Origin of the sequence: Streptomyces sp. NPDC002701 (assembly GCF_042889045.1) — a bacterium.
GTDB lineage: Bacteria > Actinomycetota > Actinomycetes > Streptomycetales > Streptomycetaceae > Streptomyces.
This window is the reverse complement of record NZ_JBIAQL010000004.1, coordinates 697368-752930: the sequence shown is the minus strand read 5'-3', so window position 1 is coordinate 752930 and position 55563 is coordinate 697368. Positions and strand designations below refer to the sequence as shown.

Sequence of the window (55563 nt, the reverse complement as noted above, 5' to 3'; positions counted from 1 at the left end):
GCACCATGCCCAACCCGACCGAGGCGTACGTCGCGGCGCGACCGGCTTGTGCGCCCGCCACGGGCGGCGACGGAGGCCGCGCGCGGTCTTCGTCGGGCCTCTGTTGGCCTCTGTCGGCCTCCGTCGGCTGTCGTGCGGGTCGTCGTCCGGTGCCCGGCGCGGTGTGCCGCCCGGGCGGCCGTGGGCGCCGAGCTGCTGCTCGCGATCCCCGGTGGCGGTCGGGCGAAGGCGTGCCCGGCCCGTCGCGGGTGGGCCGGGCCGGACACCGGCCGCCGACGGACGGTGACCGGAGAGCCGGACGTCGGGGCCACGACGACCGTCGTCAAGACGACCGCCGTCAGACGACCGCGGCGATCTCGGTCTGCAGGTCCGTCGCCTTGCGCAGGAGGCCGCGCATGATGACGGTGAGCATCGCGAACGCCACCCCGACACCGACGGTCGCCATCGCGGCACCGAAGGCGCCGATCAGTTCCATGCCGTCGTCCGGGGACGGGATGTCGGCCACGGCGAGATGTCCGGCGACCCCGGCCGCCAGCAGTGTCGCCACGAGCGAGGACCCGATGACGACGTCGACCCACCGGAAGGCCCGGGACGTGAAGATCGCGTCCCGTTCGACCATGGTGAGCAGCATCCACACCGCACCGAGAGCGACCTGGACACAGGCGACGCCGACGATGGCCACCGCCACATAGGGCGCGGCGAAGGGGGCGTAGGGCGGGAAGCGGTCGACCTCGTCGGCCGCCGCCGTCGGTATGACGATGACCTGGCCGAAGAGGCCGGCCGCGACCGCTACGACGATGCCGGCGCGGAGCACGGCGGTGAACAGACGATGCATGCATCGATTGTCGATGGGTATCGATCGAGATTCAATCGGTTCCGCCAAGTCGGCCGACGAACTCGTGGGCCCCTTGTGGTCGGCGGGACAAACGATCACGATGCAGGGGTGGCCGGCCCGCCGGGCAGGGCCGGGCGCACGGCGCAGCCGCGGACGCCCCGGCATGGCACGCAGTGGCACTCACAGGAGCTCTCGTGACGTACGACATCGGCGCCCTCCGCGCCCAGTTCCCGGCGCTGGGCGCCGGGACCGCCCACTTCGACGGCCCCGGCGGCACGCAGACGCCGCGGCCCGTCATCGAGGCGATCAGCGGCGCGCTGGCGCGGCCGCTGTCCATCCGGGGCCGGACGACCGCCGGAGAGCGCAACGCCGAGGCCATCGTCACCAGGACCCGCCAGGCGCTGGCCGACCTCCTGGGAGCGGACCAGGCGGGGATCGTCTTCGGCCGCAGTGCCACCCAGCTCACCTACGACTTCTCCCGCACCCTCGCCAGGACCTGGGCGCCCGGTGACGAGGTGGTCGTCACCCGCCTCGACCACGACGCCAACATCCGCCCCTGGGTCCAGGCCGCCGCCCAGGCCGGTGCCACCGTGCGGTGGGCCGACTTCGACCCCGCCACCGGGGAGCTGACCGCCGACGACATCCGCGCGGTGCTGTCCCCGCGCACCCGGCTGGTGGCCGTCACCGCCGCCTCCAACCTCATCGGGACCATTCCCCCGGTCGCCGCGATCGCCGACGCGGCGCACGAGGCCGGAGCGCTCACCTACGTCGACGGCGTGCACCGCACCGCCCACGCGCCGGTCGACGTGGAGCGGCTCGGCGCCGACTTCTTCGTCTGCTCCCCGTACAAGTTCTTCGGCCCGCACCACGGAGTCCTCGCCGCCCGGCCGGAACTGCTGGAGACCCTGCGGCCGGACAAGCTCCTCCCGTCCACCGACGCGGTCCCGGAACGCTTCGAACTGGGCACCCTGCCCTACGAGTTCCTCGCGGGTACGCAAGCCGCGGTCGACTTCCTCGCCGGTCTCGACCCGGCCTCCGCGGGGACACGGCGACAGCGCCTCGCCGCGGCGTTCACGGCGCTCCAGGAGCATGAACGGACCCTGCGCGCACAGCTCGACAAGGGCCTGTCCGCGCTCCCGGACATCCGGGTCCACTCCAGGGCGGCCGACCGCACTCCCACCTCGCTGCTCACCTTCCGGGACCGCTCGGCGGCGGAGGCGTACGGCTTCCTCGCGGAGCGCGGCGTGCACGCGCCCGCGGGGTCCTTCTACGCGATCGAGGCATCCCGCCGCATGGGCCTCGGGGACACCGGCGGCCTCCGGATCGGCCTGGCCCCCTACAACGACGCGGAGGACGTCGAACGACTGCTGACCGGCCTGGCCGAGTTCCTGACGTCCGGCTGATGTCCGCCCGGCGTCCGCCCGGCGCGTCTTCGGCGTCCCCCACGCAGCCGTCCCGGCCTGCCTTCTTTCGTTGTGTTCGAATCTCGTGGACCGGTGGACGTGTTCCCGCGCAGGCTTGACTCCGCACGGCACCCACACCCATCCGGGGAGGCATCTTGCGTACCCGCCGTCCGGCCCTCCTGGGCAGCACCGTGGTCCTCGCCGTCGCGGGTGCGCTCGTGGCCGCGCCCTCGGCGAACGCGGTGGCCGCCGAGCCCCTCTGCGACCACATCCCCGACTCGGCGACGCCCACGGTCCGCCCCGACGACCAGGGCGACGCGGTCCGCCAGGTGCAGTGCCTCGTCAACAACTACAGCGCGTACGCCGACTGGGTCGAGGTGGACGGCGACTACGGACCGGCCACCGCGCGGGGCGTGCACTGGGTGCAGACGTGCAACGGCACCACGGGCGGTGCCGACGGCATCGTGGGACCGAGCACCTGGTCCCGCCTCTACACCCCCAAGCCCGCCTGCGCCCTGTGACAGGAGGAGACACGCGATGACGGACCAGGACCCCGGCTCCGCGGACCCCCGCGGCCGAGCGGGCCGAGCGGACCGAGCGCGCCGAGCAGGCCGGGCCGGTCGAGCCGACCGGGCCCGCCGCGTCCGCCCGGTCGTCCCGGTGTCGCGGCGCGTGTTCCTGGGCGCCCTCGGGGTCGCCGGCACCTGGAGCGTCGTACCCCGCACGCCCCCGGCGGCCGCCGCGGCGCCGGCCGCCCCCGCCGCGTACACCCTGCGGTCGCGCGGGGACTGGGGCGCGGACGAGTCCCTGCGGTACGCCGCCGACGGTACGGAGGTCTGGCCGCCCGAGTACCACCCCGTCCAGACCCTCACCGTGCACCACACCGACGACAGGAGCACCGATCCGGACCCGGCCGCGGTGGTGCGCGCGATCTACCGCAACGACGCGGTGGGCAAGGGCTACGGCGACATCGGCTACCACTTCCTGATCGACCGCGACGGCCGGGTGTACGAGGGCCGTTGGTCAGGGACGGACGGTACGCCCGCCCATGACGCGGCGGGACGGCTCGTCACCGGCGCACATGTCCTCGGGTACAACACGGGGAACATCGGCATCGCCCTGCTGGGAACGCTGACCACCACGCCCGCGTCGGCCGCCGCACGCACCGCGCTCCTCCAGCTCCTGGCCGAGCTGGCCGGGCGCCACACGCTCGCTCCGCTGGGAAAGGTGCTGTACCGCAACCCGGTCAGCGGTGTCGGCCGTGCCGCGCCCGTCATCGGCGGACACCGCCACTGGGCGGCCACCGACTGCCCCGGCACCCTCTTCGCCGACATGCCCGCGATACGCGCCGAGACGGCCGCCCTGATCGGGGGATGACGTGTGCGCACGGTGCGGACCGCGCCGTGCGTGACGGAGGTTGACCCGTTCCGGTCCTTGTCGTGACGGGGGCGGCGCGGCATCCTCTGCCGCATCGGGCAGGTCGGGAATGACGCATGGGGGGACCGTGCTGCGTATCCATTTCACCTCGGAGGACCTGTCACGAACGCGGCTCGCGTCCCGCCCCGACCCGTTGTGGGAGATCACCGCCAGCCTGCACCGCCTGCAGTCCCGGCTCGGGCGCTGGGCCCACGCGGCCTGGTACCGGGAGGCCCGCACCGCCATAGCCGCCCAGCACCTGGGCGTCACCGTACGCACCCTGCTGTGCCCGCTGTTCCCGCGCGCGACGTACTTTCCCGACTTCCTCACCCCGGCAGAGGCGGCCGACGGACTGCGGAGCGGACTCGACGCCGTCCTCGACACCCCGCCCGCCCGGATCCGGCACGAGATCGGCCTGCTCGCCAAGGTGCGGAAGGTGCCGCCGGACATGTACCGCGTGGCGGACGACGACGTCCGCGCACACCTGGTCGGGGCGCTGCGCAGGTACCACGACGCCGTCATCGCCCCCTACGGCGACCGGATGCAGGCCCGCGTCGACGCCGAGTGCGCCCGCCGGGGACGCGACCTGCTGCACGGCGGCGCCGACGGGCTGCTCCGGGGACTGGGACCCGCCATGCGCTGGAGACCCCCCGTCCTGGAGGTCGAGTACGTCGGCGGCGTCGACCGTGACCTGCTCCTGGGCGGGCGCGGCCTGCTCCTCATCCCCTCGTACTTCTGCTGGCAGAAGCCGACCTCGTTCGCCGACCCCGACCTGCCGCCCGTCCTGCTCTACCCCCTGGCACCGGCCGGACCCACGAGCCGGCCCCGCCCGGCCGAGATCCCGCTGGCGGCACTGCTGGGACGTACCCGCGCCGCGGTCCTGCGCGCGTCGACGTACGGCGCCACCAACTCCGAGATAGCGCGCGCCGTCTCGGTGTCCGCGGCGAACGCCAGCCACCACACCACGGTGCTCCGCGACTCGGGGCTCATCGCCAGCCACCGCCACGCGAACACCGTCCTGCACACCCTCACCCCGCTCGGCGCGGCACTCCTGCGTCTTCCCGACCGGGCCGGCCGGACCGCCGGGGCCGTCGACGCGGGCCCGGGCTGATCCAGGAGAACGCGGCCACCGGATCGGCGAAGAACACCCCCCGAAGCGGCCGACGGCCCCGCCGCTGTCAGGCGGACGCGGTCGGCTGCAGCTGTTCGCGGTACGTCCGGGCCGCGGTCATCAGCCCGTCGAGGGCGTCGCGGGTCCGGACGAGCTCGGCGATGTGCGTGGTGAGGCGGTCGCGTTCCTGGCTCATACGGTCCAGGGCGGCGTCGGAGTTCTCCTCGCTGGGCGAGTCGACGCAGGGGAGCAGCTCGGCGATGGTCCGGCTGGACAGGCCGGCCGCGTAGAGGCGCTGGATGAACCAGACACGCTCGATCTCCTCGTCCGTGTAGTGCCGCTGCCCACTGGGGCTTCGGGTGCTGTGGAGCAGCCCCTGTTCCTCGTAGTACCGCAGCGACCGGACGCTGACACCGGCCCGCTCGGCCAGCTCGCCGATACGCATGGTCGTTCTCCCCGCCGTCCTCTGTGACTGTCCCTGTGGCTGTTACCTGCGCCACAGTCCTTGCCTCTCACATCAATGTCAGGTTTTAGCGTAGCGGCTGTACCCGGAGGCCGGGTCACGGATCGCCAAGGAGTCCTGAAGTGTCTGACGTGACAAGTCTGTTCCAGTCCCACCAGCTCGGTGCCCTGACGCTGCCCAACCGAGTGGTGATGGCTCCCATGACCCGCGTCAGGGCCGCCCCCGGCGGCCTGGCGACGCCGTCGATGGCGACCTACTACGCCCAGCGCGCCACCGCCGGACTGATCGTGTCGGAGGGTGTCCAGCCGAGCCTGATCGGACAGTCCAACCCGGGCACGCCCGGGCTGCACACCGAGGAGCAGCAGGCTTCGTGGCGGCCGGTGACGGAGGCCGTGCACGCCAACGGCGGGCGGATCTTCGCCCAGCTCATGCACGGCGGACGCGTCTCGCACCCCGACACCACGGGCTTCCAGCCGGTCGGTCCGTCGGCCGTCCCCGCCGTGGGCGAGGTGTTCACGCCGACCGGGCCCCAGCCCACGCCGGTGCCCCGCGCACTGGAGACCGCGGAGGTGCCTGAGCACGCCCGCTCGTACGCGGAGGCGGCCCGCCGGGCCGTCGACGCGGGCTTCGACGGAGTCGAACTGCACGGTGCCAACGGCTACTTGATCTCGCAGTTCCTCTCGACGAACGCCAATCTGCGCACCGACCGGTACGGCGGCTCCGTGGCGCATCGCATCCGGTTCGCCGTCGAGGCGGTGTCCGCGACCGTCGAGGCCGTGGGCGCGGCGCGCACGGGCATCCGGCTCTCCCCGGGCGGGACCTTCTGGGGCGTGCGGGAGACGGACGTCACCGAGCTCTACACCGCCCTGCTGGGCGAGTTGGCGCGACTGGAGGTGGCGTACGTGCATCTGGAGGCGACCGCGGACGAAGAGGTGCTGGTGGCGCTGCGCCGGGCCTGGCCGGGCACCCTCGTCATGAACCCGGTCCTGCCCATGGGCCCCAAGCAGACCGGCCGCTCCGAGGCCGACCACTGGCTCGGCCTCGGCGCGGACCTCATCAGCTTCGGGCGCGCCTTCATCGCCAACCCCGACCTGGTGGAACGCCTGCGCACGGGGGTCCCGCTCGCACCCGTCGACGAGGCGACCTACTACCAGGGCGGCGACGCCGGCTACCTGACCTACCCGGCCCACCAGTACAGCGCCTGACACGGCGCCCGGCCCACCGGCGGGCGGAGCCGGCCCGTCCCGCGTCAGGCCGCGGCGGCGGTCTCGGCGAGCTTCTGGAACTCGCCGAGGTCGTAGTTGGCGAGTGCCGAGTCGAGGTTGGTCAGGGCGCCGACGTGCTCGATGAAGCCCTTCGGGTCGTACTCGATCTGCAGGGTGACACGGCTCGCGGTGTCACCGAGCCGGTGGAACGTCACAACTCCCGCGTGGTGCACGCCCTGTGTGGTGTGCCAGGCGATCCGCTCCTCGGGGACGACCTCGGCCAGTTCGGCGACGAAGTTCTTGTCCGCGCCGGGGACGGAGAGCTGCCAGGCGAAGCGGCGTTCGTCCAGCGGCTCGACGAGACGTACGTGGCTGAGGAAGGACGGCCACCTCGTCACATCGCTCCACAGGGCCCAGGTGACGGAAACGGGGGCCTGGATGTCGACGGTCTCCACCAGCGATGCGGACACGGGATCACCTTTCGTGGTCGGCTGGGCGCCGGTCCTGACGGATCGGCAGAACCCGCCTACCCGCGTATCCCGTCCGCACGCGGTGGCGGCCGGACCGCCGGTCCGCCTCGCGGCCGCCCAGGCTTGTCCCAGGCCATACGGGGTAACTGGGTTCTTCCGACGTAGTGCTGAGCGCACATCACCCTGGAGGACAGCATGGCCGTGACGGACCCGTCCGCACCCGCGGTGCCCGCCGAGAGCGGGACGGCCGCGACCGAAGGTCCCGCACGGCCCAACCCCTCGCAAGCCGCCCACCACCACCCGCACCGGGTCGCCCAGGGGGAATCGGCCCAGGAGGAGTCGGAGGGGCCGGGGGAGCGGCTGAACCGCCGCTGGAACGAACTCCTCCAGGAGACCCGGGTCGCGCAGACCGGCGTGCAGATCCTCTTCGGCTTCCTGCTCAGCGTCGCCTTCACCGCCGGCTTCCGGGACCTCGGGACCCTCGACCGGACGATCTACGTCACCACCGTCGTCCTCGGCGCGGCGGCCACCGGCTCGCTGATCGCCCCGGTCTCGATCCACCGCTTCCTGGCGGGCCAGCGGATGAAGGAAGAACTGGTGGAGACCGCCCACCGGTTGATGATGCTCGGCATGGTCCTGCTCGCCCTCACCATCGGGTCGACCCTGCTGCTGATACTGCGGGTCGTCCTGCCGGGTGTCATCGCGGAGATCCTCGTCGCCGGAGTGATGCTGTACTTCGCCCTGTGCTGGTACGCGCTGCCTCTCTGGCTCCGCCGCCGCGCCGACCGCGACGACGCCGTGTGAGGGCGTGGGTGGGCGGCCGGTGGACCGGCCGCCCACCCACGGTGGCCCCGTGTCAGGGGTGTACCGGTGTCTCCAGTTCGCGTTTGAGGTTGCGCAGGGTCTTCTCGATGTTGCCCCGCTGGAAGGCGGCGAACGTCTTGCCCCCGGTGGCCACGTGGTCGAAGGCGTCGGCCACGAAGGCGGGCCAGGAGCGGCGGTCGTCCGTCCAGGTCTCCGTCACCCGCGTGCCGCCGTCCTCCGCCTCGAAGCGGTACTCCCAGGTGGCGATCGCCGCCCTGAGGCGCGGCTGCCTGAGTCCGATCGCGTGGACGCGGAAGGCGAAGCGGCGGCTGGGGTCCGCGGCGGTCACCGTGCAGCGGGTGGTCCAGCGGTAGCGGCCGCGCTTGTTGCGCCCCTCGAAGACCTGGCCGACGTGAGCGGGCCGGTCCCCGCCGACGACGGTCGCGCCGAGGTTCTCGGGGCTCCAGCGCCCCATCCGCGCGGGCCGGCTGATCTGCTCGTACACCGCTGACGGCGACGCCTCGACCAGGATGCTGCGGGCGACGGTGAACGTGCGGGGCATGGGCACTCTTTCCTGGGCGCTGGACCTGCCGGAACGCTGAACCTACCTCCCGGTAACCTTACTGGAAAGTAAGAGAAGTGGGCGGGGTCCGTGCGCCGACGGCACCGCCGGTGGCGAATGCGGGGGAGCTGTCAGTGCCCGCCGCCGAGCGCGATGCGGAACTCCAGCTCGGGCCGGTCCCACACCACGGCGGGCGGGGTCGCGGACGCCGTCCCGACGCGCACCGCGCCCACGCTGCGGTAGAAGCCCTCGGCGGGAGGGTGTGACACGACCCGGACCCGGTCGATGCCCGCCGCACGGGCTTCGGACTCCATGTGGGCGACGAGCAGCCGTCCGACTCCGCGCCCCTGCGCCCGGTCGGCGACGAACAGCAGGTCGAGCTCCGGCGGAGCGAGGACGAGCGCGTAGAAGCCGAGTACCTGGCCGTCCTGCCGGTCGGCGGCCACGAAGACGCGGTGCGCCTCGATGTAGTCCGGGCCGACCCGGTAGCCCGCGACCATGGACGCGTACGGCCCCTCGTAGGCGCGTGCGCCCCGTACGAGCCGCGTGAGCCGTTTGGTGTCACGCGCGACGGCCCGCCGGACCACGAGGGATCCGCCCGCGTCTGTAATGCTCCGAGTCATTGGGTGAGTATTACGTATGGGGAGGCGTTCCTCCTGCCCCGCCCCCGCCCCCGCCCCCGCCTCCACCCGCCCCGCCCTCGTGCCGGCCGCCGGCTCAGACGAAGGCGCTCTCCCCGGTGATCGCCTTTCCGACGATGAGGGTGTTCATCTCCCGGGTCCCCTCGAAGGAGTAGATGGCCTCCGCGTCCGCGAAGAAGCGGGCGACGTCGTAGTCCAGCACGATCCCGTTGCCGCCGAAGATCTCCCTGGCCCAGCCCACGACCTCGCGCATACGTGCCGTGACGTGCGCCTTGGCCAGGGACGAGTGCTCGTCCCTGAACACCCCGGAGTCCTGCAGCCGCGCGAGCTGCAGCAGCATGCCCCAGCAGGCGGTGATGTTGCCGAGGCCCTTGACCAGCAGGTCCTGGACGAGCTGGAACCCCGCGATCGGGTGGCCGAACTGCTCGCGGTCGGTGGCGTAGGCGAGCGCCAGCTCGTAGGCGCCGATCATCACGCCCAGCGCCTGCCAGGCGACCCCGCTACGGGTGGCGCGCAGGACCTCCGCGACGTCACGGAACGACGAGACGTTCTGCAGGCGGTCCGCCTCCGGCACCCTGACGCCGGTCAGCGTGATGTCCGCGTTCTCGACGATCCGCAGGGAGATCTTGTTCGCGATCTTCTCCGTGACGAAGCCCGGCGTGTCCTTGCCGACCACGAATCCCTTGACCTGGTCGTCCGCCACGTCCCGCGCCCAGACCACGACGTGGTCGGCGAAGGTGGCGTTGCCGATCCAGCGCTTGGCGCCGTCGAGCACCCAGGTGTCGCCCTGTCGCTCGGCGGTGGTGCGCATGCCCGCCGCGACATCGGAGCCGTCGAGCGGTTCCGTCAGGGCGAAGGCCCCGATCCTGTCCATGGACGCCATGGCCGGCAGCCAGCGGTCCCGCTGCTCCTGGCTGCCACCGGCGTGGATGGAGTACATGGCCAGGCCGTTGTGCACACCGAAGAACGTGGCGACCGACGCGTCGACGCGGCTCATCTCCAGCGCCATCATCCCCGTCAGCAGATGGCTCACGGCGGGGCCGTGCTCGCCGTAGCCCTCGTAGGACAGACCGACGAGGCCGCTCTCCCGGAAGCGTGTGATCAGCTCGGCGGGAAAGGTGCCCTCGGCCCAGTTCTCGTTGACCAGCGGCTTGACCTCGTCGCGCATGAACGCGCGCGTCTTCAGCAGGATCTTGCGTTCGTCGTCCGAGAGCGCCGCCTCGAAGTCGTAGAAGTCGGCCGCGATCCCGTCATCCATGGAAGATCTCATAGCGGCCTTCTTCCACGCTTTCCTTGCAGGATGCACGGAATTGCCGACGGCCGAACGGCCGCCCGTTCCCCGTGGAGGCGGGTGGGACAGCCCGAAGCGGGCCCCGGAACGCGTCCGGAGCCCGCTTCGTGTCCCGCCGACCGGCCGTTGATCCCACGGCGGCCGGGTGATCGCCCGGTCAGGCCGGCCCGGACTGCCGCCGGGTCTCGTCGACCACCTGCCGGCCCGAGTCACGCGCCTGCTCGGTCACGCCGCCGGCCTGGGTCCGCGCCTCGTCCTGCGTGGTCCGGGCGGCGTCCGTCGCGGTGCCCTTCACTTCCTCGACCGCGTGCTGTGCGGCCTCCTTGGCGCCTTCCTTGAGGTGCTGGGTGGACTCCAGAGCCGCCTGCTTCACCGGCTCCAGGGCCTCACCACCGCGCTCCATGAGGTCGGCGGCCTTCTGCTGCTCGGTCTGGGACGCGGGAAGCAGCGACGACGCCAGCACGCCTACACCGAACGCGATCAGACCGGCCGCGAGGGGGTTGCCCTGCGTCTTCTGCATGGTCCGGTCCGGCACTTCCCGGATCGTCTGGCCCGCCTGGCCGACCGCTTCCTGCGCGGTGCCGGCGGCCTGCCCGGTGCCGTCCTGCAGCGAGCCCGCCACGGACTGCGCGCCGTGCTTGGCCCCGTGGACACCGTGTTGTGCTGATCCCATGATGCGCTCCCGCACGCCGGTGACTGCCCCGCGCACCCGCTGGGTGCGCCGTTGCACGATTCGTCGAGGACTCGCCTGGTCGGTGAGCTGGTCGACGTCCGCGGACAACCGCTCCCGAGTGGCGTCGATCTCGGCCCTCATTTGGTCGGGTGACGTGCCCATTCCGCGTTCTCCTTCATGGTTTCGACGGTGTTCTCGGGCTTCGGCGACACGGTGCGCATCTGCGTGCGGCCCCGCTGGTACAGCACGGCCGCGATCACAGCCCATACGACGGTGACGATCAGGGCGGACCAGCCCGCGTCCATGACGTTCGCCAGGCCCAGTACGGCGGCCAGGGACAGGAAGAGGAGCGTCATGTACCCGGCGAATCCCGCACCGCCGTACATGCCGGCCGCCTTGCCCGCCTTGGTCGCCTCCTCCCGGATCTCGGTCTTGGCCAGTTCCACCTCTTGGCGGAAGAGGGTCTGCACGTCGGAGGTCACGGCGGACAGCAGCTCGCCGACGGACCGCTCCTGACCCTGCGAGCCCACGGGCCCGGGGGACACGGAAGACATCTCACACCTCCGGGTACGGGCGGGTGGGCGCGCTGCCCGGAGGCGTGGTGCCGACGGTCGGCGGCGCCGGGGGCGTCGGCGGCACGGCGGGGATCACCGGCGGGGTCTCCTGGACTCCCACCGGCGGAGCCTCCTGCGGAGTGCCCACCGGCGGCGCCGACGGAAGGGTCCTGGCGGCCGGCTCCGGGAGCCCCGGCTGCTGTTCCACCGCCACGTCGGACGAGGACCGCCCCGTGTCGGAGGACTGGTTCGCCTTGCTCGCGACCTTGGCCAGCCGGCCCACGGCCAGCCCCGCCAGGAGTGCGCCGCCGAGGAAGGCGCCGGGACGCCTGCGCGCGAAACTCTGCAGGTCGGAGGCGACGCCTTCGGCCCCCTGCTTCTGCAGGTAGTCGGCCGCGCGGTGCCCGGTGTCGGCGGCGTGGGCCGCCAGGCCGCGGGCGGGGGAGTCGTTCTGGGCGTTCTCCGCCAGTCCCGCCAGGTCGTCCGCCCACTGGTGCAGCACCTCGGCCACGCGTGTGGTCTGTCCCTCGACCTCGTTGAGGGTGCGCTCCCGCAGATCGCGGACGACTGTGCCGGCCTGCTGTCGTGCCTCGCCGACCACGGCCCTGGCCTGGTCCGCGGCGGTGCCGGCGACCTCGCCCGCGGCCTGCTTGGCCTTCTCGGCCGTCGCCGACGCCTCTGCCTTGGCCGTTTCACCGGTCTGTTGCACCCTTCCGGTGTCACCCTGCACGGACTCGCTCATCAGGCCCTCCTCGACTCACTTCGTAAAGCCCTGCACCTGCGCGTCCACGGAGGCCGAATGCCGAGATGTCCGGTGTCCTGCACCCGTGTCCCGCGGTGACGGGAGTTTCCGCACGAGTGGCTGCTCAGCCGACTTTCACACGTGTACGAGCCCGATTAATTCGGTCATGTGGGCGTACGGTCGGCTCCGTGTCCGAACGAGAAGAGCCGGGAGGGCCGGAGTTCCCGGCCCGAGCGGCTCAGCCGGCCCGGCGGAACGGGGCCCTGCCCAGATGACAGGACGCCCGGGTACGGCGGATCCACCTCGGGCTGTGACCACCGCACGGTCCTCGGCGGCGGGCCGGACCTCAGGCCGCGGGTCCGGCCTCGTCCGGGGCGCACGGCCACGCGGCCTCGGCGGCCCGGGCCGTGGGATGGCAGGAGAAGACCTGGTCCAGGCCGACGATGCGGAAGATCCGGCCGACCCGGTCGGGAACCGCGGCCAGGGCGAACCCGGCGCCGGCCGTCAGGGCGTGGTTGCGGGCGGCGATCAGCGCGGTGATGCCGCTGGAGTCGCAGAACGTGACGCCGCCGAGATCGAGGACGAGCTGCCGGCCCGCCCGCAGGCCGAGCGCGGGCAGTGCGGCTCGGACCTCGAGGGCGGTGTGGTGGTCCAGGTCCCCGGCGAGTTCGACGACCGCTCCGCCGGGAGTGGTGCGGGTGCGCAGGGTCAGGGGCTGGGTCACTGCTGCTCTCCACTGGGGGGTCGGGGCACGTGGACGGCCAGGACGGCGGTGTCGTCGTCCACGCCGCTGCCGAAGGTGTCGAGCAGGTCGCGGATCTCGCCGATGACGCCGGGGGCGGTGGTGGGCGCGAGCGCGCGGGCGAAATCCAGCAGGGCGTCGTCCCCGTACCGGTCCTCGGTGCCGATCCCGGCGCTGACGTGTGCCTCGGTGAGCCCGTCCGTGTGCAGCAGCAGGGTGTCACCGGGGACCAGACGGACGTCGGTGGTGACGATGTTGGCGTCGGGCAGGACCCCGATGAGCTGTCCGCCCGGGGTGGGGAGGTAGTCGGTGGTGCCGTCGGCGCGCATCAGCAGGGCGGGGGGATGCCCGCCGCTGGCCAGGGTGATGTGGAAGCCGCCCCGGTCGTCGTCGGGGGTCAGCAGGCCGTAGAGGACCGTGCAGAACCGGGGGTCGGCGCCGTTGTACTCGTGGTTCAGGACCGTGTTGAGATTGCGGAGGACGGCGACGGGGTCCGGGTCGTACACCGCCGCGGCGCGCAGGGTGTAGCGGGCCAGGGAGGTGACGGCCGCGGCGGCGGCACCCTTGCCGCACACATCGCCGAGGAACAGCCCCCACGTGCCGCCGGAAAGGGGGAACAGGTCGTAGAAGTCGCCGCCGACCTCGTCGACGGACGCGATGTGGTAGTACGCGGACACGTCCAGACCGGGCACATTGGCCAGGGCCGGCGGCAACAGCGTCTGCTGCAGGGTGGTGGCCAGGCGCTGCAGGCGTTCGCGTTCCCGCTCGGCCTCCTTGCGGGCGCGCAGCAGCTCCACCTCGTACGCGCGCCGGTCCCGGGCGTCGAAGAGCGTGGTACGGATCAGCAGGGGCTGCCCGTCACTGCCCGAACGCACCGTGGACGTGACCAGGACCGGCAGACGCGAGCCGTCGGCGGCCTTGAGCTCCAGGGCGATACCGCTGACCTCGCCCTGCATCCTCAGTAAAGGGGCGTAGTGCGTCTCGTGGTAGAGCCGGCCGCCGACGGTCAGCAGGTCGGAGAAGTGCGAGCGGCCCAGCAGGTCGTCGCGTTCGTAGCCGAGCCAGTCCAGCAGTGTGGTGTTGACCTTCGCGATCCGGCCGTCCAGCAGGGTGGTCAGGTAACCGCAGGGCGCGTGCTCGTACAGGTCCTCGGCGCTGTCCTCCAGCAGTGCGGCGAACTGTGCCTGCTCGCCCCGCGGACCGCCGTGGCCCTCTCCCGTTCCGCTCTCCGCGTCGTCGCGGCCCGGGCACATCAGCCGAGCGCTTCCACGAACGAGGCGATCGCCGCTCTGGTCTCCTCCGGAGCGGCGAGCTGCGGGCAGTGTCCCGTGGCGTTCAGCGTGATCAGCCGGCTTCCCGGGATCCGGGCATGCACGAACGCCCCCACCTCCGGCGGAGCGATCGCGTCGCTGGAGCACTGGGCGACCAGCGTGGGCACCCGCACCAGGCCGAGGTCCTCGCGGTTGTCGGACAGGAACGTCACCCGGGCGAAGACGCGGGCGATGTCCGGATCCGTACGGCAGAAGCTGTTGGTCAGCTCCTGGCCTAGTTCCGGTCGCTCGGGATTGCCCATGATCATCGGTGCGACGGCGCCCGACCAGCCCAGATAGTTCGCGTCGAGCGACGCCAGCAGCTCGTCGATGTCCGCGGCGTCGAACCCGCCCCGGTAGCCGGTCCCGGGGTCGTCGATGAAGCAGGGCGAGGGCGCCAGCAGCACCAGGCCGGCGAACGCCCCGGGCTCCCGGACGGATGCCAGCACCCCCATCATCGCGCTCACGGAGTGCCCCACGAACGTCACGGGACCGAGCGCCAGCTCCCGGCACAACTCCAGCACGTCCTCGACGTAGCCGTCCAGCGTCGCGTAGCGGTCCGGGTCCCAGGCCGACAGGTCGGAGTTTCCCGCCCCCACGTGATCGAAGAGCACCACGGTGCAGTCGCGCTCCAGCGCCGGCACCACCAGACGCCACATGTTCTGGTCGCACCCGAACCCGTGCGCCAGCATCACGACGGGCCCGCCGGGCCGTCCGCTCACCGTCACATGGTTCCTGCGCCGTACGTCCATGCGAAACATCCTCGCAGACCGCGGGCCGTCCCCGCCGACCGAGAGCCGCGCCGAAAACCCCTGCGTCCGGCGCCCTCCACCGTCATACGCTGGCGCCCTTGTCCGACGAGGGAGGGACCTATGGAGATCCGGAGCCTGACCCGCACGGAGGCCGAGCGGCGCGCGCGGCTGCTGACCGTCGAGCGGTACGAGGTGGACATCGACCTCACCGGCCTGCCCGACGGGCCGGAGGTACGGTGCGTCTCCACCGTCGCCTTCAACTGTCACGAACCGGGCGCGGAGACCTTCGTGGACTGCGCGGCGCAGGTGGTGAGCGCGACACTGAACGGCAGGCCCCTCACCCCCGCCGGGGACGGCCGCATACCCCTGTCCGGCCTCGCCGGGCACAACGTGCTGCGCGTCGCGAGCGTCCAGGCGAACACGACCACGGGTGAGGGCGTGCACCGGGCGACCGACCCCGCGGACGGCGAAATCTACGTGTGGATGAGCTTCGAACCGGACGAGGCCCGGTTCGTGTGGGCCTGCTTCGACCAGCCCGACCTCAAGGCCCCGCACGCCTTCACCGTCACGGCCCCGGCCGGATGGACCGTCACCGCCAACTCGGGCGACCCGGTCGTCGAGGAACTGGACGCGGCCCGCCGCTGGACCTTCCCGGACACCCCGCCCCTGTCCGCGTACAACACCGTCGTCAACGCCGGACCCTTCCACGAGATCCGCCGTGAGGCCGACGGCCACGACCTGGGGCTCTACACCCGGCGCTCGCTGGCCGCGGTCCTCGACCGCGACGCCGACGACATCTTCACCCTCACCCGTCAGGGCCTCGCCTTCTTCGGCGAGGTCTTCGCGATGCCGTTCCCGCAGCGGAAGTACGACCAGGTGTTCGTGCCCGAGTTCGGCGGGGCGATGGAGAACTACGGCTGTGTGACCTGGTCGGACGTCTTCCTGCGGCGCGCCACGCCGACACCGGCGGAGCGCGAGCTGTTCGCGAAGATCCTGCTGCACGAGATGGCACACATGTGGTTCGGCAACATCGTCACCATGCGCTGGTGGGACGACCTCTGGCTGAACGAGGCATTCGCGGAGTTCGCCTGCCACTGGGCGGCCGAGCGCGCCACCCGGTACACCGACGTGTGGGCAGGTCACCTGGCGAGCGACAAGCTCACGGCGTACCTGTCCGACCAGGGACCCGTGTCGCACCCGATCCACCAGCCCATCCACGACGTCGCGCAGGCCGCGTCGATCTTCGACAACATCACCTATCCCAAGGGCGCGTCCGTCCTCCAGCAGCTCATGACCTATGTCGGCGAGGAGCGCTTCCGGGCCGGTATGACCACCTACTTCGCCCGTCACGCGTGGGGCAGCGCCACGCTCCAGGACCTGATCGACGCGCTCTCCGAGGCCGGCGGACGGGACCTGGACGCCTGGCGCACGGCCTGGCTCGAGACGGCGGGCACCGACCGCTTCGCACTGGAACGCGACGGGGACACCGTCACCCTGGTGTCCGCCGGCACCCCTCGCCCGCAGGTGCTGGCGGTGGGCGCGTACGGCAGGAAGGGCGAGACCCTGGAACGTACGGCCCTGGTGCGCGTCGAGGTGACGGGGACCCGCACCCCCGTCACGGGCCTGCCGCCGGAGGCGGAGACCGAGGTCCTGCTCATCAACGACGAGGACCTGACCTTCGCCACGGCCCGGCCGGACCCCGCGGCCGAGGACGCCTTCCTCCGTACGGCGGCACACCTGCCCACGCCGATCTCCCGGGGCGTGGCCGTGGCGACCGTGTGGGACATGCTGACCACCGGCGAGGCCACGGCGGCGGAGGCCGGGCGGTGCATCACCGCCGTCCTGCACGCCGAGACGTCCGAGGCCGTGATCGAGCCCTATCTGACCCTCGCCGCGAACATCGCCGAACTGTGGGCGCCGCCCGGCGAGCGCGCCGGACTGGCGGCGGCGCTGGCGACGGCCTGCCGGCACCTGGCCACGGAGCCGGGCCGCCGCCAGGTCGCCCTGCGCGGCCTGGCCCGCGCCGCCACGGGCCCGGAGGACCTGGCGTGGCTGCGCGAACAGGCGGGCGACGACGTGGACCTGCGCTGGCGCGTGCTGACCCGCGAGGCCGAACTGGGCGGGGACGTCACGCAGGAGACGGCCCTCCTGCTGGAACGCGACCCGGATCCGGACGCCTGGGTCCGCGCCCTCACGGTGCGGGCCGCGCTGCCGGACCCCGCCGCGAAGGCCGAGGTCTGGCAGCGTCTTGAGGTGGACCGCGTGGTCCCCGTCAGCTCGGTCCGCCACGTGGCGGCGGCGTTCTGGCGCCCCGGCCAGGAAGCCCTGCTGGCGCCGTACACCGAGCGCTATCTGGAACTGATCCCGCGGCTGCACCGGGGCGGCATGATCCCGGCGATGGCCTTCGCGAGCCACCTCTTCTCCCCGTACGCCGTCGACCTCGCGTACGTCGAGAAGGCGCAGCGGGCCGCCCGGGAGGCGGCACCGGTGGTCCGCAACACCGTCCTGGAACGCTCGGACTCGGTGCGCCGGATGATCGGGGCCCGGACCCGGACGGCCTGACCCGCCGAGCGCCCGGGACGTCCCGCGCCCCCGGGCCGGACCCTCCGGGCCTTCAGGCGGCGGCCGCTCCGAACCACCTGGGCAGGTGCTTCTCCAGATCCCGCTGGTCGTCGCCCGCCCAGGCCACGTGGCCGTCCGGGCGCAGCAGCACCGCGGGCACGTCCAGTTCCTCGCTGACGTCGACGACGTGGTCGACCCGGTCCGCCCAGCCGGCCACCGAGAGCCGGCCGGTCTGGTCGAGCAGCAGGCCGTGACCGCGGTGCATCAGCTCGTAGAGGCGGCCGCGCTTCAGCCCCACGTCCCGCAGGCGCCTGCCGAGCAGGTCGTGCCCCTCCCCGAAGTCGTAGCGGACCTCGACCGCGGTGATCATCCCGGTCACGTACCGGTTCACCTCTTCGAAGTCCATCAGCCTCGTGAACAGGTCGCGCAGCGCGGTCGCACCCGGATCGGTCCCCAGCAGCGTGATCTGCGCCCGGGTGTTGTCCAGCACCCGGGCGCCCACCGGATGCCGTTCGTCGTGGTAGGTGTCCAGCAGGCCCTCGGGCGCCCAGCCGTCGACCGCGGCGGCCAGCTTCCAGCCGAGGTTGAACGCGTCCTGCACGCCGAGGTTGAGCCCCTGCCCGCCGGTCGGCGGGTGGATGTGCGCCGCGTCGCCGGCCAGCAGCACCCGGCCGGCCCGGTAGCGCTCGGCCTGCCGGGTGGCGTCGCCGAACCGGGACAGCCAGCGCGGCGAGTGCGCGCCGAAGTCGGTGCCCGCGACGGCCCGCAGCCGCCCCGTGAACTCCTCCAGGGTCGGCGGGGCGGAGCGGTCCTCGGCCACGCCGTCGGCGGGCACGATGACGCGGTACGTCCCGTCGCCGTTGTCGATGGCGCCGAACCGCAGCTGGGTCCTGCGCACCTCCGTGACGACGGCGTCCACCGTCGCCGGGTCCTCGCTCAGCTCCAGGTCGCCCAGCAGGGTCTCGACCTTGGCGGGCTCGCCGGGGAAACCGATACCGACCAGCTTGCGCACCACACTGCGGGCGCCGTCGCATCCGACGAGATAGCGCGAGCGCAGCCGCGTGCCGTCCGCCAGCTCGACGCTCACCCCGCCCTCCCCGGCCTCGTCGGCCTCATCGTCCTGGGTCAGCCCGACCACCTCGCAGCCGCGCCGGATCTCGGCACCGAGTTCGAGGGCACGCTCGGTGAGCAGCCGCTCGGTGACGGGCTGCAGGGTGGACAGGCCGTACGGGTGGGCCGTGTCGAGCCGGTCCGGCCACGGTTTCATGATGCCGCCGAAGAACCCGCCGACCTGGAACTTCTCGCTGACCGCGAGGAACCGGTCCAGCAGGCCGCGCTGGTCCATCATCTCGACACTACGGGTGTGCAGACCACGCCCGCGGGACTCCGCCGTCGGCTCGGACAGCCGGTCCAGCACCACCACGCGCACGCCCTGGAGCCGCAGTTCCGCGGCCAGCATCAGGCCGGTCGGTCCGCCGCCGACCACGATCACGTCAATCATCAAAATCCCCACGTAGTGACACCGAATCTCGAAGCCGGTCCGGTGTGTTCCGGCTTCGGGCGGTGATTCTGCGGCATCACGGGGGCCTTGCCGCAAGCCCCCCGGTGAGCTATAAGTTGAGAGTGGCAAGGAGTCGAGACACTCCTTGCCTTTCTTTTTGCGCCGGCCTCGGAGTCACCCACCGTCAGGTGACAGCCGTCGACACACGCATGCGTCATACGCATGCCCGGTGCGCGTCGCGCAGTATGGTTGCGGGATGAGCATGAGCCTCGACGAGCGAGCCCGGTCCGCCGTGGCCGCCCTGCTGCACGCGACCGGCGAGTCGCAGGCCGATCTCGCCGCCGCCCTCGGGGTGAGCCAGACACAGGTGAGCCGTCGGCAGAGCGGCGAGGCCGCCTGGAGCCTGGCCGCCTGTGACGAGGTCGCCGCGCACTACGGCATCGGCGCGCTCGACCTGCTGGCGGGCCCCACCCGGGCCACCGAGTCGCTGCCCGCCGACCGCCGCCGGGCCGCGGGCCGCCAGGCCGACGGCGCACGCGCCACGGCCGCGCACCACGGGGGCGCGTGATGACGGACTTCGAGGCGATCGACGCCCTGCTCGCCGCGGCCCGGCAGGAGGTGCCCCTGCCGCCCGCCGAGGAGCGGCGTGCCCTGCGCCAGGGGCTGAACCTCTCCCGCACCCAACTGGCGACGGTGCTCGACGTCAGCCCCTCGACGGTCGGCGGCTGGGAGTCCGGACGGGACCCGAGCGGCCAAGTGCGGGAGAAGTACGCGTACTTCCTCGACAAAGCACGCGCCAAGCTGGCCGCCGCCGAGGCGAAGGCGGAGACGCAGGACGCGTCGGCGGGCGAGGCAGTACCGGCGGGCGAGGCCGTACCGGCGGATGCCGTCCCGGCATCGGGGGAGGAGCACGGCGACGGCAGGGACAGCGGCGGCGGCAGCGGTAGCGGCGACCGGGCGGACGTGCGGCCGGACGCCGACCAGGACGACGTCGAAGCCCTGTCCGCGCCGCGGGCGTGCGTGCTGTGCGGACAGCCCGCCCGGCACCAGGTCGCCGGATTCCCGCAGCACCTGGACCCCGCCGAGTGCGGCACGGCCGGCCCCGCCCGGCCGGAGAAGCCCGCCCCGCGCCGGGAGCCGCGCCCGCCGGCGACGGCGGGCAGGAGGGCCCCCGCCGGGGGCGGCGTCAAGGTCGTGCCGGTCGGCCGCCGGCTGCAGACCGCCGACACCCCCGACCGGATCGGCTCCGCCGTCACGGCCGCGCTCGCCCAGCACGCCGGCGACGTCGAGGCGGCGACCGCCGCACTCGTGAAGCGCGCGATCCCGGACGCCATGGCGCTGCTGGACGACACCCGCAAGGGCGGACGCTACGACGTGGTGGCACACCCGTGGCTGCCCGACATCCTGCGCAAGCAGACGTCCCGCGGCGCCGACCAGGTCTGGGAGGCGCGCCCCAGGTGGAGCAGGCGGGAGCTGCCGCCCGGTGAGCACGAGGTCACGGCGCTCGACATCAACGGCGCCTACCTGTCCGCCCTCAAGACGCATCTGCCCATCGGGCAGTTGGAGCACTCCACCGGCGACCACCACGACCGGCGCCGGGCCGGCGTCCACCTGGTCACCCCGGGCGAGTGGGAGCACGACGCGTATCTGCCGAACCCGATCGGCAACCGCGACGAGCCCGGACCGCTGTGGGTGACCGAACCGACCCTGCGCCTGATGCTGCGGCTGTCCGGCCCGAAGTACGGGCTGTGCGACCCGCCGGAGATCCACGAGTCCTGGACCTCCGGGGCGACGGAGGCACTGCTGGAGAAGTTCCGTGTCGTCCTCAAGGACGCCCGGGACCGGGCGATCGCCGACGGCGACGAGGTGACGCTGGAGTACGTCAAGGCGATGTACTCGAAGTTCGTCTCCACGCTGGGGGAGTCGAACTACAACCGGGAGCTGTACCGCACCGACTGGATGCACCTGATCCGCTCCCAGGCGTTCGCGAACCTGTGGTGGAAGGCGCACCGGGCGTACGACGAGGGCCTGATGGTGGTCCGCGCCATGGGCACCGACGAACTGCACGTCGTCGGGGACTGGCGGGCGGTGTTCTCCGAGGGACGCGGCGTCACCGAGGTGAAACTGAAGGACGTCTACACCGTCGGGGAGGCGGGAGCGGGAGCGGGAACGTGACAAGGGGCTAGTCGTGCCGGTCCGTGTCCGTGCGCCGGGCGAGGCGGCCGGGCCACCAGACGGCGGGGCCGATGTCGCGTACCAGGGCCGGGACCAGGAGCGAGCGCACGACGACGGTGTCGAGCAGTACGCCGAAGGCGACGATGAAGGCGATCTGCGCCAGGAACGCGAGCGGGATGACGATCAGGGCCGCGAAGGTGGCGGCCAGGACCACTCCCGCGGACGTGATCACACCACCGGTGGCGATCAGCCCGCGCAGCACGCCCTGCCGCGTGCCCAGGCGCACCGTCTCCTCACGGACGCGTGACATCAGGAAGATGTTGTAGTCGACACCGAGAGCCACGAGGAACACGAACCCGTACAGCGGGACCGAGGCGTCCGTCCCCGAGAAGCCGAAGCCGTGCCGGAAGACCAGGCCCGCGATGCCCAGCGTCGCCAGGTAGTTCAGCGCCACGGTGGCGACCAGGAGCACGGGCAGCAGGAGGCAGCGCAGCAGGAGGACGAGGATGACCAGGATGATCGCGAGGACGACGGGGATGATCAGGGTCCGGTCGTGCCCGGCGGTGCGCTGGGTGTCGTACTGCTGGGCGGTGTAGCCCCCGACCAGCGCGCTCGCGTCGGTGGCGTGCAGCCGGTCGCGCAGCTCCCGCACCGTGTCCTTGGCCGTGTCGCTGTCCGGCGCGGCGGTGAGGACGGCGTCGACACGCACCCGGCCGTCGACCACCAGCGGTTCCCCGTCCGGCCGGCCCGACGCGGTCGCGGCCCGCGCCTCGGCCACCCCGTCCGTCGCCGCCGCGGTGCGGGTGACCTCCGTACGCCGGTCCGCGTCGGCGATGATCACGACCGGCTGGCCGGAGCCGCCGGGGAAGTGCCTGCCGAGGGTTTCCTGCGCCGCGACGGACGGCGCGTCGTTGACGAACAGCTCGTCCAGGGGCACCCCCTTCGACTGCAGGGCGGGGAAGAACGCCGCCCCCGCCACCAGCAGGGCGACCGTGAGCATCCACAGCTGCCGGGGGCGGGTGTCCACCCGGTGCGCGACGCGCCGCCAGATCCCGTGCCCGCCCGTGTCCGCGTCGGCCGAGCGGGGCCTGGCGGGCCAGAAGGCCACCTTGCCCAGGAGAGCGAGCACCGCGGGCAGGAACGTCAGGGTCGTCAGCACCGCGCACACGATGCCGATCGCTCCGACCGGGCCCAGCGCCCGGTTGTTGGTCAGGTCGCTGAGCAGCAGCGCGAGAAGCCCGAGGGCCACGGTCGCGGCGCTCGCGGTGATCGCGCCGAAGGACTCGCGCAGCGCGGTCCGGGCGGCGAGGACCCGGTCGTCGCTGCGGGCGAGTTCCTCGCGGAAACGCGCGGTCAGCAGCAGGGCGTAGTCGGTGGCGGCACCGATCACGAGGATGGACAGGATGCCCTGCACCTGGCCGTCCACGCGGACGATGTCGTGGTCGGCCAGCACATAGACGATGGCGCAGGCGACACCGAGCGCGAACACGGCACTGATGATGATGGTGAAGGGGAGCAGGACACTGCGGTAGACCAGCAGCAGGATGATCAGGACCGCGGCCAGGGCCACCCCGAGCAGGATGCCGTCGATGCCCGCGAACGCCTCGCCGAGATCGCCCTGGGTGGCCGCGGGACCGGCGATCTGGACGCGGGTGCCGGAGACGTCACCGGCGGCCTGCCTCAGTTCGTCGAGCACGTCGCCGAGCCGCTCGCCCAGCTCCGGGCTGAGCGGAACCACGCCCTGCAGCGCAGCTCCGTCCTTCGAGCGCAGGGCCGGTGACGGCTTGCCGTCCACCCCCTCGACGCCGGCGAGCGACTCCAGGACCCGGGTCGCGGAGTCCTGCTGGGCCGTGGAGACCTCGCCCCCGCCGTCGGCGGTCCAGACGAGGACGGCGGGCAGCGTCTCCTGCTGGTCGAACGCCTCCTGCTGCTCGATGACCCTGGTGGATTCGGCGTTCTGCGGCAGGAAGGCCGCCTGGTCGTTGGTGGAGACCTCGCCGAGCTTGCCGGCGTAGGAGCCGAACGCTCCGCCGAGGCCGAGCCAGACGACGACGAGGACGAGGGGAACCAGCCATCGGGCGGGTCGGCGCACGGTGTTCATCAGCTTCCCAACGGACGGACGGACAGGCGGAGGCGGACACCCGTAAAAGGTATCTCAAAGAGAAAGTATCTCAACCATGGAGAGATATTAAGCTTGTGCCATGCAGCCCAACAGTTCGGAGAGCCGTGAAGACCCTGCCAGTGACCTCCAGGCGTACGCCGTCCTGCTGCGTACGCTGAACAGCGAGTTCAACCGGATCGCCCACTCGTTCGCCCAGGCCCACGAACTGCACAGCACGGACGTCCACGCGCTGGCCGCGATCCTGGACGCGTCGGCCACCGACGGCGAGCCGATGACACCCTCACGGCTGCGGGAACGCCTGAACCTCACGTCCGGGGCCGTCACCGCGTGCCTGGACAGGCTCGAACGTGCCGGGCACATCAGCCGCACACGCGAGAGCGCCGACCGCAGGGTCGTCCACCTCGTCTACAACGCGGGCGCCCGCGCGCTCGCCCGCCAGTACTTCAGCCCGCTGGCGCGCAGCACGGAGGCCGCGCGCCAGAAGTTCACCCCCGAGCAGCGTGAGACGATCGCGGACTTCCTCCGCGCACTGAACCGGGAGCTGACCAACGAGCGCTGAGGGCCGGCGTACGCCTGGCAGGGCGGAGGGCGGGGTCAGCCCACCGGATCCGTGACCGCGGTGAGCAGGCCGTTCTCGGTCGTGGAGGCCAGGGACAGCGTCCGGTAGCCCATCGAGTCGAACAGCACGGTGATCCGGTCGCCGTCCTCGCTCATCACGGTGCCGTCGCCCCACGCGCTGTGCCGCACCCCGGTGCCCGCCGGATAGGAGACGGCCGCCGGATGGGCCGGCCGGTCCTCACCCGTGTCCCCCGCTCCTTCGACGACCGTGTCGTCGCGCGACGGGGGCGGCGAGCACACGTCGCAGGCGCCGCACGGACCGTCGTACGGCTCACCGAAGTAGCCCAGCAGAAAGCGCCGGCGGCACCCCGTGGTCTCGGCGAACCCCTGCATCATCTCCAGCCGCGAGCGCTCCAGCCGTCGCCTGGCCTCGGCCTCCTCCGCGGCCCGCGCGGTGCCCTCCTCCGCCGTCACGCCCGGAACGGGACGCACCCGTCCGTCCGCTTCGGTGCGCACGGCCCCCGCCTGTTCGAGGAGGTTGCCCGCCGCCGTCACACGCCGGCGCGACAGGTTCGTCTCCGCGCTCACCTCGTCCAGCCCGACAGGACCGTCGTGACCGTGGATCAGCTTCGCGACCTCACCGAGTGTCTCCTCGTCGGGTGCGCGGGCGGCGAAGAAGTTCTGCAGGCCGCTGTCCTGCGACCGGTAGTGGAGGACCGCGACCGCGGGCCCGCCGTCGCGGCCCGCACGGCCTGTCTCCTGGTAGTAGGCGTCCAGGGAACCCGGCACGGAGGCGTGCAGCACGAACCGCACGTCCTCCTTGTCGATGCCCATGCCGAAGGCGGAGGTGGCGACCACCACGTCGGTCTCGCCGGCCAGGAAGGCGTCGTGCGTCCGGGAGCGTTCGTCGGCGGTCAGTCCGGCGTGGTACGCGGCGGCGTGCAGACCCAGATCGGCGAGTTCGGCCGCGTACTCCTCGGCCTGCCTGCGGGTGGCGGTGTAGACGATGCCCGGCTTGGCCTCCGCGGCGGCACGCTCCACCACCGCGCGGCGCTTGTCCGCGTCGTCCAGGAAGCGGCGGACCTCCAGCGTGATGTTCGGCCGGTCGAAACCGGCGACGACCAGCGCCGGATCCTCCAGGGCGAGCCGCTGCACGATCTCCTCGCGCACGGGAGGAGCGGCCGTCGCCGTCAGGGCGAGGACCGTGGGGCTGCCCACGCGCCGGACCGCCTGGGGCAGGCGCAGGTAGTCGGGACGGAAGTCATGGCCCCAGCCGGTCACGCACTGCGCCTCGTCGACGACGAACAACGAGGGGGACACCTCCGCCAGACGCTCGACCACCTCGTCCTTCGCCAACTGCTCGGGGGAGAGGAACAGGAACTCGGCGTCCCCGCGCCGCACCGCCGTCCAGGCGGCCTCGGTCTCGCCCGCCGACTGCGCGGAGTTCACCGCGACGGCTTCGGGGGCGTCACGGCGCAGCAGACCGGCCATCTGGTCCCGCTGGAGGGCGATGAGCGGGGACACCACGACGGTGGGCCCGGGCAGCAACGTACCGGTCACCTGGTAGACCGCCGACTTCCCGGCACCGGTCGGCATGACCGCCAGGGTGTCACGCCCCGCCATGACCGCCCGCATCGCGGACAGCTGTCCGGTGCGCAGTTCCTCCCAGCCGAACACGTCGGCGGCGGTGCGCCGCAACAGGTCCGCGGTGCGGAGGTCGCTCTCGTCCGGCATGTACACATCTCTTTCTCGAAGGTTCTGCCATTCGCGGGTCCGGCGGTCGCTCACGGCCGGGGGTCGGTGCGGTGCCACCGGGGGCGCGCGTCACTGCCGCGGCGTCCGGCGACGGAGGCGCAGCGCGGACACTGCCGCCGCACCCGGTCGGCCGCGCCGCCGGACGCCGGGAGGGTGTCCAGCCAGGTGACGTGCGAGAAGCGGACCAGCTGGGAGCGGGAGAGGGACAGACCGCAGACCGTCTGGTTCATGCCCGGTTCCCAGGCGTGGACCTCACCGGAAGGCAGCCGACGGCGGCCCTGGTCGTCCTCGGCCGTCCACTGTCCGGACGCGGCCACGGCATACCGCTTGTCGCGTGCCATGACGGGCTCAGGCCACCGGCCGGCCGGTGGCCGCGCCGCGACCGGAACCGTGCGCGGGGCGCGCAGGCACCGAGCGTGCCGACACGGCGTGTGCCCACACGGAGCGTGCCGCCGCGAGGCGTGGGCGTTCGTACTCGGTCATGACGGTGCCGTCCTCGGCTCGGGGGCGTACAGGCCACCGAGTGCCCGGCCCGCTCGAACGTAAGCGCGCGGGCCGGTGCTCCCCACGGCACCGCGCTGCTCGTTCCGTGCCGGATGCCCACGCCCTGGAACGAGCCTCGCGGTCCGGTCTGCGCGGCCGCCGCCGCGCAGACCGGACCGGTCGGACCGACCGGACGGGACTCATCGCACCGACCGGACGGCCAGGTCGCCGCGGCCGATCAGCCGATGTCGAAGTCGAGATTCGTCACGTACCAGGCGTCCTCGATCTTGCTGGACTGCACCTTGATGTCCAGCTGGTCCGCCGTCACCCCGGTGGAGTGGGACAGCACGATCTTGTCGAGGGTCTGGCCGTCGACCGTGATCTCCTCGGCGGGGATCTTCACCGTGTCACCGGTGGCCGGGGCCTTCGTCACCTCCACCTTCGGGTCCTCCGAGGGCGGTTCGGGCGTGAACGACTCGCGGAACTGCCCGATGCTCTGCTCGATCTGCTTCCGCTGGGGCGCGCCGTCGCCGCACGTGGCCTCGTCGCCGACCTGCGCGGGCTTCGAGCCGGCCGCCGGTTCCGCCATCAGCAGACAGGCATCCTCCGGCCGGCCCTCGATGACCGCGGTGACCCACCCGGCGACAGCCTTCTCGGCCGAGGACCGGTCCACGGAGGAAGCGGGCGACGACGCCGGGGAGTCGTCACCCGACTTCTCCGCACCGGCTTCGGGCGAGCTGCTCGCGGACGGCTTCTTGTCCGCGGCGGAGTCCCCGTCGTCGCTCGAACAGCCCGCGAGACCCACGACCGCCGCCACGGCGGCCCCCGCGATCGAGCCGACCCTTCTCGCCCTCTGATCCACTAACACCACTCCGACGACCTTCCTGGAAACGTTCCTGTGTCACAACGGCACCACGAGACAACTCTCGTCGCGGTTCCGCTTCACCCATCAAGACGGGGCCCACAGCACAACGGTTCATTCTTGGACTGTCTCGCCGGCCCGGCGACCGTGACGGTGGCCACGGGCCCCTGCGCGGGCGTGTCACGGAGGTGGCGGCACGACGCCTACCGCGCCTGCGGGAGCCGGTAGACGGAGACGTGGGAGCGCGACTCGGCGGTGAACTCGGCGCCCTCCCAGTCCGCGTGCCGTGACTCCAGCGCGAAACCGGCGAGCTGGGCCATCAGGTCGAGTTCGGCCGGCCAGATGTAGCGGTGAGGGCTGCGGAACAGCTGTGCCTGCTGGGTCTCGTCGATATGGAAGTGGTGCGACACGACGTGCTGGCGCAGGACGTCGTAGGTGTCCAGGGCGATGTAGTCGGGGTCGGACTGCCAGACGGTGGCCGTCCGGCCCGGCGGCAGCCTGCGCAACTCGGGTACCCAGAGCTCGATCACGAACCGGCCGCCGGGCGTGAGGTGGCGGGCGGCGTTGCGGAAGCACTCCACCTGTTCCGCCTGTGTCAGCAGGTTCGAGATGGTGTTGTACACGAGGTAGACCAGGCTGTACGGACCGGGGGCGACGGCCGTCGCCATGTCACCCATGATCACGGGGATCGTCGCCTCGTCGGCCTTGGTGCGCAGTCGCTCCGCCATGGCCGGTGACAACTCGATCCCGGTGACGGGAACTCCCCGCTCGGCGAGCGGGACGGCGACCCGACCGGTCCCGACGGCGAACTCGAGAGCCGCCCCGCCCTCCGCGAGGTGCGCGAGGCGGTCCACGGTGGGCCCGAGGGTCTCCGGCGCGAACATGCCGGTGCCGGGTGTGTCGTACCGCCGGGCCGTGTCGGCGTTCCAGATCTGCGCCTGCTGCATCCCGCCAAGGCTGGTCGACGGCCGGTGAGTTGTCCAACGAATTGGTACGGGCGAACCGGCGCGGACGAACCGGTGCGGGCGAACCGGCGTGGCGCGCGAGTGGACCGTACGGGGCACGGGTGTTCCGGGACCGGCCGCCGTGCACCATCCTCGTCATGGGGCCGTCGGGCCGGGACGGGGTGAGGCGTGAGGGCGATCGTCGTGGGGGCGGGCATCGGCGGACTGGCGGCGACGCTGAGCCTGCGCCGGGCCGGCCACGAAGTGACACTGGTCGAACAGACGCCACGGTTCACCGAGGTCGGCGCCGGTGTTCAACTCGCGCCCAACGCCACGCGGGTGCTGCGCGGGCTGGGCCTGCTGGACGCGGTCGCCGCCCGGGCCGCCCGCCCCTCCCGGATCCACTTCCGCGGCTGGGCCGGCGGGGCCGACATCTGCAGCTACCTGCTGGGGCCTGCGGTCGAGGAGGAGTTCGGGGCGCCCTACCTGCTCCTGCACCGGGCCGATCTGCACGAGGTACTGGCAGCCGCGGTACCGGCAGGGTCGGTGCGCCTGGACACCAGGGTCGTGGGCGTCGACCAGGACGACGACAGCGCGTACGTGACCACGGCGCGCGGTGAGCGCCTGGGCGCGGACCTGGTCGTGGCCGCCGACGGGATACGGTCGGCGGCCCGGCAGTGGCTCTTCGGCGCGGACAGGGCACTCTTCTCCGGGACGGCCGCCTACCGGGCGCTGCTCCCGGCCGGCGAGGTGGCCGACCTGGACCTGCCGGAGCTCGCCGTCTGGATGGGACCCGGCCGGCATTTCGTCCACTACTGGGTGCGCCGCGGAGAACTGCTCAACATGGTGGCCGTCGTCACGGCGGAGGCGGCGCCCGAGTCGTGGACCGCCCGAGCCGAACCGGGGGAGCAGGTACGGGAGTTCGCGGGATGGGACCCGCGGGTGCTCAGCGTCCTGGCACGCGCGGGGCAGGTGCTTCGCTACGGCATCCACACACGGGCCCCGCTCGCGCGGTGGAACGTCGGACGGCTGACTCTGCTGGGCGACAGCGCGCACGCGATGGTGCCGTTCCTGGCGCAGGGCGCGGCGCAGGCGCTCGTGGACGCGGCCGTGCTCGGCGACGTCCTCACCGGGGCGACCCCGGCCGAGGTGCCCGGGGCGCTCGACCGGTACGTGCGCCGCCGGCTGGCAACCGCCACGAACGCGCAGACCGGTGCCGCACGGGCGGGCGGAGAGTTCCACCTGCCCGACGGACCCGAGGCCAGGGCCCGCGACGCCCGCATGGCGGCACACGCGGCGGAGCACCGGTTCATGCCGCAGTCGGCCGGCTGGACGGGGTGACCGCGGGTGCCGGCGCCGGCGGTCCTGCGAGGGTCCGTCAGTTGCTGTCCCTGTCGGGGCGGTTTCCCTCGGACAGTGCGTCGGCGAGGTGGGTGAGAGTCTCCGCCAGTGCCGGAAGCAGCGCTTCGGGGATCCTGTCGAGTACGCGGTGACGGGCGCTGGCCAGGTGGGAGGGCTGCGCGGCCCGCATGGTGTGCAGCCCCGCGTCGGTGAGGACGGCGTCGTTGCCCCGGCCGTCCTGGCCGTGCCGCTCCTTGCGGACCAGCCCGTGCCTGCCCAGCCCGTCGACGACGCGGGTGATGCGGGACGGGGTGAGCCCGGCGGCGTCGGCGAGCGCGGACATGCGCATGCGGCGGTCGGGTGCCGAGCTGAGCAGCAGCAGGACGGCGAACTCGGTCATGGTGACGCCGGTGCGCGACATGTCGTCCTCCAGCGCGCGGGGCAGCGAGTGGACCAGACGGCCCAGGCTCTGCCAGAGCTGGAGTTGGTCGGGGGACAGGGGCTCGGGGTCGGTGGCGGCAGCCATATCGCTCAGTCTATTTGACGAGGCAAACATCCGAGAAAGATACTTGCTGAAGCAAGCAATTCAGAGCGCGGCAACGTGCGGGCGGAACACCGCCGCACACCACAGCGAACACGGAGCAGCACGATGCAGATCCTCGTCACCGGCGCCACCGGCTACGCCGGCCGCCGCGTCTCCACCGCCCTGGCCCGCGCCGGGCACACCGTCCTGGGGCTGACCCGTGACGCAGGCTCCCCGGCCGCCAGGGACCTCGCCGTCGGCGAGGTCACGCCCGTGCAGGGTGACGTGACCCGGCCCGAGAGCTGGCGTGCCCATCTGGACGGCACCGACGCGCTGGTGCACCTTCTCCTCGACATGAGTGACCCGGTCGGTACCGACCGGCGGCTGTTCGCCGAACTGGTCGCGGCACAGGAGCGGGACGGCCGGCGCCGTCACCTGGTCCTCACCACCGGTATCTCCTCCTACGGCCGCACCGGGCAGGCCCTCATGGACGAGAACACCCCGGGCAACCCGGAAAGCCCTCTCGGCTTCCGCTTCGCCCTGGAGAAGGAACTGGCCGCCACCGGGCTGGCCCACACCGTGATCCGCCCCGGCTTCATGTACGGCGGCCCGGCCACCACCTCCATGACCGGGCAGTGGTTCGCCGACGCGGAGGCCGGCAAGCCCGTCTTCTACGGCGACACCGCCAAGCGCTGGAGCTGGGTCCATGTCGACGACCTCGCCGATGCCTACGTCCGTGTGCTCGACAACCCCGCCGCCGTCGACGGCGAAATCTTCGTCATCGCGGACGACCAGCGCCTCAGCGCTCTCGACATGCAGCGTGTCGCCGTCAGGACCGCGGGCCACACCGGTGAGATCACCCTGGAGAGCGCCGAAGCGGGCGGCATGCTGCAGCTGGCCGCCGACCAGGACGAACTCGTCACCAGTGCCAAGGCCCACCGGCTGCTCGGCTGGCGCCCCCGCCACGCGTCGTTCACCGACGCGCCCGGACAGCACCACCGCGCCTGGAAGGCCGCACGGCGGACCGCGTGAACCGGCGCGGACGGGGCGGGGCCCGGGGCGACCGCGGTCAGTCGGACCGGAGGTTCTCCAGCGTCGACCGGGTGTCGCTCCGCACCCACCGCGCGACCTCGTCGACCGTGGGCGGGGTGCTCGTCCCGTACGAGGTCGTGTAGACGCTCCAGCTCATCTGGTACGTCATCCAGCCGTCGCGCACCGCGAGGATCACCGCCCTGCTGCCGCTGGTCCCCGAGCCGGACGTGGTGTCCTCGGTCACGAGATATGCCTCGTCACCGTGACCGGACACCTTCTCCACGTCGTAGTCCTCGTACCGCTGGTCGTACTCGGACCACAGAGCGGTGAACTCCGCGGAGGGATCCGTCTCCTTGTGCAGTTCCATCTGCACCGAGAGGTACGCGTCCGAGTAGGACGAACTGGCGCTCTTCTTCAGGGAGATGCTGCAGTAGCTCTGGTCCAGGGCCTTGTGCTTCAGCGCGTTGTGCGTGGGCGCGTCGTCCTCCTCCGCGTACTCGCCCCTGAGGGAGGTGTAGTCGACGGCGGAGCACAGGTTGGCCCTGGCCCGGTACCCCGCCAGATCCGGGTCGTCGCCGAGCGGGTCGAGGAGGAGGATCCCGCCGGCCCACAGCGCGGAGGCGACCACCGCGCCCACCGCCGCCCAGAGCACCGCACGCCCCGCGGTGCCCCTGCCGCCGGACGGCGGCGGGAAACCGGGCGGCTGCCCGTACGCGTAGGGCGGGGCCGGGGGAGGATAGGCGGGAGGCGGCCCGAAACTGTTCGCCGTCTGCGCTCCCGGCGGCGTACCGGTCTGCGATTCCGTTTGCGATCCCGTCTGCGGTTCGGAGTGCGGGCCCGGCGCGGGCTCGGGTCTCGGCGCGGTCTCACCCGTGGGTGGAGCGGTGGAGCCGGGCGGCGGTGCCGCCTGCGGTTCGGGCTGCGCGGATCGTGCGGGCTGAGTGGGGCTGTCGTCGGGCCGGTCCTGCATCTTGTGCTCCTTACGCCGGGGACCTGTCGCATCAAGGCCGGTCAGTGGTCGGCTCGGTCAGTCGCTCACGTACGCGTTGAGCGGTGACAGCCCGTCGAGGTCCACCTGGAGCCCCTTCAGCCGGGAGGAGTGGAGGAACGTGCGTACCGGTACGTACACCGGAACGGCCGCCGCCTGCTCCATCACCCGGCGGTCGACGGTGGACCACTTCTCCCCGGCGGCGGCCACGTCGGCCGTGGCGTTGGCCTCGTCGATCGCGGAGTCGACCGCCGCGCTGTCGAGCCGGGAGAAGTTGTTGGTGGTCGGATAGGTGTGGCGGCCGTCGAAGGAGTCCGGCAGATACGCCGAGGCCAACGGCAGACCACTCATGTTCATCGGCAGACGGACCAGGTCGTACTCGCCCTTCGCCACGTTCTCGTAGAGGTCGGAGACGTCGACGTTCTTCAGCGTCACCCGGAAACCGGCTCTGTCCAGCCCCTTCTTCACCGCTTTCGCCCGTGCTTCGTCGGCGGCCGTCGCATGGGCGAGGGTGAGCGGGTAGTCCGTCTCACCGGCCTCGGCGAGCAGGGCGCGGGCGGCGGCGGGGTCACCGTGCGCCCCGGCGCCGTACAGGTCGAAGTCGCGGGAACCGGGCATGCCCGGCGGCATCAGATGGTGCGTGGCGACCCCGTCCTCGCCGCTCGCGGCCAGGACGTCCGCCGCCGGGTAGGCGGTGGCGATGGCCTGACGGACTTTCAGCTTCTGCACGCGTCGGGTGTCGACGGAGTACGCGTGGACGTACGGGGCCGGTGACGTCACCCGGACCGTGCCGCTGCCGGTGGCGCCGTCCGTCGTACCCAGTCCGTCCTTGTCCAGCGAGCCGGAGAACGTCATCACCGGGGGACCCGAACCGGCGGCGCGCACACGGGACCTGATCTCGTCGAGGGTGAGGGCGCCGGTGATCTCGTAGCGGTCGGGGTACGCCGTGCGCACCGGGTCCGAGCTCGCGCGCCACTTCGGGTTGCGGATGAGGGTGAGGTTCCTGGCGCCGGTGAAGGAGTCGACCTGGTACGGGCCCGTCGACGGCAGGAGGGTCGAGGTGCCCGAGATCTTCGCGACCCGCTCCGGCACGGGGGCGCCCCCAGGACCGGCCAGGACGACGTTGAAGTCGGGGTGGGCGCCGTCGAGGTGGAACACGATCGTGCGGTCGTCCGGGGTCTCGATGACACCCGGCGGCATCTCGTGCTCGGCCCCGATGCCGTCCGCGTCCCCGGGGCCCAGCAGGAAGCTGCGCAGGGTGCGGTCGGCCAGCGGGAAGGCGTCGGGATCGAGGGTGCGCTCGACCGCGTACGCGAAGTCCTGGGCGCGTACGGGGGATCCGTCGTTGTAGGTGAGGCCCGGCTTGAGGGTGAACGTCCAGTCGCGGCCGCCCAGCGACGACCGGCCGGTGTCCTCCGCGAGGTCCCCGATGAGCCGGACGGACCCGTCGGGCAGGGTCTTGAGGGCGGTCAGGCTGCGGTGCACGAGGCGGGAGATCACCCGTTCGCCACCGGACCACGAGTTGCCCGGGTCGACGGTGGAGATGTTGCCCGGTTCGAGGACCGTGACGGTGCCGCCCCGGTCGGCCCCCCGCACCGCTGGAGCGGGTCCTTTCGAGTCGGCCGCGGAGCCGAGTGTGAGCGTCTCGGTCTTCGCGACCCGGGCCACGGTGCCGCCCTTCGCCCCGCGCGGGCCGCTCTCCCCACTGCCGCCGTCGTCGCCACCGAAGGACTGGACGACGAGGAGGGCCGCCACGAGGGCGGCGGCGACGGCCGGCGCCCCGGCCCAGACGAGGCGCCGCCCGCGCCGACGGACCGGCGGGGGAGCGGTGGGCGGCTGCCTCGGGCGAGGCGGCGCGAGCAGGTACGACGTGGTGTGGTGACCGGGGGCCGCGGCATCCGCGGCGAGTTCCCGCGCGGGTGGGGCCGGGACGGAGTCCCGCTGCTCCAATGACGTCCGGGCCGGTCCTCCCGAGGCGGCCCGGGCGGAGGAGGGCAGGGCCAGCCTGTCGAGTGTCTCGCGTGCCTGCTCCGCCGTCGGACGCTCCGCGACCGGCTTCGCCAGCATCCGCCCCACCAGCTCGTCCCACTCGGGGGCCAGCCCCGGACGCCGTGCCGACGGTCTCTGCGGTGTCTCGTACACATGCGAGTGCATCAGCGCGGGTGCCGACGCCGAGTCGAAGGGCGGGGCCCCGGTGAGCATCTCGTACACCGTGCAGCCCAGCGCGTACATGTCCGTGCGGCCGTCGTCGGCGCCGCGGGTGAACCGCTCCGGAGCCATGTAGAGGAGGGTGCCGACGGGCGAGTCGGTGGTCGAGGTGAGCCGGCCGTCGGTCGTCGCGTCGAGGAACGTGGCGATGCCGAAGTCGAGCACCTTCACCATGCCCTCGTCCGTGACCATGACGTTCGCCGGTTTGATGTCACGGTGCACGACACCGGCCCGGTGGGCGGTCGCCAGGGCACGGCAGACCTGCGCCGCGAGCACCGCGACCCGCTCCGGTGCGGGCAGCCCCTCGGCCAGCAGCTCCCGCAGTGTCCGGCCCGAGAGCAACGGCATGACCAGATAGGGGACTTCGCCGTCCGTCCCGTGGTCGAAGACCGGCACGATGTACGAGCTGTCGAGCGCGGCGGCGGCCCGCGCCTCCCGCCCGAACATGGCGAGCAGCCGCTCCCGCCCGGCGCCCTCCGTGTCCGGCGGCAGACTCAGCAGCTTGACGGCCACCTGCCGGTCGAGCCGGGCGTCCCGGGCGCGCCACACCACCCCCATACCGCCCGCACCGATCCGCTCCGTGAGCGTGTACCGGCCGTCCAGGACCGTGTCGCGCATCCCGCCCCCACTCGCCCGAGGATTCGGCGTGAGCTCAATGTACCTATGCACGGGGCAAGTTGAGGGACTCTCGGTCGAGGTCCGGAAGCCTGTGCGGTCCGCCGCCGCCGGAGGGCGGCTGTCCGGTGACCGCGGGGCACGCGAGAGCCGCAGGCCGCCGCCTTGTCCGGGCGTCCAACTTCGGCCCAGACTGGACTGTTTGAGCCATCGAAAGATCAATAACCTGTTCTCCGACGGCACGCATCAACCAAGAGGAGTTCCGTGTCCACTGCCCAGCAGGTGCCCGACATCCTCTCGCCCGAGTTCGCTGCGGATCCCTACCCCGCATACGCGGCGATGCGAGAGAAGCAACCCCTGATCTGGCACGAGGCCACCAAGAGCTACATCATCTCCCGCTACGACGACGTCGAACGTGTCTTCAAGGACAAGAAGTCCGAGTTCACGACCGACAACTACGACTGGCAGCTGGAACCGGTCCACGGCAAAACGATCCTGCAGCTCAGCGGCAGGGAGCACGCGGTGCGGCGCGCACTCGTCGCCCCCGCGTTCCGCGGCAGCGACCTCCAGGAGAAGTTCCTGCCGGTCATCGAGCGCAACTCGCTCGCGCTCATCGACGCCTTCCGGCAGACCGGCTCCGCCGACATCGTCAGCGACTACGCGACCCGGTTCCCGGTCAACGTCATCGCCGACATGCTGGGCCTGGACAAGGCCGACCACGCCCGCTTCCACGGCTGGTACACGGCGGTCATCGCCTTCCTCGGCAACCTGTCCGGCGACCCCGAGGTGGCCGCGGCGGGCGAGCGCACCCGCCGGGAGTTCGCCGAGTACATGATCCCCATCATCCGTGAGCGGCGCGACAATCTGGGCGACGACCTGCTGTCCACCCTCTGCGCCGCCGAGGTCGACGGTGTCCGGATGAGCGACGAGGACATCAAGGCGTTCTGCAGCCTGCTGCTCGCCGCCGGCGGAGAGACCACCGACAAGGCCATCGCGAGCATCCTCGCCAACCTGCTGCTGCACCCCGAGCAGCTGGCGGCCGTCCGCGAGGACCGCGGCCTGATCCCCGCGGCCTTCGCCGAGACGCTGCGGTACACCCCGCCGGTCCACATGATCATGCGGCAGTCGGCCACCGAGGTCGAGGTCTCCGGCGGCACCATCCCGCGGGGCGCGACGGTGACGTGCCTCATCGGGGCCGCCAACCGGGACGAGCGCCGCTACCGCGCACCCGACCGCTTCGACATCTTCCGGGACGACCTCAGCACGACGTCCGCGTTCTCGGCCGCCGCCGACCACCTCGCCTTCGCGCTGGGCCGGCACTTCTGCGTCGGCGCGCTGCTCGCCAAGGCGGAGGTCGAGGTCGGTGTGAACCAACTGCTCGACGCCATGCCCGACATGCGGCTCGCCGACGGCTACGACCCCGTCGAGCAGGGGGTGTTCACCCGCGGCCCGCAGTCGCTCCCGGTGCGCTTCACCCCGGCCGCCGCCTGACCACCAAGGTCCTCCGCGCGCCGCCCCCGGCCCGCGGAGGACGAGCGCCCCGAAGGGCAGCGCCCTGAAGGGGCGCGGGGAACGGCGCGCCCAGCCACGACGCACCCGCAGACGAAGAACTCACCGACGCCGGCGGAGCGTCAGTGCACCGCCGGGGTGAACTGCACCGGCAGCGAGGTCAGTCCGCGCATCCAGATGGACGGACGCCAGGTCAGCTCGGCCGCATCCACGGCCAGCACCAGGTCGGGCAGCCGCTCCAGCAGCGTCTCCACCGCCGTGCGGGCCATCACGTCCGCGAGGAGCGGCGCCGGATAGGGGCAGCGGTGCTCTCCGTTGCTGAACGACAGGTGGGCGGAGTTCTCCGCGCCGACATGCGACTCGGGCCAGATCTGCGGGTCCGTGTTGGCCGCCGCGAGACCGAGGACGAGGCAGTCGCCCTCGCGGATGAGCCGCCCGCCGAGCTGCGTGTCGCGCACGGCCCAGCGGCCGATGAAGTTCTGCGTCGGTGTGTCCAGCCACAGCACCTCGTTCAGCGCGTCACCCACGCTGACCCGGCCGCCGGAGACGTTCACGGCGAAGCGCTCGTCGGTCAGCAGCAGACGCAGGGTGTTGCAGATCCAGTTGGCGGTCGGCTGCTGGGCCGCGGCGATGACGGAGATCAGGTCCTGCACGATCTCCTCGTCGCTGAGCCCCGCCGGGTCCTGCAGCATCCGGGAGGTGACGTCGGGCCCCGGGTGGTCCCGCTTCTCCTTCACCAGCTGCATGATGCGCGCCCCGACGCGCATGTACGCCGCCACCGGGTCGTCGCCCTCGCCGGCGTCGAGCGAGATCCGCAGATCGTCGACGAGCTGCTCGGTGTCGGCGCTGCCCTGCGGCATACCGCACATCCACAGCACGGCACGGGCCGGCAGGGCGTGCGCGTACGTGCTCATCAGCTCGGCCTCACCACTGCCCGCGAACGAGGTGATCAGCTGCTCGGCGATCGACTCGCACTCGCGGGCCAGCTCGAACTGGTCGACCCCCTCCAGCGCCTGGGTGATGACACCGGCCCGGCGCTGGTGCTCCTGGCCCTCGGTGAACAGCACGGACGGCTGGTAGCCGACGTACGGCATCAGCGGCCAGTCGTCGGGGATGTTCGGCCACTGGTTCCAGCGCCGGGAGTCCCGCGCGAACAGCTCGTCGTGGCTGGTCACATAGCTGACCTCGGGATAGCCGAGCACGAGCCAGGCAGGGATGCCGCCGTCGAGCAGGACCGGCGCCACCGCCCCGTGTTCCCGGCGCATGGTGCGGTACATGTGGGAGGGCGTCTGCTGGTACTCCAGACCGCCCAGGTGCACGGCGGAGGCGTGCGCGGGGCAACCCGGTGGAGGTGTGCCCGTGGCCGGCGAGCCGGTGGTGTCACTCACGACGTCCCCTCCTGGGACAGTGCCAATGCGTAGAGATGGTCCACGAGAGTGATCAGGACCTCCTTGCCCGACGACCTGACCCGGGCGTCGCAGTCGACCATGGGTACGTGCTCGCCCAGGGCGAGTGCCTGACGTATCTCGTCGAGCGAGTACGGGGCCTCGTCGTCGTCGAAGCGGTTGACGGCCACCACGAACGGCGTCTTGTGGTGCTCGAGCCTGTCGATCGCGTACCAGGAGTCCTCCATGCGACGGGTGTCGACGAGGACGATCGCACCCAGGGTGCCGGAGAACAGCCGGTCCCACAGGAACCAGAAGCGCTCCTGGCCCGGTGCGCCGAACAGGTAGAGCACCATCCGCTGGTTCAGGCTGATGCGCCCGAAGTCGAACGCGACGGTCGTCGTGGTCTTGCGCTCCACCCCCACCGTCTCGTCGACGCCCTGTCCGGCCTGCGTCATCACCTCTTCGGTGTTCAGCGGCCGGATCTCGCTGACCGAGCGGACCAGGGTGGTCTTGCCGACGCCGAAACCGCCCACGACGACGATCTTCAGGCCGGTCTCGGCGGCATCGGCCAGCGGCGTGCGCTGGGCGGGCAGCTCAGAGGTTGCGGAGCCCATGGAGCACCTCCTGCAGCAGTGCGGTTTCGGGGAGGGACGCGACGGACTCGGCCGCGCGGGGGTGACGGGCGCTCACCTTGCCCATGGCATGGAGGTCGCCCAGGAGGATGCGTACGACGGTGATGGGCAGCTTGAGCTCCGCCGAGACCTCGACCAGCGCCGTGGGGTGCCGGCACATCTCCAGGATCCTGGTGTGCTCGGACTGCATCCCGGCAGAAGGCTCGCACTCACTGACGATGAGCGTGACCAGGTCGAACGCGTCGTCGGCCTCGCTGCGTCCACCCGTGACCGTGTAGAGCCGGTCGGGGTCGCCGATGTCCACGGGTTTGCGGCTCACGCCGAGGCACCCCTGGTGACCGGGGTGCGGGGCTCGGCCCGCAGGTGGTCACCGATCTGCTCCACCAGCTCGGTCATCTGGTGGCCGACGACACCCGGGTCGGCGCTCTCCTCGGCGACGACCGCGAGGTGCGCGCCCTGGCCGGCCTCCACGATGAACAGGAGACCTCCGTGGAACTCGGTCATGGAGTGCCGGACGCCGCCGGTTCCGTCGCCGAACTCCACGGAGGCGCCCTGCGCGAGCGCCTGGATGCCGGAGCAGATGGCGGCGAGCTGGTCGGCCTGGTCGAGGGTGAGGTGCTCCGTCCAGCACAGCTTCAGGCCGTCCCTGGAGAGGACGAGGGCGTGGCGGGTGCCCGGCGTGCGCTCCAAGAGGTTCATCAAGAGCCAGGTGAGGCTGTTGTCAGTGGTCTCCATGACGGGCGGGACGGGTCATGACCGACGGACGGTCACCCGGCCCGTTCCTCCAATCCAACGGGGTGCGGCGATTCGGTGCGGGGGTGGGCGCGCGGCGCCCTGAGCTGTGCTGCGGGCCGGTTCCTAGTGGTCCGCCCCGTGCCCGGTCCCGTGCCCGGCGTCGTCGCCGGGAGCGGTGGGGGAGTCGGCGGAACCTCCGGCATGACGGCCGCGGTGGAAGGCGCCGAACCGGCTGCCGGCGTCGCGCGCCGGACCCGTTCCGTCGGGCTCCGGGCGGGACGGCTCCGACGTCTTCCTGGCCCGTCCCTGTTCCGCCTCGGCCATGGTGCGGCCGGGGGCCCTGACCGGCAGTCCGCCCGGGGTCGCCGGACCGCGCCTGCGGGGGACGTCGGCCGGCGGCGCCTCCTGCGCGGGCGCGACCGCCGTGGGCCGTACCGGGAACGCCTCCTCGACCGCGGCGGGAGCCGGTGCGGCGGCCGGGACCTCCGCGACGCGCTGCGGACGCTCGCCGGTGACCGGCTCGCGCTGCTGGGCCACGAGCTGGGGCGGCAGCAGGACGACGACGCCGGTGCCGCCGCGGGACGAGGGACGGTAGTTGACGCTGATCCCGTGCTTGGCGGCGAGCCGGCCCACCACGCTCAGACCGAGCCGGGTGCCCTGCAGCGAGGCGAGGTCGGTGACCTTGCCCGACACCGACTCCTCCGCCCGGCGCATCGAGGCGTCGGACATCTTCAGTCCGCTGTCCTCGATGGTGACGACGAGACCGGCGCTGCGCTCCTCCACGTACACGTGGACCTCGTCGATCGGCGGCGAGAAGTTGGCGGCGTTGTCCATGAGTTCGGCGAGCAGGTGCATCACGCCCTCGGCCGCGAAGCCCGCGATGGCCGCCTTGCTGGAGTTGTGCAGCCGCACGCGCCGGTAGGCGGCGATCCGGCCGACGGAGCCGCGCAGGATGCTCTCCATGACGATCGGCTTGTTCCAGACGCGGCTGGAGCGGCCGCCCATCAGCAGGGCGAGCCGGTCGGTCATGAGGCCCAGCTGGGAGGTGCTGTGGTCCAGGCGCAGCAGGTCCCCGAAGATCTCGCCCGCGTGGCGGTCCTGCATGTCCCGGAGGTCGGCGAGCATGCCGACGGTCTTGGCCTGGACCCGGCTCAGGGCCTTGGCGGAGGCGGCCTGGGCGGCGGCGGACCGCCGCTCGCTGTACGCGAGTTCGCGGATGAACGATTCCGCAGGCGAGCGCAGCAGGGGGTTGGCCGGCCAGTCGAGCTTGGCGAGGACGGTCTCGGCGGAGCTGCCCTGACGCAGCAGTTCCACCGCGGCGGGCAGGGTGTCGTTGGTCAGGCGCTCGAGTTCCTTCGTCCCCTGGGCCAGTTCACGCCGCATCATGTCGAGGTCCGCCTGGGCATCGGCGGTGCGCCGTGCCGCCTCGGCGACCTCGGTGGTGAAGACGTGCAGCATCCGGCGCAGATACGGGTCGGAGGGCGTGGGCAGACCGGACAGCACCTCGTCGGACCCATCGCCGTTCTTGAGCTGCTTGGCTATCGCCGGCAGCGTCACGTTGACCAGTTGGTCCGTCTCGGCGCCGTGCTGCGCCCAGTTGTTCTTGGTCATCTCCAGTTCGCCGGTCCGCGACAGCGTCTGGCGCTGGGCCCGGCGCAGGCGGGAGGAGGTGAAACCGACGACTGCCGCGACGCAGCACCAGGCGGCGCCCGCCGTACCCGCCACCCACGGGCGGGCCGCTTCGGGGGCGAGGCCGACGGCCGTTCCGGCCCCCGAAGCCGTGGCGACCAGCAGCGCCGGGAACACCGCTGAGGAGGAACCCGTCTTCTGCGCGGATCGGCGCTGGCGGGGGCGAGCAGGCACTGGCATTCCGCGGTCCCTCGGTCCGTGAGAGCAGGAGTACGTCCACGACTGAAACAACGCCGAGAACCTGGAAGACGGTAGGTCGTCTTCCGGATCAAGCACGCCGCTCATGCTAGTCACCGCACCAGCCACACGGGCCCCACCAAGGGCTCATCACCTACACGACTTCACTTCGTCGGGAAATGGCTACCAGGACAGGACCGTGTGATAGGTGAAGTGTGTTGACACCGACTCGGGTACGGCACGCGACAGTCGGCGCTTTCGTGTGCTTTGCCGCCCCTGGCCGTGTTCGACACTTCGACAGCTGCGGCCCGCAGGGTGCATTTTCGGCCAACTAGCCACTGATGTGGCCGACGATCCGGCCACCGCGAGGGCACAGGCACCCAGCATATTCGCGGAAACGGTGATGATCTCGTTCGCCCCGTGTGAGGGCGCCCCGACGGTCCGGAGGGCCGGCACCGGGGCGGACCCGGTGCCGGCCCGCGCCGCCGCTCAGACGAACTGCCACAGGTGGTCGTCGGTGCCGTTGTCGTCGAACTGGACGACGTGGGTGCTGTTCTGGGTGGACATGCCGTCCACCCCCAGGACCTTCCCGCTGTGCTTGTTGCGGATCAGGAACCAGCCGTCCCCCGCGTCGGCGAACTGCCACAGGTGGTCGTCGGTGCCGTTGTCGTCGAACTGGACGACGTGGGTGCTGTTCTGGGTGGACATGCCGTCCACCCCCAGGACCTTCCCGCTGTGCCCGTTGCGGACCAGGAACCATCCCTCCCCCCGGTCCAGAACCTGCCAGGCGTGGTCCCCGGTGCCCGAGTTGTCGAACTGGACGACGTGGGCGCTGTTCTGGGTGGACATGCCGTCCACGGCGAGCACCTTGCCGCTGTGCTTGTTCCGGATCCGGCGGTACGGCCTCTCCGGCTGCCAGGGCGTGCCGTCGGGGGAGGCGGTGGGGAAGGACGCGATACGCAGTCTGGCCGCGCCCATCGGGATCAGCGTGACCTGCTCCACGGCGCCCGCGGACCGGGCCGGGCTCTGCTGCAGCGGAGCGACGACGTGCTCGTCGTCGGCGATCCACTCGGGGATCCGGCGTGCCTCCGCCGTGATCGAGACGGGGGTGGCGGAGTGCGTGAACGGGTTGGCGGCGAGGGGTCCCGCGGCGCGGCGCACCTCCAGCTTCCCGCCGGGCACCAGACCGTAGTTCCAGGGCGTCGTGGCGTGCACCTCGTACTCGGGGAAGGTCGCGTCACCCGCGTAGCGGACGTACCTCTCGCCGATGCGCAGCGCGTAGGCGAGCGGGCCGTGGCTGACGCCGACCGAGTCCCGGTTGCCGGGCCAGGTGCGCACCGTCGTGCGCTGCGGCAGGCGCAGGGTGACCCGGTCGCCGTCGGCCCAGGTCCGGTCCACCCGGACGAACGCCGGTCCGCCGCCTGCCGCCACGCTCCGGCCGTTCACCTGCAGCCGGGGAGCCGCGCACCAGCCGGGTATCCGCAGCAGCAGGGGGAAGCGGACGGGACGCGGGACGGACACGACGAGTTCGACGGTCTCACCGAACGGGTAGTCGGTGTCCTCGGTGATCGTGACGGCCGTGCCGCCGGCCACCTGCGTGGTGACCCGGCAGGCCGCGTACATCGCCGCGGCGAGTCCGCCGTCCGGTGTGCCGAGCCAGAGCTCCTCCGCGAAGTAGGGCCATCCCATGCCGTAGTTGTGCGGACAGCAGCGGTACTGGTCGATGCCGGGCTGGAAGGACTGCATGGCGAAGCCGTTCTGGAACTGCCCCTGTGTCTTGCGGGTGTTGTCCAGGTCGACGCTGTTGGCACTGGTCACGTAGTGCACGGCCCTGCCGTCCGGGTCCAGGGACGCGGGCAGCATGTTGAAGGCCAGCTCCTCGCACCGGTCGGCCCAGAGCGGATCGCCGGTGATACGGGTGAGCAGTTCGTGGCTGGCCATGAACTCCACGACACCGCAGGTCTCGAAGCCCTGCCGGGGGTCGCCGAAGCCGGGCCGGACGTTCTCGTCCCCCGCGAAACCCCCACCGGCGAACTGGCCGTACGCCGCCAGGAGTTCGGTGTACGTGCGATAGGTCGCGCCGGTGTGCCCGGCCGAGCCGGACCGCTGGGCGTACTGGGCCGGCTCACGGAATCCCTGCGCGATGTTGACGTTGTGGGCGTTCGGCAGGGCGCCGGTCCAGTCGGCGCCCCACGTGTGCATCTTGTCGACCAGGTCGAGGAGGAAGGGTTCCGGTGTCCGGCGGTACAGCCACAGGGCGATGTCCATGCAGTCGCCCCATCGCTGCGACACCCAGCTGGTGTCGAAGGCGCCCTTGCCCTGCGCGTTCATGTAGCGCAGGAACCGGGTGAGGAAGGGGACGACGCGGGCGTCCCCGGTGAACTCCTCGAAGCTGCGCAGCGCCTGCAGGAGAGGGAGGTAGGGCCAGAAGTCGGGACCGCCGCCCAACGCGGTGCGCAGGGCGCGCGGCCCGAAGAAGCCGTCGCTCTGCTGGGTGGCGAGGATCGCGTCGATCCAGCGCCGTGCCCGGTCGAGGGCGGCGGTGTCACGGGTGGCGACGGCCAGCGGGACGTATCCACGCAGCCAGTACGGCAGTTCCTCCCAGGCGTTGTTCTCGGGGTGCACCCACCCGCTCGTGGCGAAGTTCAGGAAGTGCGACTTCTCCGTGAGGCGCCCGCACAGTCCGTCCAGCTGGAGCCGCAGCTGACCGGCCAGCCAGCCGCGTGGCACGATGCTGCCGGGCCTGAGCCGGACGAGGGCGTCGGCGGCCACCTCCGGCGCGGCGGCGGCGGCCGGTCCGGCGGTGATCAGGGGCGCGCCCGTGGCGGCGCCCGCACCGAGCACCAGGCTGCTCGTGCGGAGAAGACTGCGTCTGTCGATCGGCATGTCACTGCTTCCTGTCGGGGAGAGGAAGTGGTCACCGGCGCCTGCCGTGGGGGACGGTCCGACGTCGGCCGTGCGCGGCGGAACAGAGGCGAACAGAGGCCGCGGGAACGCTGGATGTACAACGTTGGAAATGCGGCTGGCGGCATCACAGCACGGCGTACGACGGCTGTCCAGTGGGACGACCCGGAGACATGTTCAAGAGACGCCGCGGGGTGTGACCGGAACGAGGCCCGAGGGACGACGAGGACATGCTCGGTGTGCCTGCGGGGGCGGGCCCGGCGTCGTATGGTTGTCGCGCCTGTTCTGACGGGTGGACCTGCGGTCTCGGCCGGTGCCGAGTCTTCTGCCCCCGGCCACCGCCACCCCCGGGAGAGTCCATGGGAACCCAGTTCGAGGCCACTGTCGACATCGACCGTCCGATCGACGAGGTCTTCGCCTTCCTCGCGGCCGGCACGAACGATCCCCGGTTCAGCCCCCGTGTGCAGCGGATCGAGAAGGAGCCGGAGGGTCCGACGGCCGTCGGCACGGTCTTCCGCAGCACCGTGAAGGACGCCGGCATGACGACGGCGAGGGAGTTCGAGATCACCGAACTCGTCGCGCCCAGCCGGATCCGCTGGCGCGAGCGGTCACGGAACCTGGTCACCGCGGCCGAGGGCGGCTACGACCTCGAACCGGCGCCGGGCGGCGGAACCCGCGTCCGCATCCACAACAGGCTGGAGGGCCACGGCATCGGCAAACTGCTGCTGCCCCTCGCGGGCGGCGCGGCACGCAAGGACGCCCCGGCCTTCGGGCAGCGCATCAAGGCCGCCGTGGAGGCTTCTTGAGCTGCGCGGGTCCGCGCCTCCGGAGGCGCGGGGCGATCGGTCGCAGGTCACGACCCGCTGCGCCGCGCACGGCGTACGATCCCGTCGGTGTCCGTGCGGCCCGTGCGGTCCCTCGCCACAGTCGTCGGAGTCGCGAAGTGCCTCTGTTCCCGCCGCCGCGGCCGGTGGCCGTATACGTGCCGGTATCCGCAGCCGGGTTCCGCCCGCGCCGGGAAGGACCTGCCCCGGACGGTCCCGGCCCGAACGGCCCCACACTCGTCGCTCCGGTACCCGGGGTGGGGGCGTGACCGCGGGGTCCGGCACCGGGCCACGTGTCCTCGCGGTGCGCAACGCCCCGCGCAGCGGGCCCGGGCGGCTGTCGTCCTGGCTCGCCGAGGACGGGATCGCCCTGGTGGAGGTCGAGGGGGCCGCTGCGCCCGACCGGGCCGAGGAGTTCGGGGCGGTGATCCTCCTCGGCGGTGGGCTCCTTCCGGACGACGACGTCCGGGCTCCCTGGCTCCCCGCCCAACGGGCGTTCGCCCGGCGGGCGGTGGCGGACGGCCTCCCGCTGCTCGGCATCTGCCTGGGAGCGCAGGTGCTCGCGCTGGCGGCCGGCGGTACGGTCCGCGGCAGCCACGGCCAAGCCGAGCGCGGCAGCTGTGTGGTCGCCCTGCGGGCCGAGGCCGCGACCGACCCTCTCTTTCGGGCGCTGCCCCGCCGCTTTCCCGTCATCCAGAACCACCGGGACCAGATCACGGCCCTGCCGCCGGGCGCTGTCCACCTGGCCTCCAGTGACGCGTGCCCTGTCCAGGCGTTCCGGCTGGGCAGGCGCGCGTGGGGAGTGCAGTTCCACCCGGAGGCGGACGCCGACCGGCTGGCCCGGTGGGACGAGGCGGCTCTCGCCGACGAGGGGATCGACCTGGCCGGCCTGCACGCCCGCGCCCGGACCGCCGAACCCGCGTCGGCCGACGCCGCCCGGCGCCTGGTGGCCGCGTTCGCCACGGTGGTCCGCGACCACGCCGGCTCCCGTACGGGCCAGGCGGCGCGCAAGTACGCCTGACCGGCCCGCGTGCCCGCCGCGCCGCGTCCGTACGGACCGCCCTAGCAGGTCTGCCTGCCGAGGGTGCGCGCGAGTTCGGTCGTGGCGTGCGCGATCTCGGTGTCGTCCTCCGACATCAGCACGTCGAGCGCGTCCTGGTGGGCGTGGACGGCCTCCCTCGCCGCGCGCTCCCACGCGGCGGGGTTCTCGCGGTGGTTGAGCAGCTTCGGATAGGCACCGGCGATGCTCTCCCACTGCCGGGTGTCCGCGATGTTCTTGAGCAACTGCAGGATCTGCGCCCGGCAGGTCACTTCGGGCACCTGCGCGAGCTCCCAGAGGAAGGGGACCGTGGCGGCGGTCGCCTGCTCCACGACGAAGCCGTACTGGCAGATGCGTTCTCGCAGGTCCTTGAGCGCGGTCGCCGCGGTCTGCGCATTGCCCCAGGCGACGCTGCGCAGGAGCAGGGGGATCGCGGTGGCGGAGCCCGTGGAGTCCCGCATCTCGCTCCAGGCGACCCGGCCCATGCCCGTGAGCGGTGTGACCGTCGCTCTTCCCGTCTGGGGCCGCTGGTGCCCTCGCTGCCCGGTCCTCGGCTGCTCCGGCGGAACGCTATGCATGACGTGAAGCCCTTCCGGCATGTCGTATCGGTCGGCCGGCGGAACCGGCCGGGTGGTCCGGGCGCTCGTCCCCTCCCGTGGGTCCGATCCGGCCCGCGCCGGCGGTCGCGGCGAGAGCGTGCGGTTCGGCCTGAGGCGCCAGGGGTGTCGGCGCCGGGAGTGGTGGCGCCGGAATTGGTGGCGCCAGGAGGTGTGGCGCCGGCAGCCCGGTGAACCTGCCTCGGCCGCCCGTCGGCGACGTGGTCGTCCGCAGCGACGGGAGCCTTGAACGCGCAGGTGACAACACGTCATCTCCCTGATGTGACGTCAGGACGCGATGCCCTGGCTGGGGTTGTCGGCGCTGCGGTTATTATTCACCTCATGGGCGGCCGCATGCAATTGCACGGGAAATTGCGTGAAGTTTGGCCGAAGACCGTGGGGTGACCGTGGCGTCGCGAGCCTGCGCCGCCGAGTCCGGTCCGCCGCACCCGTACGGGAACGACGAGGAGGCAGCAGTGCCACAGGTGGAGAACGGGATACCGGCGAGTTCGCTGGACGCCCGCTGGATCAAGAGCCGGCACAGCACCGCCGAGGGAAACTGCGTGGAGGTCGCCCGGATCGACGGGGGCGTGGCCGTGCGCAACTCCCGTGATCCCGAGGGGCCCGCGCTCGTCTACACCTCCGCGGAGCTGGCGGCCTTCCTGGCGGGTGCCAAGGACGGGGAGTTCGACCACCTGCTGTGAGCGGGGAGTTGGCGCTGGAGTCGTCGCTCCGGGCCCGACTCCCCGTCCGCTGACGGGGGATGCGGGGCCGGGCTGTCCGGTGCGATACTGTTCGCGTCCTTGTGCCGCACCGCGGGGGAGTCGAAGATGGTCGCCGAGTCGCCCCGCGTCGCACGGCTCGAATCCTATCTGGAGCGATCCGAGCCGGCCCCCACTCTGCTGAAGATGCTGGTCGGCGTCCAGCTCGCGGGCTTCCGCGAGGACGCCGGCCTCGCTCAGGACCAGGCCGCGCGCGTCCTGGGGTTCAGCGCCGCCAAGCTCTCACGCATCGAGTCGGGCAAGGGACGCAAGCCGCCGAGCGACGCGGACGTACGCGCCCTGCTCCGGCTGTACGACGCCGATCCCTACGAGGGTTCGGTGCTGCTCAAGCTGCTGCACCGGGCCAACGAACCCGGCTGGTGGCAGCGTTACGACAAACGCCTGATGCCCGAGTGGTTCGAGAGGCTGGTGGGCCTGCAGGAAGCGGCCGCCGTCATCCGGACCTTCGAGATCCAGTACGTTCCCGGGCTGCTGCAGACGGCGGCCTACACCCGGGCCGTGGTGGAACGAGGTCTGCCGAACGCCCCGGCCGCCGAGGTGCACCGCCGGGTCGAACTGCGCATGCGCCGGGCCCAGTTGCTGGACCGGGCGGACGCCCCGCAGCTGTGGGCGGTCATCGACGAGTCCGTCCTGCTGCGTGTGCTGGGCAGCCGGGAAGCCATGCGGGAGCAACTGGCGCACCTCATCGCCATGGCCCAGCGGCCCCACGTGGTCCTGCAGATCGTGCCGCTGGACGTGACCAACGCGTCGGCGCCCGCCATCCCCCTCACCTATCTGCGTTTCGGCGGCCTCGACCTGCCCGACATCGTCTACCTGGAGCACATACGGAGCGCGCACTTCCTGGAGGACCGCGACGAGACCGAGGAGTACCGGCACACGCTCGACCGGCTGGCCGACGAGGCCCTGAAGCCGCGCGACTCCCTGGACCTGCTGCGCAGCACGATGGAGCAGCGCTACCGGGTGGGGTGACGCCGCCCGGCTGCACGGGCCACGGGCCTACGGAAGCCGGCCCAGACCGCCGAACTCGATCCACTCCTGGGAGAGTTGCCGCGGCTGGACCTCCCCGTCGGGCCGCCAGGTGGAGACCTCCACCAGCCCCGGTTCGAGAATCTCCATGCCGTCGAACAGCGCCGCGACGTCCTTCTCCTGGCGTACGCGTCCCCAGTGGCCCTGCGTCGCCTGGTCCATGAAGTTGGTGACGAAGTCCCTGACCTCGGCGTCCTCGCTGACCAACTGGCAGATCACCATGAAGCTGCCGGGCGCGAGCCGCTCCGCGACGCGCCGGACCACGGCCGGCGGGCCGTCGGTCTCGCTGTCGGGGATGCAGTGGAAGACCGAGTTGAACAGGGCGGCGACCGGCTGCGAGAAGTCGATCAGACGCTGGGTGTCGGGGTGGGAGAAGATCTCGTCGGTGCTGCGCAGGTCCGCGTGGATGACCGCCGTCCGGTCGTTCTGGTCCAGCAGGGCCCGGCCGTGCACCAGCACCATGGGGTCGTTGTCGGCGTAGACCACGCGCGCGTCGGGGTCGACCGCCTGGGCGACGTGATGCACGTTGCTCTGGGTGGGGAGGCCGGATCCGTGGTCGAGGAACTGGCGGATCCCGTAGTCCGCCGCCAGGGTCCGGACGACCCGCTGCAGGAAACGCCGGTTGTTCAGCGCCAGCCGACGGGTGCTGGGGACGACCTTGTCGAGCTCCTCGCAGGCCGCGCGGTCCGCCGCGTAGTTGTCCTTGCCGCCCAGGTAGTGGTCGTACATCCGAGCGGCCGTCGGCACACTCGCGTCGATGCTCCTGGACAGTGGCCTGTCGGTGTTCATGGGTCCCCCAGAGAGCGGCGCCGACTGCACGTGCAACAGGAAGTACATCCTAGGGAGTTGCCGTTCGCGACGGCCAGCGTCTCGCCGAACCCGCCCCCGGCGCACGCGGCGGCGGCCCGTCCGCCGGGGTCAGGACACGACCGTCCGGAGCCTGTACGCCGACGACGGTACGCGCACCGCACGCAGGACGAATCCGCTGCTCACCCGGGCCGGCACACGGTTCAGCGGAATCCGCAGATCCTGTTCGGGCACGTCGTACGCCAGTCCGGCCAGCCGCGGCCCGAGAGCGCACAGCAGTGCGACCGTCACGTCCTCACCCGGGCAGCGGTGACCGGCGGCCGGATCGCCGCCGCCCTGCGGAACGAGTGCGTCGCGCGCGGGCGGTCGGGCCAGGAAACGCCGCGGGTCGAAGGTGTACGGCTCCTCCCACAGGCCGGGATCGTGGTCCTGCCCGAACAGGTCGAGCAGGACCAGCGCACCGGCGGGGATCAGCTCTCCGCGCCACCGCAGGTCGGAGACGGCGCGCCCGCCGACGAAGGGAGCGAAGGGATAGAACCGCCGCAGCTCGTGGGCGAACGCCACGGCGTACGCGGAACCGTCCTCGATCAGCCGGCGCCGCACGTCCGGCCTGTGATGCAGCGCATGGCCCGCGTAGGTGACGAACCAGCACACCGCGGCGGTCGGACGCAGGACGTTGAGCAGTTCGACCGCCGCCGTGTGCGGGTCGAGGAACTCCCCGTCGAGCCCCCGGTGCCGGACGACGACGTCCAGCGCCGAGCCGGCCGGCGCGGTGGCGAGCCCCGCCCGGACGTCCTCGACCAGTTGCGCCAGCCACGACTCACTGCGCGCCCGCGCCCGGCGGGCCCGCCAGTGGCGCGGACCGGGTGTGGCGAACCCGTCGACCATGGCGACCAGGTCCCGGGCCACCTCGTCGCCGTCGAGGAGGGGGACCCCGGCCCACCGGCAGACGCCCCGCGTGAGGATCCGGCTCGCCTCGTCGAACAGGACGACCGACGGACGGCCGGGCCAGGACGCGACCGTCTCCTCCCACGCCGCGGTGACGCACTCCACCAGTCCGGCCACCGCCTGCGGCCCGGACAGCAGGGACAGGAACATCCCCTTGCGCACCCGATGGGCCCGCCCGTCCAGGGTGTGCACGGCTCCGTGGCCGAACAGGGTGCTCAGCACCGGACCCGGCAGCGCCGTCCCGCGCTCCACGTGCCGTTCGTCGTAGAAGAACCGCACCGCCTCCGGGCCCCGCAGGGCCACGGCGTGCTGGCCCATCAGCCGGGCCCGCACGACGGGGCCGTCGGTACGGCGCCACCGGTCCGGCAGCCAGGCGTACCCCTTGGCCAGGAGAGCGGGCGAACTGTCGAGGAGCGGAGGGCGCGACCTGTCGTTCATGGGCCCCGAGTGCCCGTCGGCGTCCCCCAGGAAACGCGGCCGAGTTCGCCCGCCGGGACAGGGTTGCCCCGCCGGGCAGGGGTACTCGCCGCGCACGGGTGCTCTTCCATGCGCCCCCGACGAAGGGCCGAACGGCCATGACGACACGTACACGCAACGCGAACACGTACCAGACCCCCGTACAGAAGGCGGCGTTGCTGGTCGGGGCGGTGTTCCTGCTGGTCGGGGTCCTCGGATTCATCCCGGGGATCACCACGGACTACGACACGATGAAGTTCGCCTCGCACGACTCCGGCGCCGAGCTCCTCGGGATCTTCCAGATCTCCGTCCTGCACAACCTCGTGCACCTGGCCTTCGGCGTGGCCGGTGTCGCGCTGGCACGCACCGCCTCCGGGGCCCGTACGTACCTGCTGGCGGGCGGCGCCGTCTATCTGGTGCTGTGGCTGTACGGCCTGTTCGTCGGCCACGACAGCGGAGCCAACTTCGTACCGCTCAACACGGCCGACGACTGGCTGCACTTCTTCCTCGGCATAGGCATGATCGCGCTGGGCGCGCTGCTCACCCGCTCCCGCTCCACCTTGGGCAGGTGACGGCCGATGGTCGCCAAGAAGTTCTGGGCCACCGCGGCGGGACTCGCCGGCGCGGCGGTCGTGGCGCGCAGGGCCCGGACGAACCAGCCGGCGCCGCCGCCCGCGAACAGGTGGCTGACGGTGACGGTCAACCGCCCGCCGGCGGACGTACAGGCCGACAAGCTGCCGTCACCCCTCCAGGAGTACGGCGAGCGGATCGAGACGCGCGTCGGTCCGGCACCCGGGGACCGCGGCACCGAACTCGCCGTACGGTTCAGGGAGGCGCCGTCGGCCGCCGCGCAGTCGGTGCCCGCGCGGCTGACCGGCAACGACCCGCGTCAGGACCTGCGGATCGCCCTGCGTGAGGCGAAAGCCCTGCTGGAGGCCGGTGAGGTCATGCGCCCCGACGCGCCCACCACGCATCCCACCCCCGGCGGCAGACTGGTCGGCCTGCTGAGCCGGCGCGCGAGCGGGGAGGGAGTGCTGTGAAGGCACTGTGCTGGGAAGGCGTGAACAAGCTCGGGGTCGAGGAGGTGTCGGATCCGGTCCTGCGGAACGACCAGGACGTGATCGTACGGGTGATCGCGGGCACCACCTGCGGTTCCGATCTCCACCTCATCGGCGGCTACATCCCCTTCATGCGGTCCGGGGACGTCATCGGCCACGAGTTCATCGGCGAGGTCGTGGAGACCGGCGCCGGGGTCCGCCGCCACGCGGTGGGGGACCGGGTGGTGGTCTGCTCGTTCGTCGGGTGCGGCCGGTGCTGGTACTGCGCCAACGACCTGTGGTCGCTGTGCGACAACACCAACACCAACCCCGGCATCGGACAGGCGCTCTTCGGCGCCGACACCGCCGGGATCTTCGGTTACTCGCACGCCATGGGCGGACTGCGCGGCAGCCACGCCGAGTACGTGCGCGTGCCCTTCGCCGACTACGGCGCCTTTCCCGTCCCGGAGGGCATCGACGACACGAGCGCCCTGTTCGTGTCGGACTCGGTGCCGACGGGCTGGATGGGCGCCGACCTGGCGGGCGTGAAGCCGGGTGACGTGGTCGCGGTGTGGGGGTGCGGGGCCGTCGGCCAGATGGCGGCCCGTGCCGCCATGCTGAAGGGCGCGGAGCGTGTCATCTCCATCGACCGGATCCCGGAGCGGCTGGCGATGACCGAGCGGCACATCGGCAGCGAGGTCATCGACTACACGGCGACCGACGTCGGCGCCGAACTGCGGGAACGCACCGGCGGCCGGGGCCCGGACATCTGCATCGAAGCGGTCGGCATGGAGGCCCACAGCGACAGCCCCGTGCACGTCTACGACCAGGTGAAACAGCAGCTGCGGCTCCAGACGGACCGGCCCACCGCGGTCCGTCAGGCCATCCACGCCTGCCGCAAGGCCGGCACGGTGTTCATCCTGGGTGTCTTCGCCGGCGCCGTGGACAAGTTCCCCCTCGGCGCGGTGATCAACAAGGGGCTGACCGTGCGGGGCGCGCAGATGCACGGCCAGCGGTACATCCCGATGCTGCTCGACCGGATGGCGGCGGGGGAGCTGAGCACGTCGCACCTGGCGACCCACACCGTGTCCCTCGACGAGGCACCGCGGGCCTACGACATGTTCAAGCACAAGACCGACGGCTGCGTCCGCGCCGTCATCAGGCCCGGCGGCTGACCGCGGCGGCCCTGGCGCGTCCGCGCGAGGTGTACCACCCCACCCCCAGGACCACCGCCAGGGCCGCCTCCACCACGTCGCCGCCGTAGTACATCCACTGGGCCCCCTCGCGCAGGTCCGCCCCGTCGAAGGCGGTGCCCGGCGGGGGGACGGCGTAGAGGGTCTTGGCCAACATGCCGTGCGCGGCGCCGGCCGCCAGCAGGGTGGCCCCGCGCACGGCGAGACTCCAGCGACGGCGCACCGGGTCCAGCCGGCACACGGCGAAGGTGAACAGCAGCCCGGCCGCCAGCAGGTGCGTGTGCACCAGGGCGTGCGTCAGCGGCTGCCGCTGGGTGGCCGCGAGGAGCCCGGTGCGGTAGAGCAGCCACATGCCGCCCACGTCCAGCAGCGCCGCCAGGGGAGGGAAGACCAGCCAGCCGGCCGGACGGGAACGCGCGACGGCCAGCAGACCCCGGCGGGCGGGGCCGGGCGCGAGGACGCGCAGCGCGAGCGTGAGCGGGCGGGCCAGGGCGAGGAGCAGCGGGGCGACCATGCCGACGGCGAGGTGCTGGATCATGTGCCCGGTGAACGGTCCGCGGGGCAGCCCCGCCACCGCCGCCCCCGCGACGGCGATCCCGCCGGCCGTGAACGACCCGTCGCGCCACCGCGGCCAGGCGTCCCCGCGGCGCCGCAGCCGGCTCGCGGCCGTCACATAGGCGGCGACCGCCAGCAGGGCCGCCGCGACGGTGAACAGCCCGATCGCGGTGGGATCCTGCGGAGGGCCGGGATGGACGTGCGCGGGTGTCATGCCGCCGGGCCGGCCGGGGCGCGGCGGGTCGCGCGAACGGCCAGGGCCACTCCGAGCAGCAGCAGGACCGCGCCGGAGAGGTTCCAGGCCCAGTCGTACGGGGTGACGTCCACGCCGTAGCGGATCTGGTGCAGGCGCAGCAGCTTGTGATCCACGATCCCGTCGAACAGCTGGAAGCCGCCCAGGCCCAGGAGGAGGCCCGCCCGGGCGTGCGCGGGCGCCAGGGCACGGCGGTGGCGCAGGTCGGCGTAGAGGAAGAACCCCGCGACGAGCATCAGCAGCTCGGCGGTGTGCAGCAGCCCGTCGGACAGCAGGCCCGCGCCGGTGGTCGAACGGTCGTAGAAGTGATGCCAGTGCAGGATCTGGTGGAAGACGATCTCGTCGACCGCCGCCATCACCGCCACCCCGATCAGGGCGCACACGGCCATCGACCTGCGGGGCTCGGCACGCGCGCCCGAGGGGGCGGCCGACCGGTCCGGGGGCCTCATCGGCATCCGCCTCTCTGTCATGTCCGTCCTCCGTCGTCCCGTCCTCCGTGGTCCCCCACCGCTGCCCGCCGGGACAGCAGCGGACCACACCGGACAGTGCGGGACGGTCCCACCGCCGTGCGGTGGGACCGTCCTGCGGATCCCGTCGCGGCAGGAGCCAGGTGGCCGGGTCCGTCGTGCCGGACGCGCACGGTCAGTCGCGGCCCGTGGCCTTGCGGACGGCGTCACGGGTGCGGTCCATCAGCGCGGCGACCGGCCCGAGCGCCATGTTGGCCGTCGCGGACTCCACCCCCGGGTGCGGCCGGGTCGGCGCCATCGCCTCGGCCGCCTTGACGCCCTTGGCCAGGGCGGCGAGACCCGCGGTGTCCGCGCTGCGCCGGATGTGGGTGAACTCGTAGCGTTCCTCCGCGCGGGCGTGCTCCTGCACGTCGGCGCGCAGCGCCAGCAGCTGCGGCATGAACTTCGGGTCGTTCGTGTCCATGTCGTCCAGCGTGCTGAGCGTCTCCTTCGCCGACCGTTCCTCGACGAGACGGGCCTCCACGACGTCCTCACCGCCGGTGACACTGCGGCGCACGAACGGGTGCACGACCTCCTCCTCCGCCGTCTCGTGCACGGCGAGGAGCCGTACCAGGCGGCGGAAGGCGTCCTGCCGGGCGTCGCCCTTCGTGGCCTCGACCTCGTCGAAGAGGTTGCGGATGTCACCGTGCTGGCGCATCAGCAGGGCCACCACGTCGGTGTCCGGGGCGTTGTCGTCGCCGGCCTGCGGGGTGTGAAGCTCGGGCATGACCGCTCTCCTCACTTGCCGCGCAGGGCGGGGTCGGGGTGTTCGCCCTCGGTCTCGACGCGGTACTCGCGCCCGAACATCTCGTCGTGCTGCGTCATCACGCGCTCACTCGGCGGCGCCTCACCGCCGTGGATCTCCTCCTGCATCTTCTCGAACCGCTCGTGCGCGTCCTGGACGTAACCGGCGCCGAGCGTCGTCAGGTCGATCTGCGTGTCGAGCAGCTCGCGCAGGTACGCCTTGTTCGGCTCGAAGGTCAGCACGTCGGGCAGCTGCGGCGCCAGGACCGACTCCGGGTCGCGTCCGTCGTGCCGGCGCATCAGGTCGCAGGCGATGTGCAGGTGCTCCAGCTCCATGTTCAGGTGCAGCTCCCAGATCGCCTTGATCCGCGCGTCGGTCTCCTGCTCCATGAAGGAGTAGTAGAGGTAACACTCGTTGTACTCGTGGTTGACCAGCTGCTCCCACCACGTCTCACCCGGGTCCACGAGGGACTCGTAGTGCGTGACGTGCTCCTCCTCGATGAGACCGATCTCCTGGTAGAGCTGACGGGCGATCGGCTCCATGTAGGTGGGGCCGGTGTTCATGTAGAAGTTCATGGTCTGCTGCTCCGCCGACATGATGGTCAGCGCGTGCAGCTTCGACAGCGGGTTCGTCTCGTCCTTGGCGTACGGGTCGCGGACGTTGTCCACCGGGTTGCGGTGGTGGTACTTCGTGGGCCGGCCCGGCATGACCTCGGTGAGGCCGTCGACGATCGCGTCCGCCTTGCGGTGCTCGATCATCTCGTACAGGTTCGCGTACCGGTAGAGGTGGTCGAAGTCCTCCAGCACGCCGAACTGGTACGCCTGCTTCAGGTACGGGTCCGGCTCCATACGGGCGACCCACGCGGTGAGGTCCACCGCCACCTGCTCGTAGGCGATCGTCGTCTCCAGCACCGACGACACCCCGGGCAGCAGCCAATTCACGACCTTCTGCTGCTGCGCCTCGATGTAGCGCGTGCGGGCGAGCTGGCGCTTCACCTCGGGATCGACGGTGTTGCGGGCCAGCTGATGGCTGAACATGATCGCCTCGACCTCGATGCCGTTCATCGTGATGATGCGGCAGCGGGTGTAGGGGTCGCAGTGATCGGGGTCGATGGGGGCG

The 55563-nt window shown here is 72.1% G+C and carries 54 protein-coding genes (1 of these 54 cut by a window edge); 20 read left to right on the top strand and 34 right to left on the bottom strand.

Annotated features, from left to right (window positions below; genetic code table 11):
- Nucleotides 1–337 precede the first annotated feature (337 nt).
- On the bottom strand, nucleotides 338–835 hold the full coding sequence (locus ACFYXC_RS15560; protein ID WP_389551495.1) for a DUF2975 domain-containing protein: 498 nt from the start codon (nucleotides 833–835) through the stop codon (nucleotides 338–340).
- 194 nt (nucleotides 836–1029) lie between these two features.
- Here ACFYXC_RS15560 and ACFYXC_RS15555 point away from each other — a divergent pair, with 194 nt between their 5' ends.
- The 4 genes from ACFYXC_RS15555 to ACFYXC_RS15540 all read left to right on the top strand — a co-directional run bounded on the left by ACFYXC_RS15555 (nucleotide 1030) and on the right by ACFYXC_RS15540 (nucleotide 4765).
- Nucleotides 1030–2238 carry a cysteine desulfurase-like protein gene (locus ACFYXC_RS15555; protein ID WP_389551492.1) on the top strand — a complete coding sequence of 403 codons (1209 nt, stop codon included), beginning with the start codon at nucleotides 1030–1032 and terminating at the stop codon, nucleotides 2236–2238.
- 155 nt (nucleotides 2239–2393) lie between these two features.
- On the top strand, nucleotides 2394–2759 hold the full coding sequence (locus ACFYXC_RS15550) for a peptidoglycan-binding protein (RefSeq protein ID WP_389551490.1): 366 nt from the start codon (nucleotides 2394–2396) through the stop codon (nucleotides 2757–2759).
- A 16-nt stretch (nucleotides 2760–2775) separates the two neighbouring features.
- Nucleotides 2776–3615: an N-acetylmuramoyl-L-alanine amidase gene (locus ACFYXC_RS15545; protein ID WP_389551487.1), complete on the top strand. Its 840-nt coding sequence runs from the start codon at nucleotides 2776–2778 to the stop codon at nucleotides 3613–3615.
- A gap of 127 nt (nucleotides 3616–3742) precedes the next feature.
- Entirely contained in the window at nucleotides 3743–4765 is a 1023-nt protein-coding gene (locus ACFYXC_RS15540) for an ArsR/SmtB family transcription factor (protein WP_389551484.1), read from the top strand.
- A 67-nt stretch (nucleotides 4766–4832) separates the two neighbouring features.
- On the opposite strand, the gene ACFYXC_RS15535 is transcribed toward ACFYXC_RS15540, so the two are convergent.
- Nucleotides 4833–5210 carry a MerR family transcriptional regulator gene (locus ACFYXC_RS15535; RefSeq protein WP_388906742.1) on the bottom strand — a complete coding sequence of 126 codons (378 nt, stop codon included), beginning with the start codon at nucleotides 5208–5210 and terminating at the stop codon, nucleotides 4833–4835.
- 149 nt (nucleotides 5211–5359) lie between these two features.
- On the opposite strand from ACFYXC_RS15535, the gene ACFYXC_RS15530 reads away from it, so the two are divergent.
- Nucleotides 5360–6433, top strand: a complete 1074-nt coding sequence (locus tag ACFYXC_RS15530; RefSeq protein WP_389551677.1) for an alkene reductase — start codon at nucleotides 5360–5362, stop codon at nucleotides 6431–6433.
- 44 nt (nucleotides 6434–6477) lie between these two features.
- Here the strand turns inward: ACFYXC_RS15530 and ACFYXC_RS15525 are convergent, their stop codons facing one another.
- Nucleotides 6478–6903 carry an SRPBCC family protein gene (locus ACFYXC_RS15525; protein WP_388906744.1) on the bottom strand — a complete coding sequence of 142 codons (426 nt, stop codon included), beginning with the start codon at nucleotides 6901–6903 and terminating at the stop codon, nucleotides 6478–6480.
- A gap of 195 nt (nucleotides 6904–7098) precedes the next feature.
- Here ACFYXC_RS15525 and ACFYXC_RS15520 point away from each other — a divergent pair, with 195 nt between their 5' ends.
- Complete coding sequence (locus ACFYXC_RS15520; protein WP_389551479.1) at nucleotides 7099–7707, top strand: DUF6328 family protein; 609 nt, start codon at nucleotides 7099–7101, stop codon at nucleotides 7705–7707.
- Between the two features lie 52 nt (nucleotides 7708–7759).
- On the opposite strand, the gene ACFYXC_RS15515 is transcribed toward ACFYXC_RS15520, so the two are convergent.
- The 9 genes from ACFYXC_RS15515 to ACFYXC_RS15475 form a co-directional block, all read right to left on the bottom strand.
- A complete protein-coding gene (locus ACFYXC_RS15515) occupies nucleotides 7760–8269 on the bottom strand; it encodes an SRPBCC family protein (protein ID WP_389551476.1) in 510 nt (169 codons plus the stop codon).
- Nucleotides 8270–8400: 131 nt separating this feature from the next.
- Nucleotides 8401–8892, bottom strand: a complete 492-nt coding sequence (locus tag ACFYXC_RS15510) for a GNAT family N-acetyltransferase (protein WP_389551473.1) — start codon at nucleotides 8890–8892, stop codon at nucleotides 8401–8403.
- Between the two features lie 94 nt (nucleotides 8893–8986).
- Nucleotides 8987–10180 carry an acyl-CoA dehydrogenase family protein gene (locus ACFYXC_RS15505; protein WP_389551471.1) on the bottom strand — a complete coding sequence of 398 codons (1194 nt, stop codon included), beginning with the start codon at nucleotides 10178–10180 and terminating at the stop codon, nucleotides 8987–8989.
- Nucleotides 10181–10358: 178 nt separating this feature from the next.
- The gene (locus ACFYXC_RS15500; RefSeq protein ID WP_389551469.1) at nucleotides 10359–11036 is read right to left on the bottom strand and encodes a DUF3618 domain-containing protein; all 678 of its coding nucleotides are present in this window, start codon (nucleotides 11034–11036) and stop codon (nucleotides 10359–10361) included.
- A complete protein-coding gene (locus ACFYXC_RS15495) occupies nucleotides 11012–11428 on the bottom strand; it encodes a phage holin family protein (RefSeq protein ID WP_388906757.1) in 417 nt (138 codons plus the stop codon). Before ACFYXC_RS15495 ends, ACFYXC_RS15500 begins: the two co-directional genes overlap by 25 nt.
- Nucleotide 11429: 1 nt before the next feature.
- A complete protein-coding gene (locus ACFYXC_RS15490; RefSeq protein WP_388906759.1) occupies nucleotides 11430–12170 on the bottom strand; it encodes a hypothetical protein in 741 nt (246 codons plus the stop codon).
- 346 nt (nucleotides 12171–12516) lie between these two features.
- Complete coding sequence (locus ACFYXC_RS15485; protein WP_389551466.1) at nucleotides 12517–12894, bottom strand: STAS domain-containing protein; 378 nt, start codon at nucleotides 12892–12894, stop codon at nucleotides 12517–12519.
- Nucleotides 12891–14165, bottom strand: coding sequence for a SpoIIE family protein phosphatase (locus ACFYXC_RS15480; protein ID WP_389551463.1), 1275 nt, complete (start codon nucleotides 14163–14165; stop codon nucleotides 12891–12893). Before ACFYXC_RS15480 ends, ACFYXC_RS15485 begins: the two co-directional genes overlap by 4 nt.
- Entirely contained in the window at nucleotides 14165–14974 is an 810-nt protein-coding gene (locus ACFYXC_RS15475; RefSeq protein ID WP_388906765.1) for an alpha/beta fold hydrolase, read from the bottom strand. The genes ACFYXC_RS15480 and ACFYXC_RS15475 overlap by 1 nt, the downstream gene beginning before the upstream one ends.
- 120 nt (nucleotides 14975–15094) lie before the next feature.
- On the opposite strand from ACFYXC_RS15475, the gene pepN reads away from it, so the two are divergent.
- Nucleotides 15095–17536, top strand: coding sequence for an aminopeptidase N (gene pepN / locus ACFYXC_RS15470; protein WP_389551460.1), 2442 nt, complete (start codon nucleotides 15095–15097; stop codon nucleotides 17534–17536).
- A 52-nt stretch (nucleotides 17537–17588) separates the two neighbouring features.
- Here pepN and rox read toward each other — a convergent pair whose 3' ends face one another.
- A complete protein-coding gene (gene rox / locus ACFYXC_RS15465; RefSeq protein WP_389551457.1) occupies nucleotides 17589–19037 on the bottom strand; it encodes a rifampin monooxygenase in 1449 nt (482 codons plus the stop codon).
- Nucleotides 19038–19293: 256 nt separating this feature from the next.
- On the opposite strand from rox, the gene ACFYXC_RS15460 reads away from it, so the two are divergent.
- Together ACFYXC_RS15460 and ACFYXC_RS15455 are read left to right on the top strand one after the other, a co-directional pair.
- On the top strand, nucleotides 19294–19605 hold the full coding sequence (locus ACFYXC_RS15460; protein ID WP_389551454.1) for a helix-turn-helix domain-containing protein: 312 nt from the start codon (nucleotides 19294–19296) through the stop codon (nucleotides 19603–19605).
- Complete coding sequence (locus ACFYXC_RS15455) at nucleotides 19605–21212, top strand: helix-turn-helix domain-containing protein (protein ID WP_389551451.1); 1608 nt, start codon at nucleotides 19605–19607, stop codon at nucleotides 21210–21212. Before ACFYXC_RS15460 ends, ACFYXC_RS15455 begins: the two co-directional genes overlap by 1 nt.
- A gap of 7 nt (nucleotides 21213–21219) precedes the next feature.
- On the opposite strand, the gene ACFYXC_RS15450 is transcribed toward ACFYXC_RS15455, so the two are convergent.
- Nucleotides 21220–23313: an MMPL family transporter gene (locus ACFYXC_RS15450; RefSeq protein ID WP_389551448.1), complete on the bottom strand. Its 2094-nt coding sequence runs from the start codon at nucleotides 23311–23313 to the stop codon at nucleotides 21220–21222.
- Nucleotides 23314–23413: 100 nt separating this feature from the next.
- Here ACFYXC_RS15450 and ACFYXC_RS15445 point away from each other — a divergent pair, with 100 nt between their 5' ends.
- On the top strand, nucleotides 23414–23893 hold the full coding sequence (locus ACFYXC_RS15445; protein ID WP_388906780.1) for a MarR family winged helix-turn-helix transcriptional regulator: 480 nt from the start codon (nucleotides 23414–23416) through the stop codon (nucleotides 23891–23893).
- 35 nt (nucleotides 23894–23928) lie between these two features.
- Here ACFYXC_RS15445 and ACFYXC_RS15440 read toward each other — a convergent pair whose 3' ends face one another.
- The 4 genes from ACFYXC_RS15440 to ACFYXC_RS15425 form a co-directional block, all read right to left on the bottom strand.
- A complete protein-coding gene (locus ACFYXC_RS15440) occupies nucleotides 23929–25626 on the bottom strand; it encodes a RecQ family ATP-dependent DNA helicase (RefSeq protein ID WP_389551444.1) in 1698 nt (565 codons plus the stop codon).
- A 50-nt stretch (nucleotides 25627–25676) separates the two neighbouring features.
- The gene (locus ACFYXC_RS15435) at nucleotides 25677–25988 is read right to left on the bottom strand and encodes a hypothetical protein (RefSeq protein WP_389551441.1); all 312 of its coding nucleotides are present in this window, start codon (nucleotides 25986–25988) and stop codon (nucleotides 25677–25679) included.
- A gap of 380 nt (nucleotides 25989–26368) precedes the next feature.
- Nucleotides 26369–27001, bottom strand: a complete 633-nt coding sequence (locus ACFYXC_RS15430; RefSeq protein ID WP_389551438.1) for a hypothetical protein — start codon at nucleotides 26999–27001, stop codon at nucleotides 26369–26371.
- A 194-nt stretch (nucleotides 27002–27195) separates the two neighbouring features.
- Nucleotides 27196–27939 carry a class I SAM-dependent methyltransferase gene (locus tag ACFYXC_RS15425; RefSeq protein WP_389551435.1) on the bottom strand — a complete coding sequence of 248 codons (744 nt, stop codon included), beginning with the start codon at nucleotides 27937–27939 and terminating at the stop codon, nucleotides 27196–27198.
- A 186-nt stretch (nucleotides 27940–28125) separates the two neighbouring features.
- Here ACFYXC_RS15425 and ACFYXC_RS15420 point away from each other — a divergent pair, with 186 nt between their 5' ends.
- A complete protein-coding gene (locus ACFYXC_RS15420; protein ID WP_389551433.1) occupies nucleotides 28126–29277 on the top strand; it encodes an FAD-dependent monooxygenase in 1152 nt (383 codons plus the stop codon).
- A gap of 37 nt (nucleotides 29278–29314) precedes the next feature.
- Here the strand turns inward: ACFYXC_RS15420 and ACFYXC_RS15415 are convergent, their stop codons facing one another.
- On the bottom strand, nucleotides 29315–29803 hold the full coding sequence (locus ACFYXC_RS15415) for a MarR family winged helix-turn-helix transcriptional regulator (protein WP_389551431.1): 489 nt from the start codon (nucleotides 29801–29803) through the stop codon (nucleotides 29315–29317).
- 123 nt (nucleotides 29804–29926) lie between these two features.
- On the opposite strand from ACFYXC_RS15415, the gene ACFYXC_RS15410 reads away from it, so the two are divergent.
- Nucleotides 29927–30832 carry an NAD-dependent epimerase/dehydratase family protein gene (locus tag ACFYXC_RS15410; protein ID WP_389551428.1) on the top strand — a complete coding sequence of 302 codons (906 nt, stop codon included), beginning with the start codon at nucleotides 29927–29929 and terminating at the stop codon, nucleotides 30830–30832.
- Between the two features lie 37 nt (nucleotides 30833–30869).
- Here ACFYXC_RS15410 and ACFYXC_RS15405 read toward each other — a convergent pair whose 3' ends face one another.
- Together ACFYXC_RS15405 and ACFYXC_RS15400 are read right to left on the bottom strand one after the other, a co-directional pair.
- Nucleotides 30870–31802 (bottom strand): hypothetical protein, encoded by a 933-nt coding sequence (locus ACFYXC_RS15405; RefSeq protein ID WP_389551426.1) that lies wholly within the window; start codon nucleotides 31800–31802, stop codon nucleotides 30870–30872.
- Nucleotides 31803–31859: 57 nt separating this feature from the next.
- A complete protein-coding gene (locus ACFYXC_RS15400; RefSeq protein WP_389551423.1) occupies nucleotides 31860–34646 on the bottom strand; it encodes an ABC transporter substrate-binding protein in 2787 nt (928 codons plus the stop codon).
- Between the two features lie 261 nt (nucleotides 34647–34907).
- Here ACFYXC_RS15400 and ACFYXC_RS15395 point away from each other — a divergent pair, with 261 nt between their 5' ends.
- Nucleotides 34908–36134 (top strand): cytochrome P450, encoded by a 1227-nt coding sequence (locus ACFYXC_RS15395; protein ID WP_388906820.1) that lies wholly within the window; start codon nucleotides 34908–34910, stop codon nucleotides 36132–36134.
- A 140-nt stretch (nucleotides 36135–36274) separates the two neighbouring features.
- Here the strand turns inward: ACFYXC_RS15395 and ACFYXC_RS15390 are convergent, their stop codons facing one another.
- The 6 genes from ACFYXC_RS15390 to ACFYXC_RS15365 all read right to left on the bottom strand — a co-directional run bounded on the left by ACFYXC_RS15390 (nucleotide 36275) and on the right by ACFYXC_RS15365 (nucleotide 43659).
- Nucleotides 36275–37540: a cytochrome P450 gene (locus ACFYXC_RS15390; protein ID WP_388906823.1), complete on the bottom strand. Its 1266-nt coding sequence runs from the start codon at nucleotides 37538–37540 to the stop codon at nucleotides 36275–36277.
- Nucleotides 37537–38154, bottom strand: a complete 618-nt coding sequence (locus ACFYXC_RS15385) for an ATP/GTP-binding protein (RefSeq protein WP_388906825.1) — start codon at nucleotides 38152–38154, stop codon at nucleotides 37537–37539. The genes ACFYXC_RS15390 and ACFYXC_RS15385 overlap by 4 nt, the downstream gene beginning before the upstream one ends.
- A complete protein-coding gene (locus ACFYXC_RS15380) occupies nucleotides 38135–38491 on the bottom strand; it encodes a DUF742 domain-containing protein (RefSeq protein ID WP_388906828.1) in 357 nt (118 codons plus the stop codon). Before ACFYXC_RS15380 ends, ACFYXC_RS15385 begins: the two co-directional genes overlap by 20 nt.
- On the bottom strand, nucleotides 38488–38907 hold the full coding sequence (locus ACFYXC_RS15375; protein ID WP_189776083.1) for a roadblock/LC7 domain-containing protein: 420 nt from the start codon (nucleotides 38905–38907) through the stop codon (nucleotides 38488–38490). Before ACFYXC_RS15375 ends, ACFYXC_RS15380 begins: the two co-directional genes overlap by 4 nt.
- Nucleotides 38908–39030: 123 nt before the next feature.
- On the bottom strand, nucleotides 39031–40776 hold the full coding sequence (locus tag ACFYXC_RS15370; protein WP_389551417.1) for a sensor histidine kinase: 1746 nt from the start codon (nucleotides 40774–40776) through the stop codon (nucleotides 39031–39033).
- 486 nt (nucleotides 40777–41262) lie between these two features.
- On the bottom strand, nucleotides 41263–43659 hold the full coding sequence (locus ACFYXC_RS15365) for an RICIN domain-containing protein (RefSeq protein ID WP_389551414.1): 2397 nt from the start codon (nucleotides 43657–43659) through the stop codon (nucleotides 41263–41265).
- Between the two features lie 377 nt (nucleotides 43660–44036).
- On the opposite strand from ACFYXC_RS15365, the gene ACFYXC_RS15360 reads away from it, so the two are divergent.
- On the top strand, nucleotides 44037–44483 hold the full coding sequence (locus ACFYXC_RS15360; protein WP_389551411.1) for an SRPBCC family protein: 447 nt from the start codon (nucleotides 44037–44039) through the stop codon (nucleotides 44481–44483).
- Nucleotides 44484–44766: 283 nt separating this feature from the next.
- Nucleotides 44767–45522: a type 1 glutamine amidotransferase gene (locus ACFYXC_RS15355; RefSeq protein WP_389551408.1), complete on the top strand. Its 756-nt coding sequence runs from the start codon at nucleotides 44767–44769 to the stop codon at nucleotides 45520–45522.
- A gap of 41 nt (nucleotides 45523–45563) precedes the next feature.
- Here the strand turns inward: ACFYXC_RS15355 and ACFYXC_RS15350 are convergent, their stop codons facing one another.
- The gene (locus tag ACFYXC_RS15350; protein ID WP_389551405.1) at nucleotides 45564–46118 is read right to left on the bottom strand and encodes a hypothetical protein; all 555 of its coding nucleotides are present in this window, start codon (nucleotides 46116–46118) and stop codon (nucleotides 45564–45566) included.
- 494 nt (nucleotides 46119–46612) lie between these two features.
- Between ACFYXC_RS15350 and ACFYXC_RS15345 the strand changes: the two genes are divergently transcribed.
- Together ACFYXC_RS15345 and ACFYXC_RS15340 are read left to right on the top strand one after the other, a co-directional pair.
- Nucleotides 46613–46840, top strand: a complete 228-nt coding sequence (locus tag ACFYXC_RS15345) for a DUF397 domain-containing protein (protein WP_388907555.1) — start codon at nucleotides 46613–46615, stop codon at nucleotides 46838–46840.
- Nucleotides 46841–46966: 126 nt separating this feature from the next.
- Nucleotides 46967–47887, top strand: coding sequence for a helix-turn-helix domain-containing protein (locus ACFYXC_RS15340; RefSeq protein ID WP_389551402.1), 921 nt, complete (start codon nucleotides 46967–46969; stop codon nucleotides 47885–47887).
- Nucleotides 47888–47914: 27 nt separating this feature from the next.
- On the opposite strand, the gene ACFYXC_RS15335 is transcribed toward ACFYXC_RS15340, so the two are convergent.
- Entirely contained in the window at nucleotides 47915–48733 is an 819-nt protein-coding gene (locus ACFYXC_RS15335) for an SAM-dependent methyltransferase (protein ID WP_389551399.1), read from the bottom strand.
- A gap of 129 nt (nucleotides 48734–48862) precedes the next feature.
- Entirely contained in the window at nucleotides 48863–50137 is a 1275-nt protein-coding gene (locus ACFYXC_RS15330; protein WP_389551396.1) for a cytochrome P450, read from the bottom strand.
- Between the two features lie 137 nt (nucleotides 50138–50274).
- Between ACFYXC_RS15330 and ACFYXC_RS15325 the strand changes: the two genes are divergently transcribed.
- From ACFYXC_RS15325 to ACFYXC_RS15315, 3 genes are read left to right on the top strand one after another with little or no spacing between them, the layout of a single operon-like run.
- On the top strand, nucleotides 50275–50727 hold the full coding sequence (locus tag ACFYXC_RS15325; RefSeq protein ID WP_388906850.1) for a DUF4383 domain-containing protein: 453 nt from the start codon (nucleotides 50275–50277) through the stop codon (nucleotides 50725–50727).
- A gap of 6 nt (nucleotides 50728–50733) precedes the next feature.
- On the top strand, nucleotides 50734–51195 hold the full coding sequence (locus ACFYXC_RS15320; RefSeq protein WP_389551393.1) for a hypothetical protein: 462 nt from the start codon (nucleotides 50734–50736) through the stop codon (nucleotides 51193–51195).
- The gene (locus ACFYXC_RS15315) at nucleotides 51192–52367 is read left to right on the top strand and encodes a zinc-dependent alcohol dehydrogenase (RefSeq protein WP_389551390.1); all 1176 of its coding nucleotides are present in this window, start codon (nucleotides 51192–51194) and stop codon (nucleotides 52365–52367) included. The genes ACFYXC_RS15320 and ACFYXC_RS15315 overlap by 4 nt, the downstream gene beginning before the upstream one ends.
- Here the strand turns inward: ACFYXC_RS15315 and ACFYXC_RS15310 are convergent.
- From ACFYXC_RS15310 to ACFYXC_RS15295, 4 genes are all read right to left on the bottom strand, one after another.
- Nucleotides 52351–53154, bottom strand: coding sequence for a cytochrome c oxidase assembly protein (locus tag ACFYXC_RS15310; RefSeq protein ID WP_389551388.1), 804 nt, complete (start codon nucleotides 53152–53154; stop codon nucleotides 52351–52353). The genes ACFYXC_RS15315 and ACFYXC_RS15310 overlap by 17 nt on opposite strands.
- Nucleotides 53151–53663, bottom strand: a complete 513-nt coding sequence (locus ACFYXC_RS15305; protein ID WP_389551385.1) for a DUF2243 domain-containing protein — start codon at nucleotides 53661–53663, stop codon at nucleotides 53151–53153. Before ACFYXC_RS15305 ends, ACFYXC_RS15310 begins: the two co-directional genes overlap by 4 nt.
- 172 nt (nucleotides 53664–53835) lie before the next feature.
- Complete coding sequence (locus ACFYXC_RS15300; RefSeq protein WP_388906860.1) at nucleotides 53836–54426, bottom strand: hemerythrin domain-containing protein; 591 nt, start codon at nucleotides 54424–54426, stop codon at nucleotides 53836–53838.
- A gap of 11 nt (nucleotides 54427–54437) precedes the next feature.
- Nucleotides 54438–55563: the 3' portion of a hypothetical protein gene (locus ACFYXC_RS15295; RefSeq protein ID WP_388906862.1), read on the bottom strand. It continues 74 nt past the right edge of the window; 1126 of the gene's 1200 nt are visible here — the last part of the coding sequence; its start codon lies beyond the right edge, outside the window; it ends in the stop codon at nucleotides 54438–54440.

Bases quoted from the DNA above. Each gene is read 5' to 3' on its own strand.
- ACFYXC_RS15560 (WP_389551495.1), bottom strand. From the start codon at position 835: ATGCATCGTCTGTTCACCGCCGTGCTCCGCGCCGGCATCGTCGTAGCG.
- ACFYXC_RS15545 (WP_389551487.1), top strand. From the start codon at position 2,776: ATGACGGACCAGGACCCCGGCTCCGCGGACCCCCGCGGCCGAGCGGGC.
- ACFYXC_RS15535 (WP_388906742.1), bottom strand. From the start codon at position 5,210: ATGCGTATCGGCGAGCTGGCCGAGCGGGCCGGTGTCAGCGTCCGGTCG.
- ACFYXC_RS15520 (WP_389551479.1), top strand. From the start codon at position 7,099: ATGGCCGTGACGGACCCGTCCGCACCCGCGGTGCCCGCCGAGAGCGGG.
- ACFYXC_RS15515 (WP_389551476.1), bottom strand. From the start codon at position 8,269: ATGCCCCGCACGTTCACCGTCGCCCGCAGCATCCTGGTCGAGGCGTCG.
- ACFYXC_RS15510 (WP_389551473.1), bottom strand. From the start codon at position 8,892: ATGACTCGGAGCATTACAGACGCGGGCGGATCCCTCGTGGTCCGGCGG.
- ACFYXC_RS15505 (WP_389551471.1), bottom strand. From the start codon at position 10,180: ATGAGATCTTCCATGGATGACGGGATCGCGGCCGACTTCTACGACTTC.
- ACFYXC_RS15500 (WP_389551469.1), bottom strand. From the start codon at position 11,036: ATGGGCACGTCACCCGACCAAATGAGGGCCGAGATCGACGCCACTCGG.
- ACFYXC_RS15495 (WP_388906757.1), bottom strand. From the start codon at position 11,428: ATGTCTTCCGTGTCCCCCGGGCCCGTGGGCTCGCAGGGTCAGGAGCGG.
- ACFYXC_RS15490 (WP_388906759.1), bottom strand. From the start codon at position 12,170: ATGAGCGAGTCCGTGCAGGGTGACACCGGAAGGGTGCAACAGACCGGT.
- ACFYXC_RS15480 (WP_389551463.1), bottom strand. From the start codon at position 14,165: ATGTGCCCGGGCCGCGACGACGCGGAGAGCGGAACGGGAGAGGGCCAC.
- ACFYXC_RS15475 (WP_388906765.1), bottom strand. From the start codon at position 14,974: ATGGACGTACGGCGCAGGAACCATGTGACGGTGAGCGGACGGCCCGGC.
- pepN (WP_389551460.1), top strand. From the start codon at position 15,095: ATGGAGATCCGGAGCCTGACCCGCACGGAGGCCGAGCGGCGCGCGCGG.
- rox (WP_389551457.1), bottom strand. From the start codon at position 19,037: ATGATTGACGTGATCGTGGTCGGCGGCGGACCGACCGGCCTGATGCTG.
- ACFYXC_RS15460 (WP_389551454.1), top strand. From the start codon at position 19,294: ATGAGCATGAGCCTCGACGAGCGAGCCCGGTCCGCCGTGGCCGCCCTG.
- ACFYXC_RS15455 (WP_389551451.1), top strand. From the start codon at position 19,605: ATGACGGACTTCGAGGCGATCGACGCCCTGCTCGCCGCGGCCCGGCAG.
- ACFYXC_RS15450 (WP_389551448.1), bottom strand. From the start codon at position 23,313: ATGAACACCGTGCGCCGACCCGCCCGATGGCTGGTTCCCCTCGTCCTC.
- ACFYXC_RS15445 (WP_388906780.1), top strand. From the start codon at position 23,414: ATGCAGCCCAACAGTTCGGAGAGCCGTGAAGACCCTGCCAGTGACCTC.
- ACFYXC_RS15440 (WP_389551444.1), bottom strand. From the start codon at position 25,626: ATGCCGGACGAGAGCGACCTCCGCACCGCGGACCTGTTGCGGCGCACC.
- ACFYXC_RS15435 (WP_389551441.1), bottom strand. From the start codon at position 25,988: ATGGCACGCGACAAGCGGTATGCCGTGGCCGCGTCCGGACAGTGGACG.
- ACFYXC_RS15425 (WP_389551435.1), bottom strand. From the start codon at position 27,939: ATGCAGCAGGCGCAGATCTGGAACGCCGACACGGCCCGGCGGTACGAC.
- ACFYXC_RS15415 (WP_389551431.1), bottom strand. From the start codon at position 29,803: ATGGCTGCCGCCACCGACCCCGAGCCCCTGTCCCCCGACCAACTCCAG.
- ACFYXC_RS15410 (WP_389551428.1), top strand. From the start codon at position 29,927: ATGCAGATCCTCGTCACCGGCGCCACCGGCTACGCCGGCCGCCGCGTC.
- ACFYXC_RS15405 (WP_389551426.1), bottom strand. From the start codon at position 31,802: ATGCAGGACCGGCCCGACGACAGCCCCACTCAGCCCGCACGATCCGCG.
- ACFYXC_RS15400 (WP_389551423.1), bottom strand. From the start codon at position 34,646: ATGCGCGACACGGTCCTGGACGGCCGGTACACGCTCACGGAGCGGATC.
- ACFYXC_RS15385 (WP_388906825.1), bottom strand. From the start codon at position 38,154: ATGGGCTCCGCAACCTCTGAGCTGCCCGCCCAGCGCACGCCGCTGGCC.
- ACFYXC_RS15375 (WP_189776083.1), bottom strand. From the start codon at position 38,907: ATGGAGACCACTGACAACAGCCTCACCTGGCTCTTGATGAACCTCTTG.
- ACFYXC_RS15370 (WP_389551417.1), bottom strand. From the start codon at position 40,776: ATGCCAGTGCCTGCTCGCCCCCGCCAGCGCCGATCCGCGCAGAAGACG.
- ACFYXC_RS15365 (WP_389551414.1), bottom strand. From the start codon at position 43,659: ATGCCGATCGACAGACGCAGTCTTCTCCGCACGAGCAGCCTGGTGCTC.
- ACFYXC_RS15360 (WP_389551411.1), top strand. From the start codon at position 44,037: ATGGGAACCCAGTTCGAGGCCACTGTCGACATCGACCGTCCGATCGAC.
- ACFYXC_RS15350 (WP_389551405.1), bottom strand. From the start codon at position 46,118: ATGCATAGCGTTCCGCCGGAGCAGCCGAGGACCGGGCAGCGAGGGCAC.
- ACFYXC_RS15340 (WP_389551402.1), top strand. From the start codon at position 46,967: ATGGTCGCCGAGTCGCCCCGCGTCGCACGGCTCGAATCCTATCTGGAG.
- ACFYXC_RS15335 (WP_389551399.1), bottom strand. From the start codon at position 48,733: ATGAACACCGACAGGCCACTGTCCAGGAGCATCGACGCGAGTGTGCCG.
- ACFYXC_RS15330 (WP_389551396.1), bottom strand. From the start codon at position 50,137: ATGAACGACAGGTCGCGCCCTCCGCTCCTCGACAGTTCGCCCGCTCTC.
- ACFYXC_RS15325 (WP_388906850.1), top strand. From the start codon at position 50,275: ATGACGACACGTACACGCAACGCGAACACGTACCAGACCCCCGTACAG.
- ACFYXC_RS15320 (WP_389551393.1), top strand. From the start codon at position 50,734: ATGGTCGCCAAGAAGTTCTGGGCCACCGCGGCGGGACTCGCCGGCGCG.
- ACFYXC_RS15310 (WP_389551388.1), bottom strand. From the start codon at position 53,154: ATGACACCCGCGCACGTCCATCCCGGCCCTCCGCAGGATCCCACCGCG.
- ACFYXC_RS15305 (WP_389551385.1), bottom strand. From the start codon at position 53,663: ATGACAGAGAGGCGGATGCCGATGAGGCCCCCGGACCGGTCGGCCGCC.
- ACFYXC_RS15300 (WP_388906860.1), bottom strand. From the start codon at position 54,426: ATGCCCGAGCTTCACACCCCGCAGGCCGGCGACGACAACGCCCCGGAC.